Here is a 57512-nt window from a genome sequence, read left to right as displayed (position 1 = left end):
GCCGAGGTGTATCCGTACGCCCATCCCGAGCTCGACTTCCGCAACCCGTTCGAGCTGCTCGTGGCGACCGTCCTGTCCGCCCAGACGACCGACCTGCGGGTCAACCAGACGACCCCCGCGCTCTTCGCCAAGTACCCGACCCCCGAGGACATGGCCGCCGCCGTGCCCGAGGAGCTGGAGGAGCTGATCCGGCCCACCGGGTTCTTCCGGGCGAAGGCGCGGTCCCTGCTGGGCCTGTCCAAGGCGCTGCGGGACGACTTCGGCGGCGAGGTCCCCGGCCGCCTGCAGGACCTGGTCACGCTCCCCGGCGTCGGCCGCAAGACGGCCAACGTCGTCCTCGGCAACGCCTTCGGCGTTCCGGGCATCACCGTCGACACCCACTTCGGCCGCCTCGTGCGCCGCTGGAAGTGGACCGGGCAGGAGGACCCGGAGCGGGTCGAGGAGGAGATCTGCTCGATCTTCCCGAAGTCCGAGTGGACCATGCTCTCGCACCGCGTGATCTTCCATGGCCGCCGTATCTGCCACTCCCGCAAGCCCGCCTGCGGCGCCTGCCCGATCGCGCCCCTGTGCCCGTCGTACGGCGAGGGCGAGACGGACCCCGAGAAGGCCGCGAAGCTCCTGAAGTACGAGAAGGGCGGCCTGCCGGGCCAGCGCCTGGCACCGCCGCCGGACTACCCGGGCCGGCCGGCGCCCCCGCTCGGCGCCGGTGACGAGGAGTGACATCACTCGAAGGCATGAGGAAGCGGCGGAACGAACCAGTGACCGGAACGCGTTGGGAAAGCCGGGGGTGCCTATGACGCGCGCCAGACAGGATGCCGGACACCCGGCGCGGACGCGGACGGCCGTGGCCGTCACCGACGAAGGGCTGCCCGACTGGCTGCTGCCCGTCGCCCGCGCGGCGCGCACCATCGCGCCCGAGCAGCTCAGCCGTTTTCTGCCGCCCGAGACCGGTGGCCGCCAGGCCGCCGTGCTCATCCTCTTCGGCGAGGGTGAGCGCGGCCCCGAGCTGCTCCTCATGGAGCGCGCCGGCAGCCTGCGTTCCCACGCCGGCCAGCTCTCCTTCCCCGGGGGCGCGCTCGACCCGGAGGACGGCGACCCGGACACCACCGGGCCGCTGCACGCCGCGCTGCGCGAGGCCGAGGAGGAGACGGGCCTCGACCCCGCCGGCGTACAGATCTTCGGCGTGCTGCCGCGCCTCTACATCCCGGTGAGCGGGTTCATCGTCACACCGGTCCTCGCCTGGTGGCGCTCCCCGAGCCCCTTCCGCGCCGTCGACCCCGCCGAGACCGCCCGGGTCTTCACCGCCCCCGTGGCGGATCTCACGGATCCGGCCAACCGGGCGACGACCGTCCACCCGAGTGGCCACCGCGGCCCGGCATTCCTGGTCGAATCCGCACTTGTGTGGGGTTTCACGGCCGGTCTGATCGACCGCATCCTGCACTTCGCCGGGTGGGAACGTCCGTGGGACCGGGCGAAGCAGGTCCCGCTCGACTGGCGTGCATGACAGGCTGAAGGCCCTGTTCCGAGGCCGGTCGGGGTGACCGGAGACGAATCTGCGAGGCTAATGACGGTGAACGTGCTGGACATCCTGTTGCTGGTCGCCGCCGTGTGGTTCGCGATCGTCGGCTACCGCCAAGGCTTCGTCGTCGGAATCCTGTCGGTGATCGGCTTCCTCGGCGGCGGCCTCGTCGCGGTCTACCTCCTGCCCCTCGTATGGGGGCCGCTGACCGACGACGCGAAGGTCTCCACGGCCGCCGCGATCGGCGCCGTCGTGGTCGTCATCGTCTGCGCCTCGGTGGGGCAGGCCTTCACCACCCACCTGGGGAACAGGCTGCGCCGGTACATCACCTGGTCGCCCGCCCGTGCCCTGGACGCCACCGGCGGCGCACTGGTCAACGTGGTCGCGATGCTGCTGGTCGCCTGGCTGATCGGCTCCGCCCTCGCCGGTACGTCCCTGCCGACGCTCGGCAAGGAGGTCCGCAACTCCAAGGTGCTGCTCGGTGTCTCCCGCGTGATGCCCGCCGAGGCGTCCACCTGGTTCGCCGACTTCTCCTCCGTCCTGGCGCAGAACGGATTCCCGCAGGTCTTCAGCCCGTTCGCCAACGAGCCCATCACCGAGGTCCGCCCGCCCGACCCGGCGCTCGCCAACAGCCCGGTGGCCGCCCGCGCCCAGAAGTCCATCGTCAAGGTCGTCGGTACGGCGCAGGGCTGCGGCAAGGTGCTGGAAGGGACCGGCTTCGTCTTCTCGGAGCGCCGCGTGATGACCAACGCCCACGTCGTGGGCGGTGTCGACGAGCCGACCGTCCAGATAGGCGGTCAGGGCAAGCTGTACGACGCGAAGGTCGTCCTGTACGACTGGCAGCGCGACATCGCCGTGCTGGACGTACCCGACCTGAAGGCGACGCCGCTGCAGTTCACCGACACGGACGCTGCCAGCGGGGACAGCGCCATCGTCGCGGGGTTCCCGGAGAACGGCGCGTACGACGTCCGCTCGGCGCGCGTGCGCGGGCGCATCAACGCCGAGGGGCCGGACATCTACCACCACGGCGAGGTGCGCCGCGACGTGTACTCGCTCTTCGCGACCGTCCGCCAGGGCAACTCCGGCGGTCCGCTCCTCACCCCGGAGGGGAAGGTCTACGGCGTCATCTTCGCGAGGTCGCTGGACGACGTGAACACCGGGTACGCCCTGACGGTCGACGAGATCCGCGAGGACATCGCGCGCGGCCGCACTGCGAACCAGCAGGTCGACAGCCAGAGCTGCGCGCTGTGAGCCGCCGGGGCGGTCAGTCGCGGGTGTGACGAAGCCGCGCCGAGACCCAGCGGGCCCGTCGGCGCAGGATGCGAGGGATCCCCAGGCGCGGATCCGGCCCCTGACCGCCCTGTGGCCCGTTCCTCTGGGGGTTCGGCGCGGGGGCCGAGGCGGAGCGGCGGTTGCGTGCTGCGTCAGCGTAGTCGTGCGTCCAGCCCATACCCCGACGTCTGCCCGGGCCCCAAGGTCGGTAACCGCCCCGCGGGCGGCCAATTGGCCTATGCGGGCGGCATTTGGCTGTTCATGAGACAACCGTTCAACCCGAATTACGGTGTTCTGTGCCAGGCGGCAACCCGCCGCCGGCCAGGCGCCGTTCGCCCGGCACCGGTGGTCACCGGCCCATCAGCGACCCGTCAGCGGGCCGTCAACGGTCGGTCACCGGTCCGGCTCGGGGTCCTTGAGCCAGTTGACGAGTTCGGCCGAGAACGCCACCGGGTCCTCCTCGTGCGGGAAGTGCCCGAGCCCGTCGAACAGCCGCCAGCGGTACGGCGCTTCGACGTACTCGCCCGACCCCGCCGCGCTGCGCGTACGCATGGCCGGGTCCAGGGAGCCGTGCAGGTGCAGCGTCGGCACCCGCACCGGCCGCTTCATGCGCCGGTTGAACTGGAGGCCGTCCGGCCGCGCCATCGACCGCACCATCCACCGGTACGGCTCGATCGAGCAGTGCGCCGTCGAGGGAATGGTCATCGCCCGGCGGTAGACACCGACGGCTTCCTCGTCCGGCCCGGTCGCCCCCGGCCCCGACCAGTCCCGGATCAGCCGACCCACCAACGCGGCGTCATCGGCCACCAGCTGACGCTCCGGCAGCCATGGACGCTGGAAGCCCCACACGTACGAACCGGCGCGCGTCTGCGCGAAGTCGGAGAGCATCGCCGAACGCCACCTGCGCGGATGCGGCATCGACGAGACCACCAGCCGGCGCACCAGCTTCGGCCGCATCACCGCGGCCGTCCACGCCAGGTATCCGCCCAGGTCGTGCCCGACGAGCGCCGCGTCCGGCTCGCCCAGCGACCGCACCACGCCCGTGATGTCGAGGGCCAGGTTCGCCGGGTCGTAACCACGCGGCGTACGGTCGCTGCCACCCACGCCCCGCAGGTCCATCGCGACCGCCCGGAAGCCGGCGTCGGCGAGCGCGGTCAGCTGGTGGCGCCACGTCCACCAGAACTGCGGGAAGCCGTGCAGCAGCAACACCAGCGGCCCGTCACCCAGCTCCGCGATGTGGAAGCGGGCCCCATTGGCGGCGACGTCCCTGTGTGTCCAGGGCCCATCGATCCGTACGGGACTGCCAGTGCTGCTTTCAGGGACCGTCATGCAGACGAGCGTGCCACACCCTCGGCCTCGCCTTTGACCGGAAGGGCGGGACGAACCGGACCACCCGCCGCCTCGGGACGCGGGTGGGGCTTGGCGTTGCCGAGCACCGCGGCCGTCCGCTTCGCCGAGGCGATGGACCGCTCCGGCGGCTTGACCTTCTTGAACTTGCTCACCGCCAGCAGGGCCAGCAGCCCCGCCAGCACCAGGTACGCGCTGCCCACGATCAGGAACGACCACGCCAGGCCGAGCCCCAGGTTGTGGATGCCGTACGCCGCGGCGAAGCTGAGCACCGGCAGCGAGAAGAGCGCGAACACCCCCGCGATGCTGAAGACGGCGCCGCCCATGGCGCCGCGCTTGACGTCCTGGCGCAGTTCGGCCTTGGCCAGCGCGATCTCGTCGTGCACCAGCGCGGACAGCTCGGTGGTCGCCGAGGCGACCAGCTGGCCGAGGCTGCGGTCCGTGCCAGCTGCGCCGAATGCACCGTTGCCGGCGGGGTCGCTCATCGTGTCGCTCCCTCATCTCTCCTACGGTCCGACCTCAGATCATGCCGGACCGTCGCCGTCACCGCGCGGTGCCCCCGCCACTTCGGCCGCGCCTGCGCCGTCCGCGCCCGCTTCCGGTCCGCTCCCCGCTGCGCCCTCCGGTCCGTTCTCCGCTCCGCCGGCCGGGCCGAGCTCGGCGGCCCGGCGCCGGTGCTCGGCGGCCTTCCGCTCGTGCAGCTCCGCCATCCGCAGGTGGTACGCGGGGTCCTCGTCCTCGTAGATGTCGGGGACACCGCTGTGGTCCTCGTCCCGCTCCTCCTCCGCGAGCAGCGCCTGGTACTTGCGGACTCGCAGCTTCAGCAGGACCGAAGCGAGTACGGCGGCGATCAGCGAGCCCATCAAAACCGCCGCCTTGACCTCGTCGGTCTGCTCAGGGTCCCCGGCGAAGGCGAGCTCGCCGATCAGCAGCGAGACGGTGAAGCCGATGCCGGCGAGTGCGGCGACGGCGAAGAGGTCGGCCCATTCCAGGTCCTCGTTCAGTTCCGCCCGGGTGAAGCGCGCCGTCAGCCACGTACCGCCGAAGATGCCGACGGCCTTGCCGACCACCAGACCGAGCACCACGCCGAGGGTCACGGGCCGGCTGAAGACATGGCCCAGCGCCTCGCCGGAGACCGACACGCCCGCCGAGAACAGCGCGAACAGCGGCACGGCCAGGCCCGCCGACAGCGGCCGCACCAGGCGCTCGATGCGCTCGCCGGGGGAGTGCGCCTCGCCCTCGTGGCGGACGCAGCGCAGCATCAGGCCCATGGCGACGCCGGCGATGGTGGCGTGGACGCCGCTGTTGTACATCAGGCCCCAGATGACCAGCGCCAGCGGCACGTACACGTACCAGCCGCGCACCTCCTTGCGCAGCAGCAGCCAGAAGACGGCCAGCGCGGCGACGGCGCCGCCGAGCGCCGCGAAGTTCAGGTCGCTCGTGAAGAAGATCGCGATGATCAGGATCGCGAAGAGGTCGTCGACGACGGCCAGGGTGAGCAGGAAGGCCCGGAGCGCGGACGGCAGCGAGGTGCCGATGACGGCGAGCACGGCGAGTGCGAAGGCGATGTCCGTGGCGGTGGGCACGGCCCAGCCGTCCAGGGAGCCGCCGCCGGCGGTGTTGACCACGACGTAGACGAGAGCGGGCGCGGCCATGCCGCAGAGCGCGGCGACCACCGGCAGGGCGGCGGCCCTGGGATCGCGCAGCTCGCCCGCCACCAGCTCACGCTTCAGTTCGACGCCGGCGACGAAGAAGAAGACCGCGAGCAGGCCGTCGGCGGCCCAGTGCTGGACGGAGAGGTTCAGGCCGAGCGCCGACGGGCCCAGATGGTAGTCCCGTACGGTCTCGTAGCCGGCGCTGAGGGGGGTGTTCGCCCAGACGAGGGCGGCGACGGCGGCCAGCAGGAGCAGGACACCGCCGACCGTCTCGGTCCGCAGCGCCTCCGCGAGGAACGTCCGCTCGGGAAAGGGCAGCCGGCCGAGGAACTTCCGTGCGGCGGACTGGTCGTGCTGGGGCGCGGCCACGGGCGGGACCTCCAGGGCGGTTCAGAGGGCAGGACGATGTACCTGCCGACCAGACTTCCCGGCGCACCTTGAGTTCTTGTCGCTTTGTTGATGTTTCTCCACCCTACCCGGCATACGGTGAGGGCACCCGGCGCGCTGGTGCGCCGGGTGCCCTCGATGACGGCGGTGAAGCCCTGCGTCAGTCCTCGCTGGAGGCGGTGGGCAGCTGGGACTGGATCAGGTCCATGACGGACGAGTCGGTGAGGGTGGTGACGTCACCGAGCTGCCGGTTCTCCGCCACATCGCGCAGCAGACGGCGCATGATCTTGCCGGACCGGGTCTTGGGCAGCTCGGCGACCGGCAGAATCCGCTTCGGCTTGGCGATCGGGCCGAGCGTGGCGCCCACGTGGTTGCGCAGGTCGTTGACGAGGGCGTCGTCCTCGCTGGCCGTACCGCGCAGGATGACGAACGCCACGATCGCCTGGCCGGTGGTCTCGTCGGCCGCGCCGACCACCGCCGCTTCGGCCACCTTGGGGTGCGAGACCAGCGCCGACTCGACCTCGGTGGTGGAGATGTTGTGGCCGGAGACCAGCATGACGTCGTCGACGCGGCCCAGCAGCCAGATGTCGCCGTCGTCGTCCCGCTTGGCGCCGTCACCCGCGAAGTACTTGCCGTCGAACCGGGACCAGTAGGTGTCGATGAACCGCTGGTCGTCGCCCCAGATGGTGCGCAGCATCGAAGGCCACGGCTCGGTGAGGACCAGGTAGCCGCCTCCGCCGTTGGGCACTTCGTTCGCCTCGTCGTCCACGACGGTGGCGGAGATGCCGGGCAGCGGCCGCTGGGCCGACCCCGGCTTCGTCTCGGTGACACCCGGCAGCGGGGAGATCATCATCGCGCCGGTCTCGGTCTGCCACCAGGTGTCCACGACGGGGGTCCGGCCGGCGCCGATGTTCTCCCGGTACCAGATCCACGCCTCGGGGTTGATCGGCTCGCCGACCGACCCGAGCACGCGCAGACTGCTCAGGTCGAACTTGGCCGGGATGTCGTCGCCCCACTTCATGAACGTACGGATGGCGGTCGGGGCGGTGTAGAGGATCGTGACGCCGTACTTCTGCACGATCTCCCAGAACCGGCCCTGGTGCGGGGTGTCGGGCGTGCCCTCGTACATCACCTGGGTCGCGCCGTTGGCCAGCGGCCCGTACACGATGTAGGAGTGGCCGGTCACCCAGCCGATGTCGGCGGTGCACCAGTAGACGTCGGTCTCCGGCTTGAGGTCGAAGACGGCGTGGTGCGTGTAGGCCGCCTGGGTGAGGTAGCCGCCGGAGGTGTGCAGGATCCCCTTGGGCTTACCCGTCGTGCCCGACGTGTAGAGGATGAAGAGCGGGTGCTCCGCGTCGAACGCCTCGGGGGTGTGCTCGGCGGACTGACGGCCGACGATGTCGTGCCACCACACGTCCCGGCCCTCGGCGAAGGCGGTGTCCTGGCCGGTGCGGCGGACCACGAGTACGTGCTCGACCTGCGGGCACTTAGTCAGGGCCTCGTCGATGGCGGGCTTGAGCGCGGAGGGCTTCCCGCGGCGGTACCCGCCGTCGGCGGTGATGACCAGCTTGGCGTCGGCGTCCTGGATGCGGGACGCGACGGCGTCGGCCGAGAAGCCGCCGAAGACGACCGAGTGCGCGGCACCGATGCGGGCACAGGCCAGCATCGCGATGGCGGCCTCGGGGATCATCGGCATGTACACCGCGACCCGGTCACCCTTACGGACGCCCAGTTCGGTCAGCGCGTTGGCCGCCTTGGAGACTTCGTCCTTGAGCTCGGCGTAGGTGAGGGCGCGGCTGTCGCCGGGCTCGCCCTCGAAGTGGATGGCGACCCGGTCGCCGTGGCCCGCCTCGACATGGCGGTCCACGCAGTTGTACGCGACGTTGAGCTTGCCGTCGGCGAACCACTTGGCGAAGGGCGGGTTCGACCAGTCGAGGGTCTCGGTCGGCTCGGTGGCCCAGCTGAGCCGGCGGGCCTGCTCGGCCCAGAACCCGAGCCGGTCCGCCTGGGCCTGCTCGTACGCGGCCGCCGTCACGTTGGCGTTCGCGGCCAGCTCGGCGGGCGGAGCGAACCGCCGCTCCTCCTTCAGAAGGTTGGCCAAGCTCTCGTTGCTCACGACATCTCCCATTCCCAGGGCGTCCGATGTGTCCCAGCCCATAGCTCATCAGCCAGGCACCCGGGATGACAAGGGTTTCCCGAGCATTGGTTTAGACCTGTCGCCGCCATGCCATGGGCCCCTCCCGTGCCCGCGCAGAGCGCAGGGGTGTGGCTCCTGCTCTGCGGGCGGTGCGAAGCAGGAGCCACGCCGACTTGCACGTACGGCACCCCCGGAGGGTTCACCCACCGGCGTGTCGGCCGCCCGGGCGTGGCCGCGGCCCGGGCGGGTGGTTCACGCGGCGGCTTCCTCCCGCGAAGTGGGTGTCACGCGCTCGAAGACCTCGTCGATCCCGTCGGAGCCCGACAGCAGATACGCCTGCGCCTCCCCGACGTCGAAGTACATCCCGTGCAGCTCCAGGGTGCCCTCGGCGAGGCGCCGTGCCACCGACTCGTGCGCCTTCAGATGCTCCAGCTGCTGGACCACGTTGGTCAGGCACAGCTGCTCGACCGCGTCGGCCGGCAGGCGGCCCGACAGCCGCGCCCACGTGCGGTGCTTGCTCTTCATCCGGTCGACGCTCGGCAGCCCGTGCCGCAGCCAGCGCCGCAGGGGTGTCGGCGGGAGGTCCGGTGCGGTGTTGAGCAGGGCCTGCATCGCCCCGCAGCCGGAGTGACCGCACACGGTGATCGACTGCACCTGCAGCACGTCCACCGCGTACTCGATGGCGGCCGCCACCGAGTCGTCCCCGGCGTCCTCGCCGGGGAGCGGGACCAGGTTGCCCACGTTCCGCACGGTGAACAGGTCACCCGGCCCGCTTGCCGTGATCATGCTGGTGACCAGACGCGAGTCGGAGCACGTCAGGAAGAGCTGCGAAGGCCGCTGCCCCTCCCGCGCGAGCCGCGCCAGTTCGTCGCGTACCAGCGGAGCGGTGTTGCGCTGGAAGGAGCTGAGCCCGCTGGCGAGACGTCCGGTCGCGGGCTCGGGCTGCTCCGCGGACGGGTGCTCACCGCAGTGGTGGTTCCGCCAGGGCGTCCACGGCCGGCAGCAGGCGTGCGCGCTGCCGTCGCTCTCACCGATGCGGACGCCGGAGCGGCCGGTGATCTCGACCTGACCGCCCCGTGCCAGGTGCGACATCTGCCAGTCCTGCAGCGTCTCGAAGGCGGCGTGGTCCATGAAGGAGCCGTCCAGCTCGACGGCCACGTATGCGCCTTGGGGGATCTGGTGCAGAGCCCGGCTCAGCCGGGGCACCGCCAGGAAGGTCAACTGGCCGCGCACCCGCACGTCGTAGGCGTTGTCCCGCTCCTCCACGGAGATACGGGTCTTCGACAGGCGGTGCATCGCGAGTCCCGTGGCCATCACGATGCCGAGCGCCACGCCCTCGAGGATCCCGATGAGCACCACGCCGGTGATCGTCACCGCGTAGACGGCCACCTCACGGTGCCGGGTGACGCTGCGGATGTGCGTGATGCTGACCATCTGGATGCCGACGACCATCACGAGCGCGGCGAGCGCCGGCAGCGGGATCAGATCCAGGACGGGGACGAGGAAGAGCGCGGCCAGCACCACCCACAGGCCGTGCAGCATGGTGGAGTGGCGGCTGACCGCGCCCGCCGACACGTTGGCGACGCTGCGCACCGCGACCCCGGCGACCGGCAGGCCGCCCAGCGCGCCGGAGACGATGTTCGCCGCGCCCTGCCCCGCGAGCTCCCGGTCCAGGTCGGAGCGGGGCACGTGCACCTTGGGTTCCTTGCGCGCGGCCACCAGCTTGTCGACCGCGACGGCGGACAGCAGGGACTGGACGCTGGTGACGAGCGTGATCGTCAGCACGCCCGCGGCGATGCCGAGGACCGGCCCGTCCGGCAGCCCGGGCAGAGCGTGACTGCTCCACGAGGGGAGGTCCACGCGGGGCACGGTCATCCCGGCGGCGACGGCCAGGAAGGTCGCCGCGGCCACCGCGGCGAGCGCCGCCGGCACCTTCCGCACCATGTGGCCCGTCCGCCCCGGGATCCGCGGCCAGAGCAGCAGCAGGGCGATGGTGAGCGCGCTCACGGAGAGCGCGGCCAGGTGCGGATCGGCCAACTGGGCGGGCAGCTCGCGGGCGTTGGCGATGGCGGAGCTCTGCGGCGTGCCGCCGAGGACGACATGGAGCTGCGCCAGGGCGATGGTGGTGCCGATGCCCGCGAGCATTCCGTGCACGATCGCGGGTGAGACGGCGAGCGCCGACCGGGCCACCCGCAGGGCGGACAGGCCCAGTTGACCGAGCCCGGCGAGGACGGTGATGGCGCAGGTGGTGCGCCAGCCGAACGTGTGGATCAACTCGGCCGTCACCACGGTCAGTCCGGCGGCCGGGCCGCTGACCTGGAGCGGTGAGCCACCGAGCCGGCCGGCGACGAGGCCCCCGACGGCGGCGGCCACCAGGCCCGCCTGGAGGGGCGCGCCGGTGGCGAGCGCGATGCCGAGGGAGAGCGGCAGCGCGATGAGGAAGACGGCGATGGAGGCGGACAGGTCGGTGCCGGCGATGCGGAACCGCTCCGCGCGCGGGAACCGGCCGCCGCCGGGCGGACTGTGGGGGCGTTGCGGCCGGGGTGTGTCGTGGGTCTTGCGGGTCGAACGACCGGAGCGGGAGCGGGTCAGGCGTGGGGGAATACAGGCGGTCATGGTTCCCATGTCCTCCGGGGCGGCGCGGTCGCGGTACGTGCGAGTCGAACGAACGTGTGGGGGTCGCGGCCGTGGGTCACGGCGGGCCGTGGGTGAACGGCATCGAGTAGACGGTTTGCCAACTCCTAGTAAATGGATCGTAATGCAGAGTAAAGATTGAGGCATGACTTTCAGTGCAAATGGGGCAGTATTTCACCCGATGCAGTGATTCATCGTTCTAGTACGGCTTGTCATATATTCCTCTTCACGCCCGTGGTGCGAGGTTGACGGCGCTCGCAGCACACCCCCGGAAGCAGAGAAGGGCGGGCGGAAGAATGGCCGTCACCAGAAGGTTCACCGTCGGCGCGACCGTGGCCGCGGCCGCGACCGCGGCGGCTATGGTCGCGGGGTTGACCGGATGCGGTTCCGGCGAGGACGCCCGTACCCCCGGGGCGAGCGGCCCCAAGAAGGTCGCAGGCCCCCAGAACGCCGTCCGCCTCATCGGCGACGGCTCCACCGCCTTCACCGGTGCCCAGCCGGGCCTGCTGAAGCCGCAGCGCCTGAAGCCGGGCGAGCGGCCACCGCAGTTCGTCGTCTTCTCCTGGGACGGCGCCGGCGAGGACAGCCAGAAGCTCTTCTCCCACTTCCGCAAGGTGGGCAAGAAGTACGGCGCGACGATGACGTACTTCCTCAGCGGCGTCTACCTGCTGCCGGAGGACAAGGCCGACCTCTACGACCCGCCCGGACACGCCCCGGGCCGGTCGGACATCGGCTTCAACGACCGCGAAGGCATCCGCGACACCGTGCGCGAACTGCGCGGCGCCTGGCAGGAGGGCAACGAGGTCGGCACCCACTTCAACGGCCACTTCTGCGGGCCGGAGACCGGCGTGGGCACCTGGTCGGTCGAGGACTGGAAGAGCGAGATCGCCCAGGCCAAGGCCTTCGTCAAGAACTGGAAGACCAATGCCGGCCTGAAGGGGGAGCAGCCCCTGCCCTTCGACTACGACAAGGAGCTCATCGGCGCCCGCACCCCCTGCCTGGAGGGTCGCGACAACTTCGTGCGTGCCGCGAGCGAACTGGGCTGGCGCTACGACACCAGCGGGGTCAACGACCAGATCTGGCCCGAGAAGGAACAGGGGCTGTGGAACCTGGGTTTGCAGATGATCCCCGTCCCCGGACGACAGTTCGAGACGTTGTCGATGGACTACAACTTCATGGTCAACCAGTCGGGCACCGCCAAGGGCGCTTCCTCCATGCACGCCTACTGGGGGAACCAGTTCCGCGACGGCATGGTGCAGGCCTTCGACCGCGCGTACAACGGCAACCGGGCCCCGCTGATCATCGGCAACCACTTCGAGTCCTGGAACGGCGGCACGTACATGCGTGCCGTCGAGGAGACCATCGCGCACGTCTGCGTCAAGAAGGAGGTGCGCTGCGTGTCCTTCCGGCAGCTCGCGGACTGGCTGGACGCCCAGGACCCCGCCGTGCTGGCGAAGCTGCGGACCCTGAAGGTGGGTCAGGCCCCGCAGGCCGGCTGGGCTCAGTTCCTCGCGGCCGAGCCGGCCCGGCCCTCGGCCTCACCGGTCAAGCAGGCTGTGCGGCGCTGAGCCCCTCGCGGAGCACGAAGGCGGGGTCGACCTGGGCCGCCAGGTCGGCACCCGTCTTCGCGTTCCCCCAGCTCTCGGCGTTCTTCAGATGGAAGTGCACCATCTGCCGCGTGTAACGCTCCCAGTCGCGGCGCCGGTAGGACTCGTCCACCGCGCGTCGCAGGCTCCGCAGCGCCGCCCGGTTGTTCTCCTCCAGCAGGGCGAACGCCGCCGGGCGGCCCTTCTCCATGGCCCGCACCCAGTCGGAGTGGCCGACCGTCACCAGCAGGTCGTCCCCGGCCTCCTCCCGCAGGAAGGCCACGTCGTCCTCGCCCTGCACCTTGTTGCCGACGACGCGGAGCGCGACTCCGAAGTCCCGGGCGTACTCCTTGTACTGGCGGTAGACGGACACGCCCTTGCGTGTCGGCTCGGCCACCAGGAAGGTCATGTCGAAGCGGGTGAACATGCCGGAGGCGAACGAGTCCGAGCCGGCCGTCATGTCGACGACGACGTACTCGTCCGGGCCGTCGACCAGGTGGTTGAGGCACAGTTCCACCGCCCCCACCTTCGAGTGGTAGCAGGCCACCCCGAGGTCCGTCTCGGTGAAGGGCCCGGTCGCCATCAGTCTGATCTCCCCGTCGTCCAGCCGCACGGGCCGGGCACACGCCTCGTAGACGGGGTTGTCCTCCCGGACCCGCAGCAGGCGCGAGCCCTCACCGGGCGGGGTCGTCTTGATCATCGTCTCGGCGGACGCGATCCGGGGGTTGCTCCCCCGCAGGTACTCCTTGATCAGGGGCAGGTGCGCCCCCATGGCGGGGAGCGCGGCCGACTGCGCCTCGTCCAGGCCGAGCGCGGCTCCCAGGTGCTGGTTGATGTCGGCGTCCACGGCGATGACGGGAGCGCCGGTGGCGGCGAGATGGCGGATGAAGAGCGAGGACAGCGTGGTCTTGCCGCTGCCGCCCTTCCCGACGAAAGCGATCTTCATGTTCAGCTAGCGTAGCGGTGCGTAATGTCTCCATGGCGGCATGTCGTCAACAGGTATGAGGAACGCCACTCCGTCGTGGGGCGGCGGTGCCGGACGCGTAGCCTCGCTACTTATGAGTACGAGTGCCTCTGACCCGCTGGCCGCCCTCGGTGCGCTGCCGGGCGTGCCCGATGCCGTGGAGTCCGTACGCAAGGCCGTCGATCGGGTCTACGGACACCGTGTGATGCGCCGCCGCAGCAACGAGATCACCTCCGAGGCCGCGCTGCGCGGCGCACGTGGTTCGGCGGCCCTCTCGGGTGCCGACTGGGCGCTCGAGGAGGTGCGCCGGCGCACCGACTTCGGCGGTGACCCGGAGGCCCGGACGGTCGGAGCGGCCCTCCGCCTCGGCGCGGAGGCCGGCCAGCTGCTGTCCATCTGGCGGCAGTCGCCGCTGCGCGTGCTGGCCCGGTTGCACCTGGTGGCCGCGGGCGATCCGGGCGAGGTGCGTGCCGGGGGGGCCGCGGCGGGTCCGGCGGACGCGGTGGGCAGGCCCCGCCAGGACGGCGAGGGTGTCGACGAGCCCCTCATCCGGGCGCCGCTACCGGACGCCGGTGAGGTGGCGGGGCGGCTGGAGGGTCTGTCGGAGCTGATCGTGGCCGGTACGTCCGCCCCGGCGCTCGTCACGGCCGCGGTCGTGCACGGCGAACTGCTGGCGCTGCGCCCCTTCACCACGTACAGCGGCCTGGTGGCGCGCACGGCCGAGCGCATCGTGCTGATCGGCAGCGGACTGGACCCGAAGGCGGTCTGTCCCGCGGAGGTCGGGCACGCCGAGCTGGGGCCGGAGGCGTACGTGACGGCGTTCGACGGCTATCTGTCCGGTACGCCGGAGGGCATGGCGGCGTGGATCGCTCACTGCGGCCGCGCGGTGGAACTCGGCGTCCGGGAGTCGACGGCGGTGTGCGAGGCGCTGCAGCGCGGCGCCGCGTGACGCGGAGCTCCGGGGGCTGAACAGGGTTGCGGCGGTACCGCTGAGCGGTACCGCCGCTGGCACATCCGCCGAGTTACCATGCGTCCTCGATATGTGCCCATCAGGCGGGGTTCTTTGCCCGACGCCTGGTGCGGCTGGCCCGTAATCGACGGGTCGACGTCGCGTGGGTGCTCAGCTTCTGTGCTGTTCGGTCCGTGGGGCCTTCTTGCTCAACAAGTAATCCTTTCGGATGTCCTCGGTCTCGCGGGCCGTCAACTCCTTTGTACTCCCGTCCGCGGTGATGCGAAAGCCCTCGCTCCACTTATTTGCTTTTCGGATCAAATGGGGCCAACCGGGTGCCGGTGGCCTCCGGGCCCGACCGGCCGGCCCGACGCGGACCTACGCGGACTGGCGGCGCCTGTTGGCGTACCAGACGAGCCCGGCCGTGGCCGCCGCCGCACCCACTGCGGCCGCCGCCACCAGCGCCGGGCGGGGCGGCATCCGGAACGCGGGCAGGCGCTGCTTGAGCCGCACCGGACGGGTGAAGACCAGAACCGGCCAACCGCGGGCCAGCGCCTCGCGGCGCAGGGCCCGGTCCGGGTTCACCGCATAGGCGTGCCCGACGGCCTCCAGCATCGGCACATCGGTGAAGGAGTCGCTGTACGCGTAGCAGCGCGACAGGTCGTAGCCCTCCGACTCGGCCAGCGCCCGGACCGCCTCCGCCTTGGTCGGCCCGTACGCGTAGTACTCCACCTCCCCCGTGAAGCACCCGTCGTCGCCGACGACCATCCGCGTCGCCACGACCCGGTCCGCGCCGAGGAGCTCCCCGATCGGCTCGACCACCTCGGCGCCCGACGTGGAGACGATCACCACGTCCCGGCCGGCGGCGTGGTGCTCCTCGATGAGCGACGCGGCCTCGTCGTAGATGATCGGGTCGATCAGGTCGTGCAGGGTCTCGGCGACCAGTTCCTTGACCTGCTGGACGTTCCAGCCCTTGCAGAGCGCGGAGAGGTACGCGCGCATCCGCTCCATCTGGTCGTGATCGGCGCCTCCCGCGAGGAACACGAACTGGATGTACGCAGTCCGCAGGACGGCGCGGCGGTTGATCAGGCCGCCTTGGTAGAAGGACTTGCTGAAGGTCAGCGTCGATGACTTCGCAATGACCGTCTTGTCCAGGTCAAAGAAGGCTGCTGTGCGCGGCAAGGAGTGGTTTTCCACGAGCCTGAGCATAGGTGCCCGCCATTCGGCGTACGCTGGGGCGTGTGGGTTTGCCTGAGAGGGCTCTCGGGTACACCATGGAAGTCACGGATCGTTCGCGACCGTGCTAACCCGGTCCGACTCCTCCCCCCCCGAGTCGGCCGGAGAGACGACCCCCGCTCTCCCCCCCGGCGGGGGTCGTCGCATGTCCGGGCGCGTTTTCGCCCGCTGCTGACAGCCGGATCCGATCAATCCGCCCTCCTTGGCGCCTTGCTCGCGCCGACCTGTGACGCGAGGTGTTCATCACTCAGCGTAGTGGATGTGCTGCGCTCCGGAAGTCGCCGGTTCGGGCTACCGCGATATTCACAAGCGGCGGGTTGTCCACAGTTTTCCACCAAGATCCACTTCATTTCCGGAAGTCGTGCACCGTGATTCCGGTCGCGAAGTCCACGGCACGCCGGAATCGCAGATCTCTCATCCCGTGCGAACACCGTCGAAGGTGACGCGGGGGTCGTGGGGAGAGTCCGCGAACACCCGGCGAACGCCCGGCGAAAGCGCGCACGGGAGAGCCGTGCGTGCGCATGCGGACCCGCCCGCGGGAACTGCGGGGCGAAGACAGGAATCAGGGGGAGAGTCATGGCTGGATCGCACACGTCCGACCGGGGCGGGGAGACCGGGGAGCGGCGCACCGGACCCCTCATCGTGACGGAGGACGCGGAACTCCTCGACGACCTGCTGCGGCTGTGCGCCGCGGCCGGTGCGCATCCCGAGGTCCACCACCGCATGCCGGAGCGCCGGGCGAGCTGGGACGCCGCGCCGCTGGTCCTGGTGGGGGACGACGCGGCCGTGCGGTGCCGCGGCGCCACCCGCAGACCCGGGGTCCTGCTGGTCGGCCGTGACCAGGACGATCCCGCCGTATGGCGGCACGCGGTGGAGATCGGCGCCGACTGCGTGCTGCGGCTGCCCGACGCGGAGAGCTGGCTCGTCGACCGGATCGCGGACGTCGTCGAGGGTGTGGAGCGCCAGGCCCTGACCGTCGGGGTGGTCGGTGGCAGGGGCGGCGCCGGAGCCTCGACGCTGGCCTGCGCGCTCGCCGTCACGGCGGCTCGCTACGGGCGGCGCACGATGCTCGTGGACGGTGACCCGCTGGGCGGCGGGCTCGACGTACTGCTCGGCGGCGAGCGGACGGAGGGCCTGCGGTGGCCGGATTTCGCCGCTTCCAAGGGCCGCGTCGCCGGCGGGGCGCTGGAGGAGTCCCTGCCCTCGCTGCACGGCCTGCGGGTGCTCAGCTGGGACCGGGGCGACACCGTGACCATCCCGCCCGAAGCGATGCGCTCGGTCCTGGCGGCCGCCCGCAGACGCGGCGGTGTGGTCGTCGTCGACCTGCCGCGCCGGATCGACGAGTCCACCGCGGAGGCGCTGGCACAGCTGGACGTCGGCCTGCTCGTCGTGCCGGGCGAACTGCGTGCCGTCGCGGGCGCCAGACGGGTCGCGTCGATGGCGACGATGATCCTGCGCGATCTGCGGGTCGTGGCGCGCGGGCCGTACGCCGCGGGGGTGGACGAGCAGTGGGTCGCCGATGTGCTGGAGCTGCCGCTCGCCGGAGAGATGCCGCTGGAACCGGGCCTGATGATCGACCTGGACGCGGGCGTGCCGCCGGGCGACAGCACGCGCAGCCCCCTCGGCAGGTTCTGCGCCGCGTTCTGGGACCGCGTCCTCACCGGGGAGGGCGCGTCATGACGGCGGGGCTGCTGGAAGCCGTACGGCAGCGGCTCGCCGAAAGCGGCACCGAACCGACTCCGGCCGGGGTCGCCGCGGCCCTGCGGGCACAGGGCCGGCTCCTGGGCGATGCGGAGGTGCTGGGTGCCGCCGCGGAGCTGCGGTGCGAACTGGTGGGCACGGGCCTGCTGGAGCCGCTGCTCGCCGACCCCGCGGTGACCGACGTACTGGTGTCGGCTCCGGACAAGGTGTGGGTGGACCGGGGTGCCGGACTGGAACCGACGGACGTGGTGTTCCCCGACGCGGCGGCGGTGCGCCGACTGGCCCAGCGGCTCGCGGCGGTGGCCGGCCGGCGCCTCGACGACGCCCGGCCCTGGGTCGACGCGCGGCTGCCGGACGGGACGCGGATGCACGCGGTGCTGCCGCCGGTGGCCGTCGGCTCGACATGCCTGTCGCTGCGCGTCGTACGCCCCCGGGCCTTCTCCGTCGGGGAACTGGTCGCCGCGGGGACGGTGCCGCCGGGCGGTGACCGGGTGCTGCGGGCGCTCGTCGAGGCCCGGGTCTCGTACCTGGTCAGCGGCGGGACCGGGTCCGGCAAGACGACGCTGCTCTCCACGCTGCTCGGCCTGGTGGGCGAGCGCGAGCGGATCGTGCTGGCCGAGGACTCCGCCGAGCTGCGGCCCGACCACCCCCATGTGGTGCGCCTGGAGGCCCGGCCCCCCAACCAGGAGGGGGCCGGCCGGGTGACACTGCGCGACCTCGTGCGGCAGGCGCTGCGGATGCGGCCCGACCGGCTGGTGGTGGGAGAGGTGCGCGGCGCCGAGGTGACCGAGCTGCTGGCCGCCCTGAACACCGGCCACGAAGGCGGGTGCGGCACGGTGCACGCCAACACCGCCGCCGATGTGCCGGCCCGTCTGGAGGCGCTCGGCACGGCCGCCGGGCTCGACCGGGCGGCGCTTCACAGCCAGTTGGCGGCAGGGCTGTCGGTGGTGGTGCACCTGGCCCGTGACCGGGGCGGGCAGCGCCGGATCGCCGAGGTGCACGTGCTGGAGCGGGACCGGCAGGGGCTGGTGATGACCGCGCCCGCCCTGCGGTGGGGCACGGACGGATTCCTGTACGAGCGGGGCTGGGAGCGGCTGCGGTCGCTGATCGGGGGTGCGCGGTGACGACGGAACAGCCGGTGTACGCGTCGGTGTACACGCCGGGGACGGCGGCAGGGATGTACGCGACCTGGGTGATGGCGGCGGCGCTCTGCGCGGGTGCGGCCGCTTGGCTGCTGGCGGGCGGCGGCCGGGGCCCGCGGCGGGCGCGGCTGATGTTCGCGGGCGGCAGTGCGGTGAGCCCGGGGGCGCCGTGGCCCTGGCGGCGCCGGTGGCCGGCGGTACGGCTCGGCCAGGAGTGGCTGTGCCTCCTCGTGGGAGCCGCCGTGGCGGTGCTGGGCCAGTCCTTCCTGCCGCTGCTGGCGGGCGGTGCGGCGGTGCCGCTGGTGAGACGACGGCTGCTCGCGAGGGAACGGGGACGGGCCCGCGACCGGCGTGCGGAGGCGGTGATCGCGCTGTGCACGACGGTGGCGGGCGAGCTGCGCGCCGGGAGCCAGCCCGGGCAGGCACTGCGCTTCGCGGCCGGGCCCACGGGCGCGCTGGGCGGGGAGGAGGCCGCCGTGCTGGCCGCGGCGCGCTTCGGCGGTGACGTACCGGAGGCGTTGCGGCGGGCGGCGCGCCAGGAGGGCGGGGACGGGCTGGCCGGCGTGGCGGCCTGCTGGCAGGTGGCGGCCGACGGCGGCGCGGGACTCGCGGCGGGGCTCGACCGGCTGGAGGCCGCCCTGAGGGAGCGGCGCGACCAGCGTGAGCGGCTGCGGGCCCAGCTGACCGGTGCCTGGGCAACGGTGGGGCTGCTGGCGCTGCTCCCCGTGGTGGCCCTGGCGATGGGCTGGGCGCTGGGCGCCGACCCCCTGCGCGTTCTGCTGCACACCCCCGTGGGCATGGCGTGCCTCGTCGTGGGCGGGCTCCTGGAGGCGGTGGGTCTGTGGTGGGCCGGCCGGATCGTACGCGCCGGGGAGGAGCCGTGAGCGCCGAGGTGACGCACCGGCTGACGATGGCCGCTTTCCTCGCCACGTGCGCGGTGTGGGCTGTCGCGTCGGCGGCGGCGCTGCGCCGTGAGCGGCGCGTCCGGGGACGGCTGGCGGCGTTGTCGGCGGCGCCCCGCGGCCCGTCCCGCCGGGCGTGGCCCTGGTCGCGGGCCGCCTCGCCCGACCGGCCGGTGCGGCTGGTCCGCGGGGCGGGACCGAAGAGGTGGTCGGCCCCGTGCGCCGCGGCGGTCATGGCGTTCGTCCTGGTCGGTGGGTATCCGGGTGCCGCGACCGCGCTGGCCTGCGCCTGTGGCGTACGGCTGTGGCAGCGGCGCCCCCGGCCGCCCGTCGGCGACGGGGAGGTGGCGCGGGGACTGCCGCTCGCCGCGGACCTGCTGGCGGCCTGTCTGTCGGCAGGAGCGGGGCCGCGCGAGGCGGCGGAGGCGGTGGGGGAGTGTCTGGGCGGCCCGGTCGGCGAGCGGCTGGCCCGCGCGGGTGCCGAACTGCGGCTGGGCGGTGAACCGGCCGCCGCATGGGGTGCCTTCGGCGCGATACCGGGCGCCCGGGGGCTGGCCCGCTGCCTGGAGCGGGCGGCCGCTTCGGGAGCCCCGGCCGCCGACGCGGTGTCCCGGCAGGCCGCCGCCCTGCGGGCGGAACAGGTGCGGTCGGCGGCAGCCCGGGCGCAGAGGGCACAGGTGCTGATCACCGCGCCGGTGGGGCTCTGCTTCCTCCCCGCGTTCCTCGCGGTCGGAGTGGCGCCGGTGGTCGTGGGCCTGGCGAGCGAACTGCTGTGACCAGGGCTGCTGGACGAGGGCGGCGGGGCGAGGGGCCAGGGCCGCCTGGACGAGGGCGGCGGCAAAGAGAGGCCAGGGCTTCTGGAGCGGAACAGCTGTGACCAGCGCTTCTGTGACCTGTCATCAGGAAGAACCGACGAATGTCGAAGGGGGACTGTCATGTGGAACCGGTTGAGGGCAGCGGTCGCGCGACTGCGCGGCGACGGGGGGATGACCACGTCCGAGTACGCGATGGGCACGCTCGCCGCCTGTGCCTTCGCGGCGGTGCTGTACAAGATCGTGACGAGTGGTGCCGTGTCGGCCCGGCTGGAGTCGGTGATCGGGAGGGCGCTCGATGCGGGGTTCTGAGACGTGCGCCCGGAGCCGTGCCGACCGCGGCTCGGTGACCGCGGAGGCCGCGGTGGCGCTGCCCGCGCTGGTGGTCTTCACCATGGCGCTGGTCTGGGGTCTCGTGGCGGCCGCCGCGCAGATCCAGTGCGTGGACGCGGCGCGGGCCGGGGCGCGGGCGGTGGCCCGCTCGGAGCCCCGGGAGGCGGCCGTCGCGGCGGCCCGCGCGGCCGCCCCGGCCGGGTCGCGGGTGTCGGTGGCGCGGGACGGGGAGTTGTGGCGCGTCCGCGTGGAGGCGCCGGCGCCGGGCCCGGGCGCGCTCGGCGTGACCCTGCGGGCCCAGGCGGCGGCACTCGCCGAGGACACGGTGGGCGTGCCGCCCGGGGCCGGGGCACCCGTGCGGTGGCCGTCGGCGGCGGAGGCGGGCACGTGAGGCGGCCAGGGCGCACGGTGGACCGGGGCGGGGCGACCGTATGGGTGGCCGTGGCCGCGAGCGTGCTGTGCACGGTCTTCGCGGCGGTGCTCGCCCTGGGCCAGGCCGTGGCCGCCCGGCACCGGGCCGGCGGTGCGGCGGACCTGGCCGCCCTCGCGGCGGCCGACCGGGCCTTGTGGGGCGCGGCCGACGCCTGCGAGGCGGCGGGGACGGTCGCGACGGCGCAGCAGGCCGAACTGGTGCGGTGCAGCGTGCGGGGTGAGATCGCGGACGTGACCGCGCGGGCGCGGTTCGGGCCCTACGCGCCGCAGGTCAGGGCGCGGGCGGGTCCTCCGGGGGCGCTTCCGGGGCTCCCCGCAACAGTTCCGTGAGGAGGCGGACGGCACCGCGCTTGTGCAGCGGGTCGTTGCCGTTGCCGCACTTGGGCGACTGGATGCAGGACGGGCACCCCGCCTCGCACTCGCACGACGCGATCGCCTCGCGGGTCGCCGTGAGCCATTCGCGGGCGGTGTGGAAGGCCCGCTCGGCGAACCCCGCGCCACCCGGGTGGCCGTCGTACACGAAGACCGTCGGGAGCAGCGTGTCCGGGTGGAGCGGCACGGACACGCCACCGATGTCCCAGCGGTCGCAGGTGGCGAAGAGCGGGAGGAGGCCGATGGACGCGTGCTCGGCGGCGTGCAGGGCGCCGCCCAGCTGCTCGGGGTTCACCCGGGCTGCGTCCAGCTGGTCCTCGGTGACCGTCCACCACACGGCGCGGGTGCGCAGGGTCCGCGGCGGCAGGTCCAGCTTCGTCTCGCCGAGCACCTCCCCGGTGATCAGGCGGCGGCGCAGAAAGGAGACGACCTGGTTGGTGACCTCGACGGAGCCGTAGCAGAGGCGGCCGTCACCCCACGGGATCTCGGTGTCGGTTTCCAGGACGGAGATGGAGGTGGTGTCGCGGGCGGTGGTGGAGTACGGCGGGCTGGCCTCCTCGACGAGCGCGACCGAGTCCTCCAGGTCCAGCTCCCGGACGAGATAGGTCCGGCCCATATGGAGGTGGACGGCGCCCTCGTGGACGGCGGTGTGCGCGGCCGACTCGTCGACCGTGCCGAGCAGCCGGCCGGTCCCCGCCTCGACGATCCGGACGGGACTGCCGCCCTCCCCCCGGATGTCGGTGAGGTCGGCGGCACGTTCGCGGCGGGTCCAGTACCAACCGGACGCGCGCCGCCGCAGCAGGCCCGCCGATTCCAGCTGCGGCAGCAGCTCCGGGACGGCGGGGCCGAACAGCGCCACGTCGGACTCGGTGAGCGGGAGCTCCGCCGCCGCCGCGCACAGATGGGGGGCGAGGACGTAGGGGTTGTCCGGGTCGAGGACGGTCGATTCGACCGGCTGGCGGAAGAGGGCCTCGGGGTGGTGGACGAGGTACGTGTCCAGGGGGTCGTCCCGCGCGACGAGGACGGCGAGCGCGCCCTGCCCGGAGCGTCCGGCGCGGCCCGCCTGCTGCCACAGCGACGCCCGGGTGCCGGGGTAGCCGGCGATCACGACGGCGTCCAGCCCCGAGACGTCGATGCCCAGCTCCAGGGCGCTGGTCGCGGCGAGGCCCAGCAGCTCTCCGGAGTGCAGGGCGCGTTCCAGGGCCCGGCGCTCCTCGGGCAGGTAACCGCCCCGGTATGCGGCGACCCGCTGGGGCAGCGAGCGGTCGACCTCCGCGAGGCGCTCCTTGGCGATGACCGAGATCAACTCGGCGCCGCGCCGGGAGCGGACGAAGGCGACCGACCGGATGCCCTGGACGGTCAGGTCGGTCAGGAGGTCGGCGGTCTCGGCGGTGGCGGTCCGCCGTACCGGAGCGCCCTGTTCGCCGTGCAGCTCGGTCAGCGGCGGCTCCCACAGGGCGAAGACCAGCTCGCCGCGCGGGGAGGCGTCGTCGGCGACCTCGGAGACCGGCAGACCGGTGAGGCGGCCGGCCGCCACGGCCGGGCGGGCGGCGGTGGCGGAGGCGAGGAGGAAGACGGGGGAGGAGCCGTAGCGGGCGCACAGACGGCGCAGCCTGCGCAGCACCTGGGCTACGTGGGAGCCGAAGACACCCCGGTAGGTGTGGCACTCGTCGATGACGACGTAGCGCAGGGCGCGCAGGAAGGAGGCCCAGCGGGGGTGGGAGGGGAGTATGCCCCGGTGGAGCATGTCGGGGTTGGTCAGCACGTAGTTGGCGTACTGGCGGACCCATTCGCGTTCCTCGACGGGCGTGTCGCCGTCGTACACAGCGGGCCGGATCCGGGTGCCCAGGGGAGCCGCCAGCTCCCTCACCGAGCGGCGCTGATCGGCGGCGAGGGCCTTCGTGGGGGCCAGGTAGAGGGCCGTGACCCCCCGGCCGTTGGGCGCCTCGGACCCGTCGAGCAGCGTGGACAGGACGGGCGCCAGGTACGCCAGTGACTTGCCGGACGCGGTTCCGGTGGCGATCACGACCGACTCGCCGTCGAGGGCGCGCTCGGCGGCGGCCGCCTGGTGGGCCCACGGATGGTCGATTCCGACCGCCTGAATGGCCTTGATCACTTCGGGCCGGATGCGATCGGGCCAGAGGGCATGCCGACCCGCCCGAGGGGGCAGGTGCTCCGTATGAGTGATGCGCGCAGCCCGGTTCGCCCCCGTGGTGAGCCGGTCGAGGACCGTACCCGGGGTGGGGCGGGAGTCCCCGTTCCCGGGAGGGCGACTGGGGCGGTGATTCGTGGCCATCGGCACCGAGTGTGTCACCGGCGTGACCGACAATGCTCCCAAGGCGTCGTGCATGGCTGCTGGTAAGTGATTGAATGCCATCGCGGCTGGCGATCCGTCCCCCGGCTCCGCTGGGGAGACCCGAGGGGGCGACCGCTCGATAGCAAGGTGCTGGAGGATCCGTGGACCTGTCCCTGTCGACTCGCAATGTGTCCGGCCCTGGTGGCGACCGTACGGTCGTCGAGGTCGGTGGCGAGATTGATGTGTATACCGCGCCCAAGCTGCGCGAGCAGTTGGTCGAGTTGGTGAATGACGGCAGCTACCACCTGGTTGTCGACATGGAGGGTGTGGACTTCCTCGACTCGACCGGCCTCGGCGTGCTCGTGGGCGGCCTCAAGCGCGTGCGCGCGCACGAGGGCTCGCTGCGCCTGGTCTGCAACCAGGAGCGCATTCTCAAGATTTTCCGGATCACCGGTCTGACCAAGGTGTTCCCCATCCACACCACGGTCGAGGAAGCCGTCAACGCGACCGACTGAGGCCGCCGAGAGGCTTCCGGCCGGCTTTCGGTGAGGGCTTCCGCAGTCCGCAGAGGCTTCCACCGAGGCTCTCCGGGAGGTTTTCCGGAGGGTATGGCAGAGGTCCGGGCGTCCAGCCCGGTCCTCTGGGACGCACGCTCTCATGTCCGAGGGGGATCGCATGGCCACCGTTGAACTCCGCTTCAGCGCCCAGCCCGAGCACGTCAGGACAGCCCGCCTGGTGGCGGCCGCCGTGGCGCGCAGGGCGGGGGTCGACGAAGCCGTGCTGGACGAGGTCAGGCTCGCCGTCGGCGAGGCGTGCTCCCGTGCGGTGGGACTGCACCGCAGCAACGACGTGTCCTCCCCGATCCACGTCGTCCTGACCGAGGAGGACAAGTCCTTCTCCATCGAGGTGGGCGACGAGGTGCCGGGTGCCGTGGTCGCGGCGGCCGGTGCCGCCGGGGTCCCGGTGACCGGGGACCACACCCCGCCGGCCGAGGACTTCGACGACGTGGAGGGCGAGGACGAGATGGGCCTCGCCGTCATCAGCGGGCTCGTCGACGACGTCGAGGTGTCCGCCGGTGAGCACGGCGGCGTCATCCGGATGAGCTGGCCCACCACGCCGGCGACCGTCCTGCCCTGACGCCCGGCGCCGGCTCCTCCTAGGCGATTCCGAAAGGCCCTCTCAGCGCCGCTGAGCAGGGTCTTTTTCCATTTCCGTGATCGGCGTCCGTACCCGGAAAAGATCGTCGATCACCGGTCAATGGATCAAAGGCATTACTGCTTTCGGGTGTATTTCTGAAACCGACCTATTGCCGACCGGCCAAAGAAGGTCAATTCTGTTCTTCGGCGCCCTGTTTTGATCGGGTTCCGCTCCCTACAATCCGTCCACATCTTGAGCTCTTCTGACGTCAAGGAGGACGAATGGCGGGGCTCTTCGAAACTCAACTGTCCGGGCACCCCACTTCTCTCGCGGCCGCGGTGCTGACCGACGGCAACCGCGTGATCGTGATCGTCATCGCGGCCGTGGCCCTGGCGGCCCTGGTCGTGGCACAGCTGCTGGTGCGCCAGGTCCTGGCCGCCGGTGAGGGCACATCCGCCATGAAGCAGATCGCGGCCGCCGTGCAGGAAGGCGCGAATGCCTATTTGGCACGGCAGTTGCGGACCCTCGCGGTCTTCGCCGTCGTCGTCTTCTTCCTGCTGATGCTGCTGCCGGCGGACAACTGGTCGCAGCGGGCGGGACGCTCCCTGTTCTTCCTGGTCGGCGCGCTTTTCTCGGCGGTGACCGGATACGTCGGCATGCGGCTCGCCGTACGCGCGAATGTGCGGGTGGCGGCGGCCGCTCGGGAGGCGACTCCCGAGGAGGGCCAGCCGGAAAAGGACCTGAGGACCGTCTCGCAGCGGGGCATGAAGATCGCTTTCCGCACGGGTGGTGTCGTCGGCATGTTCACGGTGGGCCTCGGCCTGCTCGGCGCCTCCTGCGTGGTCCTCGTCTACGCCGCCGACGCCCCCAAGGTGCTGGAGGGCTTCGGCCTCGGCGCCGCGCTCATCGCCATGTTCATGCGTGTCGGCGGTGGCATCTTCACCAAGGCGGCCGACGTCGGCGCCGACCTCGTGGGCAAGGTCGAGAAGGGCATCCCGGAGGACGACCCGCGCAACGCCGCCACGATCGCCGACAACGTCGGCGACAACGTCGGCGACTGCGCCGGCATGGCGGCCGACCTCTTCGAGTCGTACGCCGTGACGCTCGTCGCCGCGCTGATCCTCGGCAAGGCCGCCTTCGGCGACCTCGGTCTGGCGTTCCCCCTGATCGTGCCGGCGATCGGCGTGGTCACCGCGATGATCGGCATCTTCGCGGTCGCCCCGCGGCGCGCCGACCGCAGCGGCATGACCGCCATCAACCGCGGGTTCTTCATCTCCGCGGTGACCTCCCTCGTGCTCGTCGCCGTGGCGGTCTTCGTCTACCTCCCGTCCTCCTTCGCCGCTCTGGAGGGCGTGACCGAGTCCGCGATCACGAACCACGGCGGCGATCCGCGGGTCTTCGCGCTCGTGGCGGTCGCCATCGGCATCGTGCTCGCCGCGCTGATCCAGCAGCTGACCGGGTACTTCACCGAGACCAGCCGCCGCCCGGTCCGGGACATCGGCAAGTCGTCGCTCACCGGACCCGCCACGGTCGTCCTCGCCGGCATCTCCGTCGGTCTGGAGTCGGCCGTCTACACCGCGCTGCTGATCGGCCTGTCGGTGTACGGGGCGTTCCTGCTCGGCGGCGCGTCGATCACCCTCGCGCTCTTCGCGGTGGCGCTGGCCGGTACCGGTCTGCTCACCACCGTCGGCGTGATCGTCGCCATGGACACCTTCGGCCCGGTCTCCGACAACGCGCAGGGCATCGCCGAGATGTCCGGCGACGTCAAGGGTGCCGGCGCCCAGGTCCTCACCGACCTCGACGCCGTCGGCAACACCACCAAGGCGATCACCAAGGGCATCGCGATCGCCACCGCCGTCCTGGCGGCGGCCGCGCTCTTCGGGTCGTACCGCGACGCCATCGCCACGGCCGTCGCCGACGTGGGCGCCCGGGCCACCGAGCGCAACCTGGTCATGGACATCTCCCAGCCGAACAACCTGGTCGGGCTGATCCTCGGCGCCGCGGTCGTCTTCCTCTTCTCCGGGCTGGCGATCAACGCGGTGTCGCGGTCGGCCGGCTCGGTCGTGTACGAGGTGCGCCGGCAGTTCCGCGAGCACCCCGGGATCATGGACTACTCGGAGAAGCCCGAGTACGGCCGCGTCGTCGACATCTGCACCAAGGACGCGCTGCGCGAGCTGGCCACCCCTGGCCTCCTCGCGGTCATGGCCCCGATCGCCGTCGGCTTCACCCTCGGTGTCGGAGCCCTCGGCGCGTACCTCGCGGGCGCCATCGGCACCGGCACCCTGATGGCCGTCTTCCTCGCCAACTCCGGCGGCGCCTGGGACAACGCCAAGAAACTCGTCGAGGACGGGCACCACGGCGGCAAGGGGAGCGAGGCGCACGCCGCGACCGTCATCGGCGACACCGTCGGCGACCCCTTCAAGGACACCGCCGGACCGGCGATCAACCCGCTGCTGAAGGTCATGAACCTGGTGGCGCTGCTCATCGCGCCCGCCGTCGTGCAGTTCAGCTACGGCGACGACGCCAGCGCAGGCGTACGGGCGGGGGTGTCGGTCCTCGCGATCGTGGTCATCGTCGTGGCGGTGTACGTCTCCAAGCGGCGCACCGTGTCCATGGGTGACGAAAACAACTCACCCGAACGAGTGACCAGCGGGGCGTCCGCGGTATAGCGCCTGATCAGGTGACGGGCGGGTGGAACGAGTTGACGTTCCGTCCGCCCGTCGGCGCGCTGTGGTGAGGTGTCTCTCCCTTGGTGCAAACGGCTATGAAAGCGGATGAAACGGTCACACGACACGCGAATGTCGCCCACTTGGCGTGTATGTTCCGGGGCCGAGAGCCTTGGAAAGGGACCAATCCGGTGAACAAGAAGCTTGCAGCCGCACTGTCCGGCGGTGCGGTACTGATGCTCGTACTGTCGGGCTGCGGTGACGACGAGGACAGCAAGGTCGACGCCTGGGCCAAGAACGTCTGCGACCAGGCGCAGCCTCAGATTCAGAAGAGGGCCAACGCCCAGCAGGCCATCATCTCGACCGCGGCCGACGGCAAGCCCGCCGACATCCAGGCGGCGGACTCGAAGGCGTTCCAGGACATCGCCGACGCCGACAAGGCGCTCGCCAAGGCGGTCCAGGACGCCGGCGTGCCGCCCGTCGAGAACGGCGACAAGCTGCAGCAGGACGCGGTCAAGGAGCTGAACGCCACCGCCGCGGCGTACGAGGGTCTGAAGAAGCAGGTCGACGCGCTCGACCCGAAGAACCAGCAGAAGTTCGCGGACGGTCTGTCGGGGGTCGCGGACGGCCTGAAGAAGATCGAGAAGATGGACCAGGACGCGCTCGCCAAGCTGCAGGCAGGCCAGTTGGGCCAGGCGATGGCCAAGCAGCCCGGCTGCCAGAAGGCCACGGCGAGCGTGCCGCCGACCGCCCCGCCGGCCAAGCCCGGTCCGGCGGGCTCGCCTTCGGCCGCCGCTTCCGCCTCTGCCGCGGCGTCCGCCGGCGCCTCCGCCTCGGCTCCGGCCTCCGCCTCGCCGAGCAAGCGCTCCTCGTAGCGCCTTCCGCGTCACGGCCCGAGGGCCCGGTTCCCCCACCATGAGGAGGGAGCCGGGCCGATCGGCGGTTGTCGGTGGTGGCGGTCACAATGAACAGGTGAGTACGACCAGCCTCCTCGCCAGCCTTCCGGCGCCCGACCGCGCCGCCCGCCTCCGCGACGCCCTGCTCGCGGCCGACTTCACCGCCGACGGGCTGCTGGAGCGCCTCGGCGCGGCCGCCTACGCCGCGCTCGCCCGCAGCGAGACCGTGCCCGCCCTGCGCGCCACCCGCGGGGACGATCCGCTCGACACCCTCGTACGGCTGTTCCTGCTCCAGCGCTCCGTGCCGTCCGCGCGGGCCCGCGCCGCACTGCCGCTGGAGGAGGCACTCGCCGACGGCTGGGTGCGCCAGGAGGGCGGCGAGGTCCGCGCCGCCGTGGACATCCGCCCGTACGGCGGCCCGGAGGGCCAGGACTGGTTCATCGTCTCGGACCTCGGTTGCGCGGTGGGCGGGGCCGGCGGGGCGAGCGGCCACGACGAAGGCGTGGTCCTCGGGGTCGGCGGCGCCTCCACCACCCTCGCCGGGATCACCGTCCGCACGCCCGTCGCCTCCGTGCTGGACCTCGGAACCGGCTCGGGCATCCAGGCGCTGCACGCCACCCAGCACGCCACGCGCGTGACCGCCACCGACCTGAACCCCCGGGCGCTGGGCTTCACCCGGCTCACCCTCGCCCTGTCCGGCGCGCCCGAGGCCGATCTGCGCGCGGGCTCGCTCTTCGCGCCGGTGGAGTCCGAGACGTACGACCTGATCGTGTCGAACCCGCCGTTCGTGATCTCGCCCCGCGCCCGGCTGACCTACCGGGACGGCGGCATGGGCGGGGACGACCTGTGCCGCACGCTCGTCCAGCAGGCCGGGGACCGGCTGAACGACGGGGGATACGCGCAGTTCCTCGCCAACTGGCAGCACGTCGAGGGGGAGGAGTGGCAGGACCGGCTGCGCTCCTGGGTGCCGCGCGGCTGCGACGCCTGGATCGTGCAGCGCGAGGTGCAGGACATCACGCAGTACGCCGAGCTCTGGCTGCGGGACGCGGGTGATCACCGCGCGGGCAGGGAGGCGTACGAGGAGCGGTACGCGGCGTGGCTGGACGAGTTCGAGGCGCGCGGGACCAGGGCCGTCGGCTTCGGCTGGATCACGCTGCGCAAGTCCGGTGCCGAGGATCCGTCGATCGTCGTCGAGGAGTGGCCGCATCCGGTCGAGCAGCCCCTCGGCGAGACCGTACGGGCGCACTTCGCGCGCCAGGACTACCTGCGCTCGCGCGACGACGCGGCGCTGCTCGGCGACCACTTCGTCCTGGCGCCTGAGGTGACGCAGGAGCAGGTCGGCCTGCCGGGTGCCGAGGACCCGGAGCACGTGGTGCTCCGTCAGAACCGCGGCATGCGGCGCGCCACCAAGGTGGACGCGGTCGGCGCGGGCTTCGCCGGCGTGTGCGACGGCACGCTCACCGCGGGCCGGATCCTGGACGCCATCGCCCAGCTGATGGGGGAGGACCCCGTGCTGCTGCGGGACCGTACGCCGCAGGCGATCCGGCTGCTCGTGGAGGAGGGCTTCCTGGACCCGGCCGACACGCTCGCCCGGTGACGTCCCGACACGCTCGCCCGGTGACGTCCCGGGCCGCGTGCGTGGTGTGCGACACGTCGGGCGATGCCCCGGTGGCGGGCCGCCGGGCCGGGACGGGTCGGTGGCAGCCAGGAGTGAGCGGCCGGTGACGGTGGGAATCCGGCCAAGATCGGCGGGCCGTGCCCCGCGTCCTGCCCCGCGCCGTGACGGTCGGCACATCCGCCGGGCGTACCCGCCACGCCGCCCGCCCGCCCGGGCGGTGGAGCCCGTCGCCCCCGCCGGGGCGCCACCCGGGTGAAGCCCGGTGTGCCGCAGCGTGCCGTTCACCCGTCATTCGCGCTCCTGACGTCCGGAGGTGTCAACGTCGCCTTCGCGGGAAGCAGGCACCACGGACGGAACGGGGTACGGGCATGGAGAGCGGACCGGCCATCTTCGCCGGCACGGCATTCACGCTGTTCGGAGCGGCGCTGCTGGTATGGACCGGGGCTCGCGCACTGCATCGGGCTCCGGTCGCGTACGGCGTCAGCCCGGTGGCGGGGCTCACATTCGCGGCCTCGCTCGGTGCGGCGTTCGTGATCCTCGGGGTGTGGTGCTTCGGGCGGATCTGATGCCTCGCGGGCGCCCGCCCGGCACCTGCCGCGGCGCTACGGCCCCGGGTGCCACCCGGCCCGGAACGATCACCGGTCGATCATGGCGGGGCCGCGGACGGAATGACAGGCTCCGCGAAGAGAGGGGAGTCCGGGCGGCAGGAATGCCGTGACTCGGGTTACCGTTCGAGTGGCCGTTGCGGTCTTTTGCCGTTTGACACGGGGGCGGGTTGTACCGTCACACTCCGCAGCGACAGCAGCGTCACAGCTGTGAGCGAGCAGAGCGAGCAGTGCGTGAGCAGTGCACGCGGTGCGCCGCACCACGCCGCACATGCCACCGAGCGTCGACCGGAGAGAAGAGCCAAGTTGTCCCCGACCAGCGAGACCGCACGAGGCGGCCGCCGACTCGTCATCGTCGAGTCGCCTGCCAAGGCGAAGACGATCAAGGGCTACCTCGGCCCCGGCTACGTCGTCGAGGCGAGCGTCGGGCACATCCGCGACCTCCCCAACGGCGCCGCCGAGGTGCCCGAGAAGTACACCGGCGAGGTGCGCCGCCTGGGCGTGGACGTCGAGCACGACTTCCAGCCCATCTACGTCGTCAACGCCGACAAGAAGGCACAGGTCAGGAAGCTCAAGGAGCAGCTGGCCGAGTCGGACGAGCTCTTCCTCGCCACCGATGAGGACCGCGAGGGCGAGGCCATCGCCTGGCACCTGCTGGAGGTCCTCAAGCCCAAGGTCCCCGTCCACCGGATGGTCTTCCACGAGATCACCAAGGACGCGATCCAGGCGGCCGTCGCCAATCCGCGCGAGCTGAACAAGCGGATGGTCGACGCCCAGGAGACCCGCCGCATCCTCGACCGCCTCTACGGCTACGAGGTCTCGCCGGTCCTGTGGAAGAAGGTCATGCCCCGGCTGTCGGCCGGGCGCGTCCAGTCCGTCGCCACCCGCCTCGTCGTCGAGCGGGAGCGGGAGCGCATCGCGTTCCGCTCCGCCGAGTACTGGGACCTGACCGGCACCTTCGCCACCGGCCGTACCGGTGACGCCTCCGACCCCTCCACCCTCGCCGCCCGCCTCGCCGCGGTCGACGGCCGGCGTGTCGCCCAGGGCCGCGACTTCGGTCCGGACGGGCAGCTGAAGTCCGCCGCCGGCCAGGTGCTGCACCTGGACGAGGCGAACGCACGCGCCCTGGCCGCCGCGCTCTCCGACACGTCGTTCGCCGTCCGGTCGGTCGAGTCCAAGCCGTACCGCCGCTCCCCGTACGCGCCCTTCCGCACCACCACCCTCCAGCAGGAGGCCAGCCGCAAGCTCGGCTTCGGCGCGAAGGCGACGATGCAGATCGCGCAGAAGCTGTACGAGAACGGCTTCATCACCTACATGCGTACGGACTCGACGATCCTGTCCGACACCGCCGTCGCGGCGGCCCGTGCCCAGGTCACCCAGCTGTACGGCGCCGACTACCTGCCCGCCGCGCCGCGCGTGTACGCCGGGAAGGTCAAGAACGCGCAGGAGGCGCACGAGGCGATCCGCCCCTCGGGTGATCGTTTCCGTACGCCCGCCGAGACCGGACTGACCGGCGACCAGTTCAAGCTGTACGAGCTGATCTGGAAGCGGACCGTCGCCTCCCAGATGAAGGACGCCGTCGGGAACTCCGTCACCGTCAAGATCGGCGGCCGGTCGGCCGACGGCCGGGACGTCGAGTTCTCCGCGTCCGGCAAGACGATCACCTTCCACGGCTTCATGAAGGCGTACGTGGAAGGCGCCGACGACCCGAACGCGGAGCTGGACGACCGCGAGCGCCGGCTGCCGCAGGTCGCCGAGGGTGACGCGCTGACCGCCGAGGAGATCACCGCGGACGGCCACGCCACCAAGCCGCCGGCCCGCTACACCGAGGCGTCGCTGGTCAAGGAGCTGGAAGAGCGGGAGATCGGCCGCCCGTCGACGTACGCGTCCATCCTCGGGACCATCCTCGACCGCGGGTACGTCTTCAAGAAGGGCACGGCCCTCGTGCCGTCCTTCCTCTCCTTCGCCGTCGTCAACCTGCTGGAGAAGCACTTCGGCCGGCTCGTCGACTACGACTTCACCGCGAAGATGGAGGACGACCTCGACCGCATCGCGCGCGGTGAGGCCCAGGCGGTGCCGTGGCTGAAGCGTTTCTACTTCGGCGAGGGCGCCGGAGCCGGTGGCGCCGCCGACGCGGGCAACGGTGACGGCGACCACCTCGGCGGCCTCAAGGAGCTCGTGACCGACCTGGGTGCCATCGACGCCCGGGAGATCTCCTCCTTCCCCGTCGGCAGCGGCATCGTGCTGCGCGTCGGCCGCTACGGCCCGTACGTCGAGCGCGGCGAGAAGGACCAGGACGGCCACCAGCGGGCGGACGTCCCGGAGGACCTGGCACCCGACGAGCTGACCGTCGAGCTCGCCGAGGAACTGCTGGCCAAGCCCAGCGGCGACTTCGAGCTGGGCACCGACCCGGCGACCGGCCACCAGATCGTCGCCAAGGACGGCCGCTACGGCCCGTACGTCACGGAGATCCTTCCCGAGGGCACCCCCAAGACCGGCAAGAACGCGGTCAAGCCGCGTACCGCCTCCCTCTTCAAGTCCATGTCCCTGGACACGGTGACCCTGGAGGACGCGCTCCGGCTGATGTCGCTGCCGCGCGTGGTCGGCACCGACCCGGAGGGCGTCGAGATCACGGCGCAGAACGGCCGCTACGGTCCGTACCTGAAGAAGGGCACGGACTCGCGCTCCCTGGAGAACGAGGAACAGCTCTTCACCATCACGCTGGACGAGGCCCTCGCGATCTACGCCCAGCCCAAGCAGCGCGGGCGCGCCGCCGCCAAGCCGCCGCTCAAGGAACTGGGCACCGACCCGGTCAGCGAGCGCCCGGTGGTCGTGAAGGACGGCCGCTTCGGCCCGTACGTCACGGACGGCGAGACGAACGCCACCCTGCGAACCGGTGACAGCGTGGAGACGATCACGCCGGAGCGCGGTTACGAGCTGCTGGCGGAGAAGCGCGCCAAGGGACCGGCGAAGAAGACCGCCAAGAAGGCCCCGGCCAAGAAGGCCGCCGCGAAGAAGACCACCGCGACGGCGAAGAAGACGGCGGCCAAGAAGACGGCCGCCAAGAAGACGACGGCGAAGACCGCGGCGAAGAAGACGACGACGGCGAAGAAGGCCACGGCCTCCAAGGCCGGCGCCTCCCGGACCGCGTCGGACGACTGACGCCGTCACCCCGACCCGCCGATCCACCCGGGAGACCCCGGGAAGGCCCGGAGCACCGTGGCCCGGACCGGCGGCACCCTGCCGTGCTCCGTTCGCCCGGTCCGTCGAGAAGTCGAGGACCGGGCGCCCGGCTTTCCCCGGCTCGCGCTCGTTTGTTCGGGCAGGAGGACTGCATGTCAGCCCGTCCGGATAGGCTGAGGGGATGACGCGAGCCGAGCAGCCAACGGTCTTGAGCCCCACCTCAGACTCCGACGCCGCACTTGCCGCGGACTCCCGCGAGCGCGCCGTGCGGGCCCTGTTGCGCAACCAGCCGCTGAAGCGGTTGTGGAGCGCACAGCTCGTCGGCGGGGTCGGTGACGCCCTCGCCCTGCTGGTCCTGGTGCTGCTGGCCCTCCAGGCCGCGGTCACCGAAGGTGCGTTCGGCGGCGGGTACCGGGGTGCGGCGTTCGCGGTCGCCGCCGTGTTCGGGGCGCGGATCCTCGCCACCCTCCTCTTCGGTGCCGTGCTGCTCGGCCCGATGACGACCCTCACCGCCCCCGGCGGGCCGCTCGACCGGCGCTGGACGATGGTGGGCGCCGACGGCGTGCGCGTCGCGCTGCTGGTCGTCGCGCCGCTGTGGATCGGCTGGACGCCCGACAAGGCACTCGCCTTCCTGCTGGGCACCGCCTTCCTGGCCGGTGTGGCCGAGCGGTTCTGGACCGTCGCCAAGGAGAGCGCCGCCCCCGCGCTGCTGCCCGCATCGCCGCCGGAGGGCGCGACCGTCCGCCCGCTGCCGGACCACCTGGACGCGCTGCGCCGCCTGTCGCTGCGGACCAGCTTCCTCGCCGTCCCGGCCGCGGCCGCCGTGCTCCTCGTCGCCACGCTCGTCGGCAATCTGCTGGGGACGGGCATCGACTGGTTCACCACCCACCAGGCCGCCCTCGGGTCGTACGTCGCGGCCGGACTGTTCGCCGCGTCCGTGTCCGTCCTGTACTTCCTGGAGCTGCCCGACGGGCAGACCCCCCGCCCGCGCTCCCCGCTCGAGGGCCTGCGTCGCCCGTCCACCGGCACCGGTCCGGACAAGGGCCGTACGGCGGCCATACCGCTGCTCGTGCTCGCCTGCGCCGCCGTCGCCGCGGCCATCGCGGCCGCCGCCTCCGTCGCCGTGCTGCACACCAGGGACCTCGGGGGCGGACCGGTCGCGTTCGCGCTGCTCGTCCTCGCCCTGACGGGCGGCACGGGGCTGGGCATCCGCTCCGCCAAGGCCGTCCTGCCCGCGCTCTCGCGGCGCCGGCTGCTCGCGCTGACGCTCGCCGTGACCGGAGTCGCGCTGCTCGCCATCGGGCTCGTGCCCGACATGGCGACCATGCTGTTCCTCGGGCTCGCCGCCGGTTTCCCGGCCGGCGTCGCCGCCCACACGGGCCATGCGCTGATCGACCAGGAGACCGAGGAGTTCCGGCGGCCGCGCGTCACCGAGCACCTCCAGGCGGTCGTACGGGTCGCCATCGCGCTCGGCGCGCTCGTCGCCCCGCTGCTGGCCGCCGCCATCGGGCCCCACCGGCTCGCGGGCGGGGACTTCGTCTTCGCGCACGGCGGCGCCGCCTTCACGCTCATGCTGGTCGGCGCACTGCTGCTGCCCGTCGCGGCGCTCGTCCTCGCCAAGACCGACGACCGCTCCGGCGTCCCGCTTCGCCGCGACCTGCGGGACGCGCTGCGCGGGGCCGACCCGGCCCAGGCGCCGTCGAGCACGGGGTTCTTCATCGCCCTGGAGGGCGGCGACGGGGCCGGCAAGTCCACGCAGGTGGAGGCGCTCGCCGCGTGGATCCGCGCCAAGGGCCACGAGGTCGTGGTCACGCGCGAGCCCGGCGCCACACCCATCGGCAAGCGGCTCCGCTCGATCCTGCTCGACGTGTCGAGCGCCGGACTGTCCCACCGCGCGGAGGCACTGCTGTACGCCGCCGACCGCGCCGAGCACGTCGACTCGCTGGTCCGCCCCGCCCTGGAGCGCGGCGCGATCGTCATCTCCGACCGGTACATCGACTCCTCCGTGGCCTACCAGGGCGCCGGCCGGGACCTGTCCCCGACCGAGATCGCCCGGATCAACCGGTGGGCGACCGGCGGGCTCGTACCCCACCTGACCGTCCTGCTGGACGTCTCGCCGGAGGCCGCGCGGGAGCGGTTCACGGAGGCGCCGGACCGGCTGGAGTCGGAGCCCGCGGAGTTCCACCGGCGCGTACGGGCCGGGTTCCTCGCCCTCGCGGCGGCCGACCCCGGGCGCTACCTGGTGGTGGACGCCGGCCAGGAGCCGGAGGCCGTCACCACCGTCGTGCGCCACCGGCTCGACCGGATGCTGCCGCTGTCCGAGGCCGAGATCCGGGCCATGGAGGCGGCGCGGAAGGCGGCCGAGGAGGAGGCCCGGCGGAAGGCCGAGGAGGAGGCGGCGCGCAAGGCCGAGGAGGAGCGCCTGGAGCGTGAGCGCCAGGAGCAGCTCGCCAAGCTGCGCGCCGAGGAGGAGGAGCGCAAGCGCCGCGAGGAGGAGGAAGCGCGGCAGCGCGAGGCCGAGCGGCAGGCCGAGGAGGCCAGGCGGCGTGCCGAGGAGGCGCGCAGGCTGGCCGAGGAGGAGCGGCGGCGCCGTGAGGCCGAGGAGAAGGCCCGCCGGGAGGAGCAGGAGCGGCTGCGCAAGCTGAAGGAGGAGCAGGAGCGGCTGCGTGCCGAGGCCGAGGCGCGGCGTCTGGAGAAGCAGCGCAAGGCCGAGGAGGCGCTGCTGCGCGCCGAGGAGGCACGCCGCCTCGCGGAGGCCGCCGCCGCCGCTTCCGCCTCCGTCTCCGCCACCGACGTCACGGTGCCGACCCCGGTCGTGAACCCGGACCAGGACACCCAGGAGGTCCCGGCGCCGCGCATCAACATGCGCAAGGACGACGAAACCACGGTCCTGCCCCGCGTCCAGGACGGTACGGACCGGGACGGTGCGGCCTCCGGGACCCCCGGTGCCGCCGGGCCCGCCGACGAGACGGCGGTCCTGCCGCCGGTACGCGGCGGCACGGCCCCGGCCGGCCGCTCGGCGGGCGTCCCGCGCGGCAGCGGCGCGGAGCCGCCCGCCCCGGCCCCGGGTGCGGACGACGAGACGGCTCTGCTGCGCCCCGTACGGGACGGCCACGCCGGGCCCGCCGACGAGACGGCCGCCCTGCCACCGGTACGCGGCGGCAGCCCGGCGGACCGCGTACCTCCCGGGTTCTTCCGGGACGAGGAGCCCCGCCGGAGCGACCGGAGCGACCGGAGCGACCGGAACGACAGGGCCGACCGGCCGGAGGGGGGCGCGGGAGCCGAGCGGACGCGTGAGCTGCCGCAGGTCGACGAGCAGGGGCGCCCGCGGCGCCGCTCCGACTGGGCCGAGGAGACCCCGCTGGACGACCTGCCCTCGCTCGCGGACGAACTGCTCGGCCCGCACGAGGACGACGACGACCCGCGGGGCGGCGGCCGCTGAGGGGCCGCGCCCGGCGAGCCGCCGCCTCAAGGCCCCGCCGGGATGCCGACGGCCGGCGTTGTCGTACCCGTCCCCCACAATGGAGACCGCACCGGCAGCACGACGCGTACGCAGAAGGGCGGTGACCCGTGCCCGTATGGGACGACCTGGTCGGCCAGGACCGTGTCCAGGCACAGCTCGGCGGGGCCGCCCGCGACGCCGACGCGCTCGTCACCGCCCAGGCGAACGGCGTCGCGCCGCCTGACGCGTCGAGGATGACGCACGCCTGGCTGTTCACGGGCCCGCCCGGAGCCGGGCGGGAGACCGCCGCCCGGGCCTTCGCCGCCGCCCTGCAGTGCGTCAGCCCCGACCGGGCACTCGGCGCCGAACCGGGCTGCGGGTTCTGCGACGGATGCCACACCACCCTCATCGGCACGCACGCCGACGTGGAGATCGTCCGCACCGACCTGCTGTCCATCGGCGTCAAGGAGACCCGCGAGCTCGTCCGGCGCGCCCAGCTCTCACCCGCCGGCGGCCGCTGGCAGGTCATCGTCCTGGAGGACGCCGACCGCCTCACCGAGGGCGCGGGGAACGTCCTGCTGAAGGCCGTCGAGGAGCCCGCGCCCCGTACGGTCTGGCTGCTGTGCGCCCCGTCCATCGAGGACGTACTGCCCACCATCCGCTCCCGCTGCCGCCACCTCACCCTGCGCACGCCACCGGTGGACGCCGTCGCCGACGTCCTGGTCCGGCGCGACGGCGTCGAGCCGCAAGCCGCGGCGATGGCCGCCCGCGCCACCCAGGGGCACATCGACCGTGCCCGGCGCCTCGCCACCGACGAGCGCGCCCGCGCGCGGCGGGCCACCGTGCTCAAGCTGCCGCTGCGCGTCGAGGACATCGGCGGCTGCCTCAAAGCGGCCCAGGAGCTGATCGACGCCGCGGCCGAGGACGCCAAGCAGGCGTCGGAGGAGGTCGACGTCAAGGAGACCGAGGACCTGAAGGCCGCGCTGGGCGCCTCCCAGGGCGGCCGGATGCCCCGCGGCACCGCGGGCGCCATGAAGGAGCTGGAGGACAAGCAGAAGCGCCGCAAGACACGTACCCAGCGCGACAGCCTGGACCTGGCCCTCAGCGACCTCACCGGCTTCTACCGCGATGTGCTCGCCCTCCAGCTCGGCGCCCGCAGCGCCCTCGCCAACGAGGACGTACGCGACGCGGTCGAGCGGACGGCCCGCAACTCCGCCCCCGAGGCGACCCTGCGCCGCATCGAGGCGATCCTCGCCTGCCGGGAGGCCCTGGAGACCAACGTGGCACCGCTGCTCGCGGTGGAGGCCATGACGATGGCGCTGCGCGCGGGCTGAGCGCCGCGTCCGGATCGCGGGATCGCGCTCACCCGTACGGGTACGATGGGGAACGATCCGTGACCGCACGGATACGCTCCGGACATGTACTCCGCTCGCCTGTTCCGTTCCACCGCCGTCGCCCTCTCGGCCTTCGGCCTGCTCGTCGCAGGCTGCACCGACGGCGGAACGACCCCCTTCGCATCGGCCTCCGCCTCCCGAGCCGTCGCCTCGGCGGAGGAGCTCAAGCCCTTCTACGGTCAGCGGCTGCGCTGGCGCGGGTGCGGCGTCCCCGGCTTCGAGTGCGCCACGCTGCGTGCCCCGCTGGACTACGCGAAGCCCGACGGCGAGCAGGTGAAGCTGGCCGTCTCCCGGGCCCGGGCCACCGGCCCCGGCAAGCGCATCGGCTCGCTGCTGGTCAACCCGGGCGGGCCCGGCGGTTCGGCGGTCGGTTTCCTCCAGGGGTACGCCGGGATCGGCTACCCCGCCCCGGTGCGCGCCCGCTACGACATGGTGGCCATCGACCCGCGCGGCGTGGCCCGCAGCGAACCGGTCGAGTGCCTCGACGGACCGGAGATGGACGCGTACACCCAGGTCGACCAGACACCGGACGGGCCGGGCGAGACGGATCTGCTGACCGCTTCGTACCAGCGCTTCGCGCGGGGCTGCGCGAAGCGTTCCGGCAGGATCCTCCCGCATGTCTCCACGGTCGAGACCGCCCGCGACATGGACATCCTGCGCGCGGTGCTGGGCGACAAGAAGCTGCACTACGTCGGCGCCTCGTACGGCACGTTTCTCGGCGCGACGTACGCGGAGCTCTTCCCGTCCCGCACGGGCCGCCTCGTCCTGGACGGCGCGATGGACCCCTCGCTGCCGACCTCCGAGCTCAACCGCGACCAGACGGCGGGATTCCAGCGGGCCTTCGAGTCCTTCGCCGCCGACTGCGTCGAGCAGCCCGACTGCCCCCTCGGCACCCGGTCGCCCGCCGACGCGGCCACCCGTCTGAAGGCGTTCTTCAAGCGGCTCGACGCCCACCCCGTCCCCACCGGCGAGCGCCGCCCCCTCGGCGAGGCCCTGGCCACCACCGGGGTGATCGCCGCGATGTACGACGAGAGCGCCTGGCCGCAGCTGCGCGACGCCCTCACCCGTGCGATGAAGGGCGAGGGCGCGGCTCTCCTCGCACTCGCCGACAGCTACTACGAGCGGGAGAGCGACGGCACGTACTCGAACCTGATGTACGCCAACGCCGCGGTGAACTGCCTGGACCAGGCGCCCGCCTTCACCGGCCCCGACGAGGTGACCCGCGCCCTGCCCGCCTTCGAGAAGGCGTCCCCGGTGTTCGGCAGGGGCCTGGCGTGGGCCTCCCTGAGCTGCGCGGGCTGGCCCGCCGAGCCCACCGGCGCCCCGCACCGCATCGAGGCCAGGGGCGCGGCCCCGATCCTGGTGGTCGGCACCACCCGCGACCCGGCCACCCCCTACAAGTGGGCCCAGGCCCTCGCCGGCCAGCTCGCCACCGGAACCCTGCTCACCTACGAGGGCGACGGCCACACCGCGTACGGCCGCGGCAGCGACTGCATCGACACCGCGATCAACACCTACCTCCTCCAGGGCACGGTCCCCCCGGACGGCAAGCGCTGCCGCTGACGCCCCGGTCCGGCCGTCCTTCCGCCCCGGCGGCCGCACCGTGCGGCCGCCGGTGAGGGATGTGCGAGGCACCCCCCGGACCTGTGTAGACTTGGGCTCGCTGATGCACCCCCCGCGGGGTTCGCACAGCATGCCGCCTTAGCTCAGTTGGCCAGAGCAACGCACTCGTAATGCGTAGGTCTCGGGTTCGAATCCCGAAGGCGGCTTTTATGAGAAAGCCCAGGTCGGTACCCCTGACCTGGGCTTTTTCGTTCAGCGGATGCGGCGACGGCGCAGGGAGCGTGCCGCACGGGTGTCGGTGGTCTCACTTCTGGTCTCAGTGGGGCCCGGATTGGGGGCTGACGGAGGCGTCGGCGGCGATACGAAAAACTCGCCCATCCTCCGCATGGCGTCCCTGGACAGGTGGGACCGGCCCTTGACGTACCGCCGGGTCTGGCTGATCTGCGTGTGCCTCAGGATCTCCATGATCGTGGGCATGTCGACGCCCAGCTCGTTCAGGATCGTGCCGGCGGTGTGGCGGCTCCCGTCGTACAGGCGGCGGTCATCGATCCCGGCCTCCTTGAGCAGTTCCTTGAACTCCTCGTAGTCGGCGCGCGGATCCAGTGGCCGGCCGTCCGGACGGGAAAAGACGACGTCGTGCTCCTGCCACAGTTCCCCGGCAGCTTCCCGTTCCGTTTCTTGCCGGGCCTTGTGGTCGAGCAGGAAGGGAACGAACACGGGCGGGATCGGCACGGCGTTCCGGCTCTTCTTGGTCTTGGGTCGGGTGAAGGTGAGCCCGCCTTCCTTGCGCTCCGGGCAGGTGCTTGCGTGTTTGGTGCACGTCTTGGCGCACGGCTTCGGGCAACCACGCTTGTAGCCCTTGTGCGAGGTGCAGTCCGGCGGGCACGGCTCGAAGCGGTGCAGCCGCCCCCCACAGGCATGCGGGTCGTCACACCCGTGCCGCCACGTGAGGCGCTGAAGTTGCCACTCTGGGCGGAATAGCTCTGCTTGCAGATCGACGTACGACCAGCGCAGCCCGAGAGTCTCGCCCTGCCGGAAGCCCATGCCGACTCCGACGACCCACCGCATGAAGGTGGGCCGCTTCGCCGCGGCTTCGAGGAACGCTTTCGCCTCCTCCTTGGTGAAGGGGTTGGCCTCGGTCTCGTCAATGCTTGGCGGGTCCACGAGCGTGGCGACGTTCTCGCCGACGATGCGGCGGCGGTGGGCGATCTTCAAAGCACGGGACAGGATGCGGTGCACCTTCACGACGTGCGAGGGAGCGTGCCCGGCGTCGAGCATGGCCCGGTACATCCGCTCCAAGTGCTCGGGCTGCAACTTGTCGATGCGGTGCTTGCCGACGCCGGGGATGATGTCGTTGCGGGTCTTGGACCAGTAGTCGTCGAGGGAGCGCGGCTTGAGCTTCAGGCTCGCGATATCCGTGAGGTAGGTCACCATCCACGCCGTGACGGTCGGCTTACGGCCGGCGGCGGGCGCGCGCCCCTGGTCGCGTTGGCGTTCTAGCTCCTTCACCTTGCGCTTGATCTCGGCCTCGGTCCGGGCCCGGCGGTGGCGCCGGTCGGGCCCACCGTCACTTTTGACGCCCATCGTCACGCGGCCGTGCCACCAGCCATCGGCACCGAAGTAGATGGACGACTCCATGTTGGGCTTTCGGGGACTCATGTGCTCCTCCATGCGGGAGGCGCCCCGAGCAAGATGCTCGGGGCGCCTCGGTGACGTGCTGGGGTCAGTTGGGCAGCGGGGCGAGGTTGGCCACGTACGCTTCGAGGTCGGCACGCCGGATTCGGCGAGTGCGGCCCAACTTGATGTACTTCAGACTTCCTTCGGCCATCAGCTCGTAGACAGTCGAACGGCCGACGGCGAGCGCCTCGGCAGCCTCTTCGGGCTTGTACAGGAGTCGATCGACGGGAGCGGCAATCGCGGTGCTCATCCGGGTGTCTCCTAGGGTCTTGGGCACTTGTCAGGGCTTGCGCCTGTCCGAGGTGCGGACTTCTGCGTCACTGCGTCATCTGCGTCACGTCACGCGTCTGACCTGCGCTTTCTCGTGACGCGCCGGGTCATGGTGTGCGTCATCGGTGACGCAGGGCCCGCGTCACCGATGACGCAGGTGACGCGGAATGACGCAGCCGCCGCTGTCTGCGTCACTCCTGTTGCGGCAGGCCAGGGGCCGTTGTGCGCGCCGAGGTGACGCAGGTGACGCAGCGCCTCTTCCCTTAGGACAAAGGGAGGGTGTCTGTAGTGGTGCGGCTCGGCTCAGAGCGCGAATGCGGAGCCGCTTCGCGGCGCGACCATCGCGCGGCGGCGAGCCGCCGAACTGCAAGAAGAGCACGCCGGTGCGGCGCCTGGTGCTCTTCTTGCTTGTCCGCGCCGATGGCGCGGCGCGGCAGGTCAGTGCAGCGCCGCCTGCTCATGTGCCGGAGGTGCGGGGCGGGTGATCTCGATGTAGCGGGCGGAGCCGGTGCGGCCCCAGTCGATGACGACGCCCCGGGCGGCGAGGGTGGGCTGGAGGCGCTTGAGGCGGTCGGAGAGGACCTTGCCGGTGGTGGGCCAGCCTTTGGGCATGGGACGGCACTCCTCGCCGCTGTAGAGGCCGGTGAGGGCGTGTAGCCACTCCGAGGACGTCATCCGGACCTCCGTGCCCGGCGTCATGCCGGCGGCGTGCTTGAGCACGGTCTGTGCCAGCAGGTCGCCCTCGATGACGTCGTCGTTGAGGTCGTCCAGGCTGGCCCGGTAGGCGTTCAGCGAGCCGAAGCCGGTCGCTGCGTCGAGCTGCGCGCACAGGTGCGCGAAGTCGGCCATCCGCAGATCGGTCGGGATGTCCGCCTCGGCGGCCCGCACCTTCACGGTCAGGTCCAGGAGCGAGCCGAGGATGACGGGTAGCACCTCCTCGTACTCCGCCCACAGCTCGGCCTCGGTGCGCCGTACGCGCGGGCGCTCCAGGCGCAGCGGGAGGAGGCGTTCGGCGAGGTCGGGCCGGATGACGCCGACGTCGATGCCGGTCAGCAGCATGGGGCGGCGGTAGCGGGCGCGGAAGACGTCCCCGTCGGTGAACAGGGCGCGCTTGACGTTCTCGGCGCCGGTGACGATGCAGCACATGGCGTCGGACAGGTCCGGGGTCATGTGGGAGAGGTTGTCCAGGGCGGTGACCCATCCGGCGGCGACGGCCGCGGTCAGGTTTTCCTCGTCCTTCGGGGCGCGGCGCAGGTCGCCGCTCATGCCCTCGATGATCCGAACGAGCATCCGCCCGGCGGTGGACTTCCCCGCGCCCTGGGGGCCGGTGAGGAATGGCGCGGGGACGGGTACGGAGGGGCCGAGGCAGCCGATGAGCCAGGCGATGGCCAGGCACTCGGTCTCTGCGTTGGCGAAGTTGGTCAGCCGCAGCAGCAGGTCGATGCCCTTGCCGTCGGTGTCCTTGGCCGGCAAGGGCAACTCGCCGGTGAGTTGGGTGCGCCGCCAGCACACCTCACGCGGGTCGGGGACGGCGATGTCCCAGCCGGTGGGGTGGATACGGACCGACCGCCCGTCGGTGCGGCCCAGGTCCAGCCACGTGGCGCCGTCGAAGCCGGGCGCGACGCGGATGTGCACGGGCTGGGTGTTCTCGGTCAGCGCCAGTGCCTCGATCAGGTCCAGGGCCTCCTTGAGGGCGGTGCCGTTGAACACGCCCACGCCGTCGCGAAACAGGCCGACCATGAGTTCCTGCCGGTGGCTGCCCGTGGTGCCCTGCGACCGGATCGGTCGGGCCACGGGGTGGCCGTTGCGCTGCGCGTACACGGTCCCGTCGGCGGTGCGGAAGTACCGGAAGTGCGCTTGCGCGTAGTCGGTGATGATCTCGCGCGCCGGGGTCTTCTCGTCCTCTGGCATGGCTCACATCCCCAGGGTGGTGCGGGCGTTGGTCCACGCGTCGGTGCAGTGCCGGGCGCTCTCGCCCTTGGCCTGCGCGGCGGCGAACAGGCGGGTGATGTGCGCGTCGGTCAGGCAGCCGCACCGGCCATGCGTGGACAGCACCGCGAGGAACGTGCGGTAGACGGTGGCGTGGACCGCACTGGAAGCCGCGGTGATGCGCTGCTCGGCCATGGCGATGCCGCGCTCCAGATAGACCGGCGTGCGGTGCGGGCACTCCCCACCGCCGGCGCCCGCGGGCACGACGCCCGCATGCGGCGCCAGCCGGGCCGGGGAAGGCTTCTTCACCGCGAGCGCGCGCACAGCGTTCGGCAGGTCGGCCAGGTGACCGGCGCCGGGCCCGAGGTAGCGGGCGTAGGCCATCGTGGACTTGATGTCGACGCCGGGACGCACCCTGTTGGACGACGTCATGGTGCCCTGGTAGATCCAGTGCTCACCGCGCGTCGTCTGCACGGTTCGGGTGGCGGGCAGGGCAGTACGTGCCCAGTCGACGGCGTCGGCGTTGTCCAGGTCCACCACGGTCAGCCCGCCAGCGCCGGGGTGGTAGGCAACGCAGACCGCCCGCTGCCATGCGGCCGCCCATGGCGGGGAGGTGAGAACGACCGGGTCGGTGGTGGCGGCGGCCCATGCGTGGCAGACGCCGGGGCACTGGCAGGGGCCCGCACTTTTCATGTTCGGCCGGCCACCACACGCGTTGCCCGCGCAGGTACGGCAGTTGCCGAACGGCGCCTTCCCCGCGCGCAGGGGCAGCACCGGCACCCCGGTAGCGGCCAGTGTCAACGCGGTCCGCAGGGGTTCGGGCAGCGTGCTCATGTCGCCGCGTACTCGCCGGAGCAGGGTCGGTTGCGTCATGCTGGGAGACCTCCACAAGTCAAGTGGTTGGCAGGTGGACAAGGGCGGCCCCGCGGCTTTGGCGAGACGGAGGGGCCGCCCTTGGCGTAGCTAGCTGGGGAAGTGGTTGCGCTTGAACACGGCCTTGCGGATGTTCACGGTCATCCCGCCCCGGCGGCCGCGGCCGCTGAAGACCTGCACGGCGATCCAGCCGCCGAAGACGACGGCGGCGAGGATGACGAGCTGGTGGATGAACGCGGCCAGCGCCGTGATGAACGAGGTCAGCAGGAACAGCCCGCCGCAGACTGCGCCGAACCCGACGCCTCCGAGGGCGACGTTCACCGCCGAGCGGGACACAGCCGGCTTGGCGGCGACCGGTTCCGGCTGAGCCGGTGCCACGGCGTAGCCGGTGACGACACGCCCGTCGGGAAGGACGACGCTCGCGACCGCCGGCACCGTGCTCGGCTGGATGGGGACGACCGGCGCCGGGTGGATGGCGGCGGGGGTGAGCGGGGTGGGGTGGTGGACCACGAGGGGCGCGGCGTGGTGGGTGGTGGGTTCGTTCACGGCCGGGTCTCCTTCAGTTGCCGAGGGCGGACAGGGCGTCGGCGGATGCCTGCACGAGGTTGTGGATGGGCTCGTAGGCGCCGGTGCCGGCGGTGAAGAACCCGAACAGGAACAGCACGAGCGCGGCGCCGCCGCCGGTGGACTTCGTCTTGACCGCGAAGATGGAGGCGGTGCCGAACAGCAGCACGGCGGAGATGTTGAGGATCATCGGGACCCTTCCGGGGTGTCGGTGTCGGTGCCGGTGCGGTAGATGCGCGCCCAGCGGTTGTAGAGCCAGCGGCCGGTACGGATGCGCTTGCCGGTGGCGTGGCAGTGGCGGCAGTCCTTGCCGCGCTTCATGCGTCCCTTGCGGTCGGTTTTGAGGGCGTGGCCCATGCCACGGCAGCGGCGGCAGTCACCGAATGGCGACACCGCACACACACCGCCGTAACCGAGGGTGATGGCGAGCAGGCAGGCGATAGCGAGCAGGGCGGGGGTCATGCGGGGCCCTTCCTGGCGGGTTTCTGGGGTTTGCGCAGGTGGGCCGCTATCCGCTAGCGGCCTGATCAGAGGTGGTTTGGGGCGCTAGCGGGGCCGCTAACGTTAGCGGGGGCTGCCGCTATCGTTAGCTGCCCCGGAGCGTCAGCCCGCGTCCCGCTTCCCATCACGCTCTGCGATTGCGGTGGTGATGTGGGAGCGGTCGACTCCGCGCCGGTTGACGACCTTGCTGTTGACCCGGCGCCCAACCTGGATGGTGGACACGCCGTGCGGCTTGAGCGCGGCGGCGAGCGCGTCGGGGTCCCATCCGTCGTAGACCTCGGGGCGCAGGTCCGCGAGCCGGGTCACGATGGTTTCCGACCACACCTTGGCTTCCTTGGCCGGGACCACCGCGAGGATGTCCGCGAGCAGGTCATAGGCGGCCGTGGTCGGCTCCGGTGCTTCCCCGAGCGCGTGGCCGGCGAGCAGTCCGGTCTTCTCGCGGACGCGGCGGGCGCGGGCTGCGATGGCTTCGGCGCCGCCGGCGTCGACGTAGACGGAGCGCACGATACGGGCGTCGGAGCCTTCACCCACGAAGTAGTGGATGCCCTTGTCTCCCCAGGCGAACATGGTCGCCCGCACCCCGCGCTTGTAGGCGGAGGTGCCGAGGACCATGTCGTTCTCCAGCTGGCCCATCACCTTCAGGCACCACCGGGCGGACGCGTTGGCGCTGATCCCGGTGGGCAGCGACTTGGCGTCGGGTCGCTGCGTGGCCAGCAGGACCACGATGCCGGTGGCGGGGCCGCGTTTGACCAGGTCGGTGATGACCTCCTCGAACTCCTTGCCGTGCTCGGGGTGCTCGAAGAGGACCTGGCACTCATCCACCCCCACCACGATCGGGTGGAGACCGAGGGAGCGCTTGTCGGCAAGAGCGCTGGTTACCTTGGACTCGGGGCAGATGTCCCGGGGCAGGGAACGGATGACCTTCGTGCGCCGGCGCAGTTCCTCGCGCAGGGCCCGGAAGTCGTTCAGCGCGTACTGCACGGGTTCGTCGTCGTCGCCGGCGGCGTGCCGGTAGCCGACCGCGTTGCCGACCGGGTCCAGGTCGCCGGTGCCCTTCATGTCGTAGGTGTGCAGCTCAGCACGCGGATCGAGAGCCGCAATCAGCAGCAGCAGACGCAGGAGGAACGTCTTGCCCATGCGCGGGATCGCGCCGATGACGCCCGCGATGTACATGAGCGTGACTTCAGTCCACCGGCCGCGCTGGTCGGTGCCGTAGGCGACCGGCTTGAACAGGTCCACCTGCCCGGACTTCAGCAGCGGCCACGTCGGCTGAGAGGCACGGGACATGTCCTGATCCCCGACCCACAGCACGAGGTGCCCGGTGTGCTCGTCGGGGACCGCCTCGGGCCACACGCATCCGAGCGGGCGGCGCAGACCGGAGGCGAGCCGCTCGCGACGCTCGATGATGTCCGTCACGGTCACGCCATAGGGGAGGTTCCCCTCCGCGCGCCAGCCGGGCCCGTCGCGGGTGATCGGGGCGGTGAACTCGAACCCGTCCCGGCCCTTGCCCTGCGCCTGATTGATCGCGGGAATGCCCAGCGCTCCCAGCGCCCGCAGCACGATGTCACTGGTGAGCTTGGTTGCCTTGGGCAGTTCCACCGCGCGGTGCACGACCGGGGCGTCCGGCTTGCGGCCGGCCGCTCCCAGGGCGAGGACGACCGCGCCGACGGACACGGCCTGCAGCCAGTCGGGGGCCAGCACGTACAGGGCGAGCGCCAGACCGAGACCGGTGAACAGCGCGAGCGCGGCGACCAGGGTCCGCAGCCGGACCCGTCCGTCACGCTGGCGCGACAGCTTCAGATACTCGGCAGCGTCCTCACGGCGCACGGCGGCGAGCCGGACCGGTTCGCCCTCGCGGTCGGCCACCCACCGCATCGTGCCCCCAACGACCTTCGCGGCGCCGGCCGGGGCCTGGAGGGCGAGCCGGGCGGCGTAGACGGGGGCACGCAGCACGTGGTAGCCGGCAGCGTGGGCGTAGTGCCGGGCCACCCACGCGGCGGCGGTGCGCAGCTCAGCCACGGACTTCAGCCAGAGGGGCACGACCGGGCGGCGGCGAGCGCCGGCGAGCCGCCCGAGGTAGCCGGGACCGGTCGCCGCGGGCGCCGGCTGGTCGACCATGACCGGCGTGCCCGGGTCCGCCGGCTCCGGGCCGGTGGCGGGGGCCGGTTCGCGGGCGGCGCGGGCCTTGTCCAGGTCGACTACGTCGGCGCCCTGGTCGGCCGCCATCTCGGCTTCCAGGCGGTTGAACAATTCGTGGTCGTCGTCGGGATGCTTCACTGAGACTTCCTTCTCTCGCAGAGGGAAGGCGGGGCCCGGTCCGTCGCTGTAGGAGGTGAGCGGACCGGCCCTGCCGGGACTTCAGGCGGCGTACTGCTCGGGGTAGGCGCACGGCACGCACGTGCCGAGCGTCGGGGGGATGGCGTAGCCGGCGTCGCGCCGACAGGCGGGGCAGGTGCGTCGGGCGGCGTTGGCCTTGGCGAGTGCGGCCCACCGGGCCGGAGTCATGGGCCGGACCGGCTTGGCCAGGTCGATGCGGTAGAGGTAGGCGACCAGGGGCGGGCGGCCCCGCCGCCGGGGCCTTTCGAGCTGAGCGGCCACACCCTGACCACCGGGCCGCAGGCCACGGGCCCGGAGTTGGCGGCGGGTGGCGTAGCCGTCCGGAGCCAGGCGCCACCGGAAGACGGGCAACGTGCTCACGCCGCGCCACGCCGTCCGGGACGGCGGCCGACGACCGACCCGAGCAGCCGCCCCAGATGGGCCCGCCGGGGCGCGGAGCGGCCGGACCGCTTGGCCGTGTACATGGCTTCATCGGCGCGGCGCAGCAACGAGGACAGGTCCTCGCTCGGGTGGTCGGCGGCCCGCACCCACCCCAGCGACACCGTGGTGTGCACCTCCGGGGCGGCGTCGACCGGCCGCGCGAGGACGCGGCCGAGGACGTCCAGCCGCTCAGCGGCCGTGCCGTCGCGGTCGATGATCACGGCGGCGAACTCATCTCCGCCCAGCCGCCCGACGACACCGCCGGGGGTGCCGTGGGCGAGCCGAGCGGCGACCGTGGCGAGCAGCACGTCTCCGGCCGCGTGGCCGTGGGTGTCGTTGATCTGCTTGAAGTGGTCGACGTCCGCCAGCACGACCACGGCGCGGGGGTCGCGCAGCAGGCGGCGGGCCCGCCGGGTGAACGCGTCCCGCGTCCACAACCCGGTGAGCGGATCACGTCGGGCGGTGGTCAGCCGTCCGTGTAGCCATCGGGCGTGTACCGCCCACCCGATGACGGGCGGCACGGCCGGTAAGAGCGCGGCGAGGGTACTCACGCGGCCACCCGCTTCCACGCAGCCCGCAACCGGACCTCGGAAGCGGAGTGGCCGGCTGCGCGGAAGCGGGCGGCCATTTCCCGGTAGGACAGGGGCGGGGTCTGACTGTGCCGGATGTCGTAGACCAGCGTGTCCAGCGCGTCATCCGACAGGGCCGGGGCGGCTGTCTCCAGCGCCGGAACCGGCTCGGTCGGTCCCCAGACGGGCAGTTCCCAGCGGGGTGCGACGCCGGGCGTGACGGGTGTCGTCACGCTGGTCAGAGCCCTGCCCGTCTCATCGCCCTTACGGGCGGTCTCCAGGGTCGACCACGCCCCCGCGAGGATCCGTGAGGTCTTGGCTTGGACGCGTGCGACGCGGGCCCCGGCTTCCGTCACGGCCGTCAGCCGCGTCTCCTCGGTGGCCGCTTCTGCGCGTAGCCGGGCACGGGCCACGGCCGCTTCGTCGCGCGCCTCCTGCTGGATTCCCCGGATCGTGTCCAGCGCGAGGGGCGTGAGCGCGGTGCGCTCCCACAGGCTGTGCACGAGCCACAGGGCCTTGGCCGCGATCGGCAGCCACGCCACAGCCAGCCACGCTTCGGCGGAGTGCTCAGCGGTCAGCGCGTGCGCGACCAGGATGCCCGCGGCGAGGACACCGAACGACCAGCCCACCGCCGTAACGGCCCAGTTGTGGTCCCCCTGCGCGGCAAGGCGACGTTCGTAGGCGAGGGTGGCCAGCCATCCCCCGTCGATCCCCAGACCGACGACCAGAGTGACCGGCCACGGCACCGCCGCACCCAGCCACATCATGACCACCGCGAGGGTGAGCACCATCGACACGGCCGTCAGCGCGACAGCCGGAAGCACCGTCTTCACCTTCACAGCGCACCCCCTGCCGCGATCAGCGCAGTGAGGATGAGCAGCAGCCCACCGGCGCAGATCAAGTCGACCGCGCGGCGCAGGTAGGTGAATTTGGCGACCGCCAGCCGGGACAGCCCGGCAATGTCAGCGGCCATGTCCCTCTGCACCGCCGCCGTGATCTCCTCGGCCGTGAGGGTGGCCCACAGCGGGAAGCCGTGTCGCCCGGACAGGTTTGGCCGCACCGACCGCAGCAACAGACCGGCCGCGGCGATCAGCACGCCCATACCGGTACCGCCGACGATGCTCGCGGCCGTGTGCAACGACAGGTCGCGGGCGACCGTCCAGGCGCCGGCGAGGACAGCGCCGACGAACGCCAGCAGCAGCGCCGTCTTCGTGTCCGTCCGCGCGATCTCCGCCTTAACCTCCGCGTGGGCGGCGGTCAGGCTCTTCTCCGTCACGGTGCTCACGCGGCACCGCCGGAAAGGCTCGTACCGGCCGTGCGGTTGACCAGCGCGACCCGGGCGGCCAGCGCGCGGCGGCGGGCCCGGCGGATACGCCGCTCGTCCAGCTCGGTCGGTGTGCGGTCGAGGGTGACGATGTGGGCGTCCAGCAGGTCGACGTCCGCGAGGATTACGGGCATCTCCTGCTCGATGGCGTCCAGCTCCGCGTTCGTCGGCTCCATGAAGTCGGCGAACGCGGTAACAGCGTCCTGAACAGTGACGATGTGGCTCATTGGGTCGTGTTCCTCTCACAGGTGGGAACGGCCCGAACAGCGCCCCCGGTGTTCCAGCACCGGGGGCACGCCGTTGGAACCAGCAATCCGGCTCCCCTCGGCCCCGCCCGTACAGCCCGAAGGCCGGACGGGCAGGGGAGGCAACCGGCCGCAGCAAGGCTGCTGCGGGGGGTCAGGTAATGCGGTGGGCGTGGCCGTCTCGCCGGTCCAGTGGTGGCGGCGCCTGGAGTCTTCTTCGGAGCACCGGGCCTCCTTGGTGTCGAGCAATGGGGAATTAAGCACTGCAAGGGGGACCTCGTCCCCACTCTCCGGCCGTTGCTCGCGGTCACCGGGCCACCTCGCCAGTACGGGCCGAAACCCTGTTCCACCTGGCCTTTAGCGGGATTGCAGCGTCCCCGCCCTCTGCACGTGCGACATCAGCCGCCACCCAGCCGAGCGAATCTCGCCCCCGCTGCATGTAGTACCTGTTTTACAGGTACTACATGCAGGTTCGTCAAGCACGTCGACGGAGTCGCTTGGCTTTGCGCCGATGTGCTCTGGCGCCCACTCAGCATCGGCGCAGGTAGCGGGAGTTGGTTACCCCATGCGTGGACAGCTCAGGGAGTTCTCGCTACCGTCAAGAAGTCCCTAGACGTCCCATCGGGGGTGCAGATGTCCAACGAACGCCTGCGGTCGGCTCTGTTAGCCCGTGGCATGACCGTTCAGGGATTGGCTGACGAGATCGGAGTCAACCCGAAGACGGTTGAGCGCTGGATCACGCAGGGCAAAGTGCCGTACCGGCGACACCAGTACTCAACGGCCGCAGCGCTCAACGTCGACGTCACGACACTGTGGGATGACAGCCGTGCGGTCGACGCCGCGACGGACTTGACCAAAGCGGAGATCGTCGCTGTCTACCCGCATCGGCACACCGTGCCCCCCGGCCTCTGGCGGCAGTTGTACGCGAGGGCCGAGAGGAACCTTGACGTGCTGGTCTACTCGGGGCTCTTCCTGTCCGAGGATCCTGTGTTCCTGGATCTCCTGAAGAAGAAGACCGAGGGAACCACGCAGGTACGCATCCTGCTGGGGGACCCCGATTGCGAAGCCGTTCAGCAGCGCGGCGTAGACGAAGGTCACCGGGTCATGGACGGCAAGATCCGGAACGCGCTGGTGAACTATCGGCCTCTCTTCAAGAGCCATCCAGAGATTGGCTTCCGCCTGCACGCGACTACGCTCTACAACTCCATCTACCGGTCCGATGACGAGATGCTCGTCAACCCCCACGTCTATGGCATCGGTGCCTACATGGCGCCGGTCTTTCACCTACGGCGTATGCCGGGTGGCGGTCTGTTCGACACCTACGCGAATAGCATCGAACAGACCTGGGGAGGCGCACGCCAGATCACGGATCGCGACATCACGGGAGCTTGAAATATGGGACGCATCGACTACCTGCATGATCCTGACGCCCCGCCGGCCAACTCGGTCGTCCCGTCTGTCGTGGCCTTCGTCCAGAACGATGCCGGCCAGGTGCTGATGATCCAGCGGTCCGACAACGGGCGCTGGGCGTTGCCCGGCGGTGGCCACGACACGGGCGAGTCGATCAGCGACACCGTGGTGCGCGAAGTCTGGGAAGAGACCGGCATCAAGGCCGAAGTCGTCAGCATGTCCGGGATCTACACCGACCCCGGTCACGTGATGCAGTACGACGACGGAGAGGTTCGCCAGCAGTTCAGCATCTGCTTCCGCGCGCGCCCCGTCGGCGGTGAGTTGCGTACGAGCAACGAGACGACACAAGTCCGCTGGGTCGACCCAGCGGACTTGTCGACGTTGAACATCCACCCCACCATGCGTCTCCGCATCGAGCACGCCATAGACCGGGCGCGGACGACCCCCTACATTGGCTGACGCTTGACGGTAGCGACCCGTTCAAGGACACGCGACGTGCTCGCGAGGATCTCCGGCTCGGCCCGGCGGATGAACATACCGATCAGACTGTCGGGCCCGTATCGCCCGGCAATCTCGTTGATTCGGTCGATCGGGTTCGTGGGCGTACCGTCCGGCGTCGTGTTCATATCGCAGTAGCAGAGTGCGTCGTTCAGGTGCGCGCTCTCCCGGGGGAACTCGGCCTCCAGCTCCCTGCGCATACCGCGCGCTTCCGCCTCCAGCCAGGCGCAGGAGTGGTGGGCGACCAGGTTGATGACGCGGTTGTCGGCGCCGGCCACGTCTCGGAGATAGCGGGCCCCGTCCAGCGGGTGGAAGCCAGTCTTGGCCAGGTCCGGCGCGTAACCGATGTCGTGCAGGACGGCCGCGGCCTCCAGTAGATCGGCGTCCTGGCCGAGTACGAGCGCAATCGTGCGCGCCCTCTCGGCGACTCCGAGGCAGTGCTTCCACCGCCGCGGCAGCGGCTCGGCGAGCAGTGACTCAGCCAGGGGATAGGCCCACTCTGTCAACTCCGGCAAGCTACGAACGCTCCTCTCGCGTCGGCACAGCGCGGACCGTCCGCACCTTGCCCTGTCCGCCTCCCGCCAGCACGCCGGCGGACTCCAACTTCTCCAGGGCCTTGGACGCCGTGGGACGCGACACCCCGAACCGGTCGGCCAGCGCGGAAGCGCTGGGGAATGGCTGCCCCACCTCAAGTCCGTCGGTCACGATGACGTCCGCGATCCGCTGTTCGAGGGGGCGCCGGTCGACTTGCCCACCCCCACGCACGACTCGCCACCGCCCGCCCGGTACCGGTTCGGCAACGCCCTCCTGTCGCAGCACGCCGAACGCGCGCAGCGCGACTCCGCGCGAGACCTTGTGGTCGCGCATGATCTCCGCCAGGGATGGAAGCTCCGTCATGTCCGGGTCGCCCTCGATCTGATCCTTCACCGAGTCGGCAACCTTCAGGAAGGTTCCCCGAGGGTTGGCCTGCTGCGACACTCGTTCTCCCTCTCTGTTCGCCCGTCGTCGACCACAAGACTCCCATGACTTGCGACCCATGCGGAGTGCCTGGAACCGTCGTCGGTGAGGCGGGGGGTAGGAGGTCTACGCACCGCCTCAGGTGCGGTGGCTGGGATGAAGTCGTCAGGCTGCTGCCTCTCAACGCTCTATGTAGGGACCTCGGCCGACAGGCTCGACAAAAAGGGTGAGCAATTTCGCATGCAGACGTCCAACACAGTCAACTGCGTCGATTTTAGCCGTTCTGTTAGCCGTGGTGGCAGAATTTCCGCTAGACTTCCGTTGCTAGTTTCTGTTCCTAGGTTCGAGTCGAGGAGTTGCGCTCATGCCAAAAGCGCAGTTTGTGAGAGAAGCCGACATGCTCGAACCAATTGTTAAGCACGCATCTAAGTTGATCGGCGCAAGAAGTAGGGTATTTTTTGAGGTTCAGTCAACTTCCGGCATTCCTGACATTGTCCTTGTGTGTTTCGACGAAGAAGCGGTCCGCCAACGGCGTTTGCGGTCACAGGGGTTGATCCTAGATCTTGGCGGTATGAGCGTCCTATTGTCCCTCCAGAAGAGATTGGGGGAGTCTCTGTCTCCTTCCCAGATCGCCAAGCAGACTCGTTTGAGTCCTGGGCATATTTCCTCTACGGTCCTACCCCAGCTCGCTAGTTCGGGGCACGTGGAAAAGCATTCGAGGGGGCAATGGAGGGCGGTGAGTCGCTTCCGCAGCCTAGCTACTCGAATTTGCACCATCGAAGCGAAGATTCGGGACTGGCGAGGCGGCTACCATCAAACTCTTCGACATGGGCTAGCTGCCGATGAAGCCTGGCTCGTGCTTGATGCTGAGCTGTCCGCACCAGCTCTCGCCCATCGCGACTGGTTCTCGATCGCGGGAATCGGGCTTGCATCTCTAGACCAAAAAACCGGTCTGAAGCCGCTGGTTGCTCCGAAGCCGGCTAAAAGCCGTGGAGAAAGTGTCTACCGGGAGCTATTGGTGGAGAGGGCCGCTGAACTGTGCATGCACGGCAAGGTGAGCGGCCCCATCCAACACGTGTTTGGAAGTCACCTAACCACTTCTACAGGGCCTGACCCCAGGCGTCCAAATGCTTTGGAGACTGCTCCGTGCTGAGAGGCAGGCCAGTAGCGAATCTTTGGGCGGCCGCAACAATTCTCCTGAGGGCGGCGTGCCTTCCATTGCGTGCCGAGTCCCGCTGCACCTTGGCCGTAAGTTCGCCCATGTTGTGCAAGTAGTGCAGGGCGGAAAGTTCGTGAGACCATGGCTCGTTTGCGAAGAGCGCTGGGCAGTATGGGCAGGTGCACCGTACATAGCCAGGTGTCCTGGCAAGAACCTTGTGCGTATTCCTATCCAGCGTGTGGAGAAGCTGCTTTTCGAAGTACCTTTCGACCGCGCCCTTGGCGCCGGGGCGGAAGACGTATTCGGCAAAAGCCTGGTCGGCCCCGCTGACGCCAAGTCCAAACCCAGCAGCCCCGTGCGCGAGAGCGTACCAGCCTGTCATACCCGTCTGTGGTAGAAGCAGACACCGCTCCTCATCCGCGCACAGGTTGGCGAGCTTCTTGATGCCCGCAAGCAGCTCGGCGTCGTCCGGAGGGGTGAAGGCTTTGCCTTGAGCCCACTGCACACGGACGTAGAGGGTGTCGAATTGATCCTGGTCCATTATTTGGTCCAGAAGGCGGTTTCTCAGCGCCGCGCTTGAAAGCCAGCGGGCGGGCAACGTGAGATTTAGTGCGACGCGCTCACCGCGGCCAAGACGCGACAGGACGTCGTCGCCTTCCTCATAGGCCCGGTCTAGAGATCGTTGAGGATCGTCGGGGTCCAACGCCCGGCCCGGAGTCAGGAGGAGGTTTGCTCCCGCGCCTCTTTGAGCGTCGAGCACGTGTTGCACCCAATCACGCGCGTCGGCGTGGGCGAGGTAGGGAGCGTTCTTATAGCCGCGAGCCGTGATCGGCTCCTTCTGGAGGCGCAGAATGTCTTTATCGAGGAGGTAGCAGCGGGGATCTGCAATCTGAAGCGCAGATACTGGAGAAAGAGCGAAAAAATCGCGGTGAGCTTGCGCATTGGCTGATGGGAGATTCGCAATTGCGCCCAAAGCCAAGCTGTCTCCGTAGGACGCATGGAGGCCGACAAGAACGCGGGGTATGAACCTGTGGTACCTGCCCCCACGCTGAACGAGGTAAATGGGTCGTGATCCCAACAGCGCCTGATCTCGCTCAATCCTGGGCGGCGCAATTCCACTTTTGCTCGCCACCGACCCTGCTGGCGGAGCGGTAACTACGCTGCCCGCGTTATCGCCACTCAGTATGAGGAAGCTATCTTCGCTGGGCAGGGGAGCATATTCGTCCTCGGCATCTAGATAGGCGTTCAGCGCGGCGTTCTCTAGCTGCTCCTCGTCCACCATCGGCCAGTCAAGTTCGCCCTGTACGCCTGTCGACCAATCCAGGTCATCCTCAGGCATCGGATCGGGCTCGTCCTGATGCATTGCAACCCCCCACTCAGTAACCGCGACTCAGGCGTAGCAGATTGCTTGAAACGCTTCCTCTCTCGTGTTCCACGACCGACGTGAGTCGGTCAAGAATTGCCGAGACATTCTCAGGGCAGTTGCCGGGTAGCGATTGCGGTCCCTGAGTCAGGCGCGTGTATGCCTCATCGACAGTGTACGACTGATCTATCTCGTAGAAGGGGTGCTTACCGGTCAGGGCGTGCCGGATTGTGACTCCGATGGCCCATAGATCGGCTGCTTTTCTCGCTCGCTGCCCAATCAATTGCTCGGGCGCCATGTAAGGAAAAGTTCCGATGTGCCCGGGGTAGATGGTGATGGTGCTCGCGTCGATCTGCTTAGCGAGTCCCAGGTCCAAAATGACTGGGTCCTGCCATCTCCCGTTACGCAAAGCGATATTAGCGGGTTTGATGTCGCGGTGGATGGTGGCGGCCTTGTGTAGTGCTTGGACTCCGACCAAAAGTCCTCTTAGGCACTCTTCTGCATGCTCAGGAGGCAACAGCTCGCCATCAGCTATCCGCCCCTCAAGGTCGCCACCGGCGATGTACTCGAACCGCAATCCTGGCCTGGCTCTACCGCCAAGGCGGACAGTGATGGGGCCGTGGAAGGCGACAACATGAGGTGAGCTGACGCGACGAAGTCCCTCAACTTCACGTTCCAGCCGCGCCATGGAGTAGTCGTCGGCACAGATGATCTTGACTGCCTCGCCGCCTACCTTCCATGTGTCGCCGAAGGCGCCGGCGCCGAGGAACGTGGCCTCCGCGCCAAGCTGTTTAGCCACCTCTCCAGGTGCGAACCGTGGCACGGCAGGCTCGTTCAAGTCTCTCCTCGCCGTTCTGCACTACGCGAAGTGATGGTGTGACCACACAATCATCCCGCATGTGGTCGTGCGTTCAAGCGGTTTGGCCGAACCCGACCGTCTGAAGTTCATACCGGGTCGGCGACGCCCACACAGCTCGGTCTCAGTTGTGGTCTCAACGGGGTGGGGCTCCGGGTGGTGCACTGACGTCCACAGAAGTACGGCTTCCTGCGCTCAGCAGCGGGTTTGGGACTGGAGCGGACGGACGTGGACTCACCCGGACCAAGATCGGACAACTCGTAATGCGTAGGTCTCGGGTTCGAATCCCGAAGGCGGCTTTCATGAGAAAGCCCAGGTCCGTATCCCTGACCTGGGCTTTTTCGTGTCCGGCGCCGGGGCGATCCGGGGGTCGGTCAGCT

At 71.1% G+C, this 57512-nt stretch carries 50 protein-coding genes and 1 tRNA gene (1 of these 51 only partly in view); 25 read left to right on the top strand and 26 right to left on the bottom strand.

Annotated elements, in window-relative coordinates; genetic code table 11:
- The 3 genes from nth to IH00_RS0125835 form a co-directional block, all read left to right on the top strand.
- Positions 1-720: the 3' portion of an endonuclease III gene (gene nth / locus IH00_RS0125845; RefSeq protein ID WP_031077596.1), read on the top strand. The gene continues 93 nt to the left of window position 1, outside the view; only the last 720 of its 813 coding nucleotides appear in the window; the start codon falls outside the window, past its left edge; it ends in the stop codon at positions 718-720.
- 73 nt (positions 721-793) lie between these two features.
- Positions 794-1504 (top strand): NUDIX hydrolase, encoded by a 711-nt coding sequence (locus tag IH00_RS0125840; RefSeq protein WP_052411630.1) that lies wholly within the window; start codon positions 794-796, stop codon positions 1502-1504.
- 66 nt (positions 1505-1570) lie between these two features.
- The gene (locus tag IH00_RS0125835; RefSeq protein ID WP_031077594.1) at positions 1571-2770 is read left to right on the top strand and encodes a MarP family serine protease; all 1200 of its coding nucleotides are present in this window, start codon (positions 1571-1573) and stop codon (positions 2768-2770) included.
- A 13-nt stretch (positions 2771-2783) separates the two neighbouring features.
- On the opposite strand, the gene IH00_RS44270 is transcribed toward IH00_RS0125835, so the two are convergent.
- The 6 genes from IH00_RS44270 to IH00_RS0125810 form a co-directional block, all read right to left on the bottom strand.
- Entirely contained in the window at positions 2784-2969 is a 186-nt protein-coding gene (locus IH00_RS44270; RefSeq protein ID WP_078887959.1) for a hypothetical protein, read from the bottom strand.
- A 215-nt stretch (positions 2970-3184) separates the two neighbouring features.
- The gene (locus IH00_RS0125830) at positions 3185-4120 is read right to left on the bottom strand and encodes an alpha/beta fold hydrolase (protein ID WP_031077592.1); all 936 of its coding nucleotides are present in this window, start codon (positions 4118-4120) and stop codon (positions 3185-3187) included.
- Entirely contained in the window at positions 4117-4623 is a 507-nt protein-coding gene (locus IH00_RS0125825; protein ID WP_039947411.1) for a phage holin family protein, read from the bottom strand. Before IH00_RS0125825 ends, IH00_RS0125830 begins: the two co-directional genes overlap by 4 nt.
- Before the next feature lie 39 nt (positions 4624-4662).
- On the bottom strand, positions 4663-6162 hold the full coding sequence (gene nhaA, locus IH00_RS0125820) for a Na+/H+ antiporter NhaA (protein WP_078887958.1): 1500 nt from the start codon (positions 6160-6162) through the stop codon (positions 4663-4665).
- 178 nt (positions 6163-6340) lie between these two features.
- Positions 6341-8296: an acetate--CoA ligase gene (acs, locus tag IH00_RS0125815; RefSeq protein ID WP_031077587.1), complete on the bottom strand. Its 1956-nt coding sequence runs from the start codon at positions 8294-8296 to the stop codon at positions 6341-6343.
- A 273-nt stretch (positions 8297-8569) separates the two neighbouring features.
- Positions 8570-10933 (bottom strand): bifunctional SulP family inorganic anion transporter/carbonic anhydrase, encoded by a 2364-nt coding sequence (locus IH00_RS0125810; protein ID WP_039947410.1) that lies wholly within the window; start codon positions 10931-10933, stop codon positions 8570-8572.
- 314 nt (positions 10934-11247) lie between these two features.
- Between IH00_RS0125810 and IH00_RS0125805 the strand changes: the two genes are divergently transcribed.
- Positions 11248-12519: a polysaccharide deacetylase family protein gene (locus IH00_RS0125805; protein ID WP_031077581.1), complete on the top strand. Its 1272-nt coding sequence runs from the start codon at positions 11248-11250 to the stop codon at positions 12517-12519.
- On the opposite strand, the gene IH00_RS0125800 is transcribed toward IH00_RS0125805, so the two are convergent.
- Complete coding sequence (locus tag IH00_RS0125800; RefSeq protein ID WP_031077579.1) at positions 12497-13483, bottom strand: ATP-binding protein; 987 nt, start codon at positions 13481-13483, stop codon at positions 12497-12499. The two genes, IH00_RS0125805 and IH00_RS0125800, sit on opposite strands and share 23 nt — an antisense overlap.
- Before the next feature lie 112 nt (positions 13484-13595).
- Between IH00_RS0125800 and IH00_RS0125795 the strand changes: the two genes are divergently transcribed.
- A complete protein-coding gene (locus IH00_RS0125795) occupies positions 13596-14450 on the top strand; it encodes a Fic family protein (protein ID WP_031077576.1) in 855 nt (284 codons plus the stop codon).
- Positions 14451-14828: 378 nt separating this feature from the next.
- On the opposite strand, the gene IH00_RS0125790 is transcribed toward IH00_RS0125795, so the two are convergent.
- Positions 14829-15659, bottom strand: a complete 831-nt coding sequence (locus tag IH00_RS0125790; protein ID WP_031077574.1) for an HAD family hydrolase — start codon at positions 15657-15659, stop codon at positions 14829-14831.
- Between the two features lie 603 nt (positions 15660-16262).
- On the opposite strand from IH00_RS0125790, the gene ssd reads away from it, so the two are divergent.
- From ssd to IH00_RS0125755, 7 genes are all read left to right on the top strand, one after another.
- Positions 16263-17366: a septum site-determining protein Ssd gene (gene ssd, locus IH00_RS0125785; protein WP_031077572.1), complete on the top strand. Its 1104-nt coding sequence runs from the start codon at positions 16263-16265 to the stop codon at positions 17364-17366.
- Positions 17363-18511: a TadA family conjugal transfer-associated ATPase gene (locus IH00_RS0125780; protein WP_031077570.1), complete on the top strand. Its 1149-nt coding sequence runs from the start codon at positions 17363-17365 to the stop codon at positions 18509-18511. Before ssd ends, IH00_RS0125780 begins: the two co-directional genes overlap by 4 nt.
- A gap of 53 nt (positions 18512-18564) precedes the next feature.
- Positions 18565-19413 carry a type II secretion system F family protein gene (locus tag IH00_RS0125775; protein WP_031077568.1) on the top strand — a complete coding sequence of 283 codons (849 nt, stop codon included), beginning with the start codon at positions 18565-18567 and terminating at the stop codon, positions 19411-19413.
- Positions 19410-20207, top strand: coding sequence for a type II secretion system F family protein (locus IH00_RS0125770; RefSeq protein WP_031077566.1), 798 nt, complete (start codon positions 19410-19412; stop codon positions 20205-20207). The genes IH00_RS0125775 and IH00_RS0125770 overlap by 4 nt, the downstream gene beginning before the upstream one ends.
- Before the next feature lie 159 nt (positions 20208-20366).
- Entirely contained in the window at positions 20367-20555 is a 189-nt protein-coding gene (locus IH00_RS0125765) for a DUF4244 domain-containing protein (protein WP_031077564.1), read from the top strand.
- A complete protein-coding gene (locus tag IH00_RS0125760; protein WP_052411629.1) occupies positions 20542-20967 on the top strand; it encodes a TadE family type IV pilus minor pilin in 426 nt (141 codons plus the stop codon). The genes IH00_RS0125765 and IH00_RS0125760 overlap by 14 nt, the downstream gene beginning before the upstream one ends.
- Positions 20964-21338, top strand: coding sequence for an Rv3654c family TadE-like protein (locus tag IH00_RS0125755; RefSeq protein WP_052411642.1), 375 nt, complete (start codon positions 20964-20966; stop codon positions 21336-21338). The genes IH00_RS0125760 and IH00_RS0125755 overlap by 4 nt, the downstream gene beginning before the upstream one ends.
- Here the strand turns inward: IH00_RS0125755 and IH00_RS0125750 are convergent.
- Positions 21280-23757: a DEAD/DEAH box helicase gene (locus IH00_RS0125750; protein ID WP_078887957.1), complete on the bottom strand. Its 2478-nt coding sequence runs from the start codon at positions 23755-23757 to the stop codon at positions 21280-21282. The genes IH00_RS0125755 and IH00_RS0125750 overlap by 59 nt on opposite strands.
- 80 nt (positions 23758-23837) lie before the next feature.
- Between IH00_RS0125750 and IH00_RS0125745 the strand changes: the two genes are divergently transcribed.
- From IH00_RS0125745 to IH00_RS0125695, 11 genes are all read left to right on the top strand, one after another.
- Positions 23838-24191, top strand: a complete 354-nt coding sequence (locus tag IH00_RS0125745; protein ID WP_031077556.1) for an STAS domain-containing protein — start codon at positions 23838-23840, stop codon at positions 24189-24191.
- 160 nt (positions 24192-24351) lie between these two features.
- The gene (locus IH00_RS0125740) at positions 24352-24813 is read left to right on the top strand and encodes an ATP-binding protein (RefSeq protein WP_031077554.1); all 462 of its coding nucleotides are present in this window, start codon (positions 24352-24354) and stop codon (positions 24811-24813) included.
- Between the two features lie 281 nt (positions 24814-25094).
- Positions 25095-27482, top strand: coding sequence for a sodium-translocating pyrophosphatase (locus IH00_RS0125735; RefSeq protein ID WP_031077552.1), 2388 nt, complete (start codon positions 25095-25097; stop codon positions 27480-27482).
- A gap of 188 nt (positions 27483-27670) precedes the next feature.
- Entirely contained in the window at positions 27671-28354 is a 684-nt protein-coding gene (locus IH00_RS0125730; protein ID WP_031077550.1) for a hypothetical protein, read from the top strand.
- 97 nt (positions 28355-28451) lie between these two features.
- Complete coding sequence (locus IH00_RS0125725) at positions 28452-29972, top strand: DUF7059 domain-containing protein (RefSeq protein WP_031077549.1); 1521 nt, start codon at positions 28452-28454, stop codon at positions 29970-29972.
- Between the two features lie 389 nt (positions 29973-30361).
- The gene (locus tag IH00_RS0125720) at positions 30362-30559 is read left to right on the top strand and encodes a hypothetical protein (protein ID WP_031077548.1); all 198 of its coding nucleotides are present in this window, start codon (positions 30362-30364) and stop codon (positions 30557-30559) included.
- 345 nt (positions 30560-30904) lie between these two features.
- Positions 30905-33760: a type I DNA topoisomerase gene (topA, locus tag IH00_RS0125715; RefSeq protein ID WP_031077547.1), complete on the top strand. Its 2856-nt coding sequence runs from the start codon at positions 30905-30907 to the stop codon at positions 33758-33760.
- A gap of 202 nt (positions 33761-33962) precedes the next feature.
- Positions 33963-37223, top strand: a complete 3261-nt coding sequence (gene tmk / locus IH00_RS0125710) for a dTMP kinase (protein WP_031077545.1) — start codon at positions 33963-33965, stop codon at positions 37221-37223.
- A 128-nt stretch (positions 37224-37351) separates the two neighbouring features.
- Complete coding sequence (locus IH00_RS0125705; protein ID WP_031077543.1) at positions 37352-38557, top strand: DNA polymerase III subunit delta'; 1206 nt, start codon at positions 37352-37354, stop codon at positions 38555-38557.
- An 84-nt stretch (positions 38558-38641) separates the two neighbouring features.
- Positions 38642-40180, top strand: coding sequence for an alpha/beta hydrolase (locus tag IH00_RS0125700; protein ID WP_031077541.1), 1539 nt, complete (start codon positions 38642-38644; stop codon positions 40178-40180).
- A 132-nt stretch (positions 40181-40312) separates the two neighbouring features.
- Positions 40313-40386: transfer RNA gene (locus tag IH00_RS0125695), tRNA-Thr, on the top strand.
- A 46-nt stretch (positions 40387-40432) separates the two neighbouring features.
- Here the strand turns inward: IH00_RS0125695 and IH00_RS0125690 are convergent.
- The 13 genes from IH00_RS0125690 to IH00_RS0125630 all read right to left on the bottom strand — a co-directional run bounded on the left by IH00_RS0125690 (position 40433) and on the right by IH00_RS0125630 (position 50871).
- On the bottom strand, positions 40433-41839 hold the full coding sequence (locus IH00_RS0125690; protein ID WP_031077538.1) for a tyrosine-type recombinase/integrase: 1407 nt from the start codon (positions 41837-41839) through the stop codon (positions 40433-40435).
- 64 nt (positions 41840-41903) lie between these two features.
- Positions 41904-42107, bottom strand: coding sequence for a helix-turn-helix domain-containing protein (locus IH00_RS0125685; protein WP_031077536.1), 204 nt, complete (start codon positions 42105-42107; stop codon positions 41904-41906).
- Between the two features lie 458 nt (positions 42108-42565).
- Entirely contained in the window at positions 42566-44038 is a 1473-nt protein-coding gene (locus tag IH00_RS0125680; protein WP_031077528.1) for a hypothetical protein, read from the bottom strand.
- 3 nt (positions 44039-44041) lie between these two features.
- A complete protein-coding gene (locus IH00_RS0125675) occupies positions 44042-44929 on the bottom strand; it encodes a bifunctional DNA primase/polymerase (RefSeq protein WP_078887955.1) in 888 nt (295 codons plus the stop codon).
- A gap of 90 nt (positions 44930-45019) precedes the next feature.
- Positions 45020-45475, bottom strand: a complete 456-nt coding sequence (locus IH00_RS0125670) for a hypothetical protein (RefSeq protein ID WP_031077524.1) — start codon at positions 45473-45475, stop codon at positions 45020-45022.
- 13 nt (positions 45476-45488) lie between these two features.
- Entirely contained in the window at positions 45489-45683 is a 195-nt protein-coding gene (locus IH00_RS0125665; RefSeq protein ID WP_031077523.1) for a hypothetical protein, read from the bottom strand.
- Positions 45680-45955, bottom strand: coding sequence for a hypothetical protein (locus tag IH00_RS0125660; protein WP_031077521.1), 276 nt, complete (start codon positions 45953-45955; stop codon positions 45680-45682). Before IH00_RS0125660 ends, IH00_RS0125665 begins: the two co-directional genes overlap by 4 nt.
- Before the next feature lie 141 nt (positions 45956-46096).
- Positions 46097-48271, bottom strand: a complete 2175-nt coding sequence (locus tag IH00_RS0125655; protein ID WP_031077519.1) for a cell division protein FtsK — start codon at positions 48269-48271, stop codon at positions 46097-46099.
- An 81-nt stretch (positions 48272-48352) separates the two neighbouring features.
- On the bottom strand, positions 48353-48691 hold the full coding sequence (locus tag IH00_RS0125650) for an RRQRL motif-containing zinc-binding protein (protein ID WP_031077516.1): 339 nt from the start codon (positions 48689-48691) through the stop codon (positions 48353-48355).
- Positions 48688-49302, bottom strand: coding sequence for a GGDEF domain-containing protein (locus IH00_RS0125645; RefSeq protein WP_031077515.1), 615 nt, complete (start codon positions 49300-49302; stop codon positions 48688-48690). The genes IH00_RS0125650 and IH00_RS0125645 overlap by 4 nt, the downstream gene beginning before the upstream one ends.
- Positions 49299-50159: a hypothetical protein gene (locus IH00_RS0125640; RefSeq protein ID WP_031077512.1), complete on the bottom strand. Its 861-nt coding sequence runs from the start codon at positions 50157-50159 to the stop codon at positions 49299-49301. Before IH00_RS0125640 ends, IH00_RS0125645 begins: the two co-directional genes overlap by 4 nt.
- Positions 50156-50605, bottom strand: a complete 450-nt coding sequence (locus IH00_RS0125635) for a Pycsar system effector family protein (RefSeq protein WP_031077511.1) — start codon at positions 50603-50605, stop codon at positions 50156-50158. The genes IH00_RS0125640 and IH00_RS0125635 overlap by 4 nt, the downstream gene beginning before the upstream one ends.
- Positions 50602-50871, bottom strand: coding sequence for a DUF6284 family protein (locus tag IH00_RS0125630; protein ID WP_031077509.1), 270 nt, complete (start codon positions 50869-50871; stop codon positions 50602-50604). The genes IH00_RS0125635 and IH00_RS0125630 overlap by 4 nt, the downstream gene beginning before the upstream one ends.
- Positions 50872-51522: 651 nt before the next feature.
- Here IH00_RS0125630 and IH00_RS0125625 point away from each other — a divergent pair.
- Together IH00_RS0125625 and IH00_RS0125620 are read left to right on the top strand one after the other, a co-directional pair.
- The gene (locus IH00_RS0125625) at positions 51523-52281 is read left to right on the top strand and encodes a helix-turn-helix domain-containing protein (RefSeq protein ID WP_031077508.1); all 759 of its coding nucleotides are present in this window, start codon (positions 51523-51525) and stop codon (positions 52279-52281) included.
- Between the two features lie 3 nt (positions 52282-52284).
- Entirely contained in the window at positions 52285-52758 is a 474-nt protein-coding gene (locus tag IH00_RS0125620) for an NUDIX domain-containing protein (protein ID WP_031077506.1), read from the top strand.
- On the opposite strand, the gene IH00_RS0125615 is transcribed toward IH00_RS0125620, so the two are convergent.
- The 4 genes from IH00_RS0125615 to IH00_RS40530 form a co-directional block, all read right to left on the bottom strand.
- Positions 52746-53312, bottom strand: a complete 567-nt coding sequence (locus IH00_RS0125615; protein ID WP_031077503.1) for an HD domain-containing protein — start codon at positions 53310-53312, stop codon at positions 52746-52748. The two genes, IH00_RS0125620 and IH00_RS0125615, sit on opposite strands and share 13 nt — an antisense overlap.
- 1 nt (position 53313) lies before the next feature.
- Positions 53314-53775, bottom strand: a complete 462-nt coding sequence (locus tag IH00_RS0125610; RefSeq protein ID WP_031077501.1) for a GntR family transcriptional regulator — start codon at positions 53773-53775, stop codon at positions 53314-53316.
- Between the two features lie 1079 nt (positions 53776-54854).
- Complete coding sequence (locus IH00_RS42895) at positions 54855-56276, bottom strand: hypothetical protein (RefSeq protein WP_158827930.1); 1422 nt, start codon at positions 56274-56276, stop codon at positions 54855-54857.
- Between the two features lie 13 nt (positions 56277-56289).
- Positions 56290-57114 carry a serine/threonine-protein kinase gene (locus IH00_RS40530; RefSeq protein WP_078887954.1) on the bottom strand — a complete coding sequence of 275 codons (825 nt, stop codon included), beginning with the start codon at positions 57112-57114 and terminating at the stop codon, positions 56290-56292.
- Positions 57115-57512 lie beyond the last annotated feature (398 nt).

The organism is Streptomyces sp. NRRL S-118, from assembly GCF_000716335.1.
GTDB lineage: Bacteria > Actinomycetota > Actinomycetes > Streptomycetales > Streptomycetaceae > Streptomyces.
The sequence above is the reverse complement of the archived record's forward strand: the minus strand, read 5'-3'. Positions and strand labels throughout refer to the sequence as shown.

Bases quoted from the DNA above. Each gene is read 5' to 3' on its own strand.
- IH00_RS0125735 (WP_031077552.1), top strand. From the start codon at position 25,095: ATGGCGGGGCTCTTCGAAACTCAACTGTCCGGGCACCCCACTTCTCTC.
- IH00_RS0125740 (WP_031077554.1), top strand. From the start codon at position 24,352: ATGGCCACCGTTGAACTCCGCTTCAGCGCCCAGCCCGAGCACGTCAGG.
- IH00_RS0125700 (WP_031077541.1), top strand. From the start codon at position 38,642: ATGTACTCCGCTCGCCTGTTCCGTTCCACCGCCGTCGCCCTCTCGGCC.
- ssd (WP_031077572.1), top strand. From the start codon at position 16,263: ATGGCTGGATCGCACACGTCCGACCGGGGCGGGGAGACCGGGGAGCGG.
- IH00_RS0125790 (WP_031077574.1), bottom strand. From the start codon at position 15,659: ATGCTCAGGCTCGTGGAAAACCACTCCTTGCCGCGCACAGCAGCCTTC.
- IH00_RS0125665 (WP_031077523.1), bottom strand. From the start codon at position 45,683: ATGATCCTCAACATCTCCGCCGTGCTGCTGTTCGGCACCGCCTCCATC.
- IH00_RS0125690 (WP_031077538.1), bottom strand. From the start codon at position 41,839: ATGAGTCCCCGAAAGCCCAACATGGAGTCGTCCATCTACTTCGGTGCC.
- IH00_RS0125825 (WP_039947411.1), bottom strand. From the start codon at position 4,623: ATGAGCGACCCCGCCGGCAACGGTGCATTCGGCGCAGCTGGCACGGAC.
- IH00_RS0125810 (WP_039947410.1), bottom strand. From the start codon at position 10,933: ATGACCGCCTGTATTCCCCCACGCCTGACCCGCTCCCGCTCCGGTCGT.
- IH00_RS0125795 (WP_031077576.1), top strand. From the start codon at position 13,596: ATGAGTACGAGTGCCTCTGACCCGCTGGCCGCCCTCGGTGCGCTGCCG.
- IH00_RS0125760 (WP_052411629.1), top strand. From the start codon at position 20,542: ATGCGGGGTTCTGAGACGTGCGCCCGGAGCCGTGCCGACCGCGGCTCG.
- IH00_RS0125800 (WP_031077579.1), bottom strand. From the start codon at position 13,483: ATGAAGATCGCTTTCGTCGGGAAGGGCGGCAGCGGCAAGACCACGCTG.
- IH00_RS0125775 (WP_031077568.1), top strand. From the start codon at position 18,565: ATGTACGCGACCTGGGTGATGGCGGCGGCGCTCTGCGCGGGTGCGGCC.
- tmk (WP_031077545.1), top strand. From the start codon at position 33,963: ATGACGCGAGCCGAGCAGCCAACGGTCTTGAGCCCCACCTCAGACTCC.
- IH00_RS0125620 (WP_031077506.1), top strand. From the start codon at position 52,285: ATGGGACGCATCGACTACCTGCATGATCCTGACGCCCCGCCGGCCAAC.
- IH00_RS0125805 (WP_031077581.1), top strand. From the start codon at position 11,248: ATGGCCGTCACCAGAAGGTTCACCGTCGGCGCGACCGTGGCCGCGGCC.
- IH00_RS0125720 (WP_031077548.1), top strand. From the start codon at position 30,362: ATGGAGAGCGGACCGGCCATCTTCGCCGGCACGGCATTCACGCTGTTC.
- IH00_RS44270 (WP_078887959.1), bottom strand. From the start codon at position 2,969: ATGGGCTGGACGCACGACTACGCTGACGCAGCACGCAACCGCCGCTCC.
- IH00_RS0125625 (WP_031077508.1), top strand. From the start codon at position 51,523: ATGTCCAACGAACGCCTGCGGTCGGCTCTGTTAGCCCGTGGCATGACC.
- IH00_RS0125685 (WP_031077536.1), bottom strand. From the start codon at position 42,107: ATGAGCACCGCGATTGCCGCTCCCGTCGATCGACTCCTGTACAAGCCC.
- IH00_RS0125750 (WP_078887957.1), bottom strand. From the start codon at position 23,757: ATGGCATTCAATCACTTACCAGCAGCCATGCACGACGCCTTGGGAGCA.
- IH00_RS42895 (WP_158827930.1), bottom strand. From the start codon at position 56,276: ATGCATCAGGACGAGCCCGATCCGATGCCTGAGGATGACCTGGATTGG.
- IH00_RS0125660 (WP_031077521.1), bottom strand. From the start codon at position 45,955: ATGACCCCCGCCCTGCTCGCTATCGCCTGCCTGCTCGCCATCACCCTC.
- IH00_RS0125780 (WP_031077570.1), top strand. From the start codon at position 17,363: ATGACGGCGGGGCTGCTGGAAGCCGTACGGCAGCGGCTCGCCGAAAGC.
- IH00_RS0125675 (WP_078887955.1), bottom strand. From the start codon at position 44,929: ATGACGCAACCGACCCTGCTCCGGCGAGTACGCGGCGACATGAGCACG.
- IH00_RS0125840 (WP_052411630.1), top strand. From the start codon at position 794: ATGACGCGCGCCAGACAGGATGCCGGACACCCGGCGCGGACGCGGACG.
- IH00_RS0125680 (WP_031077528.1), bottom strand. From the start codon at position 44,038: ATGCCAGAGGACGAGAAGACCCCGGCGCGCGAGATCATCACCGACTAC.
- IH00_RS0125830 (WP_031077592.1), bottom strand. From the start codon at position 4,120: ATGACGGTCCCTGAAAGCAGCACTGGCAGTCCCGTACGGATCGATGGG.
- IH00_RS0125630 (WP_031077509.1), bottom strand. From the start codon at position 50,871: ATGAGCCACATCGTCACTGTTCAGGACGCTGTTACCGCGTTCGCCGAC.
- IH00_RS0125765 (WP_031077564.1), top strand. From the start codon at position 20,367: ATGTGGAACCGGTTGAGGGCAGCGGTCGCGCGACTGCGCGGCGACGGG.